51 protein-coding genes and 1 pseudogene are annotated in these 49,338 nt (G+C 46.6%); 26 read left to right on the top strand and 26 right to left on the bottom strand.

Annotated elements, in window-relative coordinates; translation table 11 throughout:
* Positions 1-85: 85 nt before the first annotated feature.
* A complete protein-coding gene (gene cas6, locus QUA44_RS12275; RefSeq protein ID WP_333251102.1) occupies positions 86-1,216 on the bottom strand; it encodes a CRISPR-associated endoribonuclease Cas6 in 1,131 nt (376 codons plus the stop codon).
* A gap of 300 nt (positions 1,217-1,516) precedes the next feature.
* On the opposite strand from cas6, the gene QUA44_RS12270 reads away from it, so the two are divergent.
* From QUA44_RS12270 to QUA44_RS12250, 5 genes are all read left to right on the top strand, one after another.
* Positions 1,517-1,879, top strand: a complete 363-nt coding sequence (locus tag QUA44_RS12270; protein ID WP_172186333.1) for a ferredoxin-thioredoxin reductase catalytic domain-containing protein — start codon at positions 1,517-1,519, stop codon at positions 1,877-1,879.
* A gap of 146 nt (positions 1,880-2,025) precedes the next feature.
* Positions 2,026-2,433 (top strand): DUF309 domain-containing protein, encoded by a 408-nt coding sequence (locus QUA44_RS12265; RefSeq protein WP_333251099.1) that lies wholly within the window; start codon positions 2,026-2,028, stop codon positions 2,431-2,433.
* Between the two features lie 305 nt (positions 2,434-2,738).
* Entirely contained in the window at positions 2,739-3,209 is a 471-nt protein-coding gene (locus tag QUA44_RS12260; protein ID WP_333251098.1) for an LptA/OstA family protein, read from the top strand.
* Between the two features lie 173 nt (positions 3,210-3,382).
* Positions 3,383-4,111, top strand: a complete 729-nt coding sequence (gene lptB / locus QUA44_RS12255; RefSeq protein ID WP_333034782.1) for an LPS export ABC transporter ATP-binding protein — start codon at positions 3,383-3,385, stop codon at positions 4,109-4,111.
* An 80-nt stretch (positions 4,112-4,191) separates the two neighbouring features.
* Positions 4,192-5,358, top strand: a complete 1,167-nt coding sequence (locus QUA44_RS12250) for an LptF/LptG family permease (protein WP_333251093.1) — start codon at positions 4,192-4,194, stop codon at positions 5,356-5,358.
* A gap of 172 nt (positions 5,359-5,530) precedes the next feature.
* Here QUA44_RS12250 and QUA44_RS12245 read toward each other — a convergent pair whose 3' ends face one another.
* Positions 5,531-6,901: a hypothetical protein gene (locus tag QUA44_RS12245; RefSeq protein ID WP_333251091.1), complete on the bottom strand. Its 1,371-nt coding sequence runs from the start codon at positions 6,899-6,901 to the stop codon at positions 5,531-5,533.
* Between the two features lie 476 nt (positions 6,902-7,377).
* Between QUA44_RS12245 and pgl the strand changes: the two genes are divergently transcribed.
* From pgl to QUA44_RS12215, 6 genes are all read left to right on the top strand, one after another.
* Positions 7,378-8,097, top strand: coding sequence for a 6-phosphogluconolactonase (gene pgl / locus QUA44_RS12240; protein ID WP_333251089.1), 720 nt, complete (start codon positions 7,378-7,380; stop codon positions 8,095-8,097).
* A gap of 205 nt (positions 8,098-8,302) precedes the next feature.
* The gene (locus QUA44_RS12235) at positions 8,303-9,094 is read left to right on the top strand and encodes an FHA domain-containing protein (RefSeq protein WP_333251087.1); all 792 of its coding nucleotides are present in this window, start codon (positions 8,303-8,305) and stop codon (positions 9,092-9,094) included.
* 82 nt (positions 9,095-9,176) lie between these two features.
* Positions 9,177-9,668 carry an FHA domain-containing protein gene (locus QUA44_RS12230; protein ID WP_333251086.1) on the top strand — a complete coding sequence of 164 codons (492 nt, stop codon included), beginning with the start codon at positions 9,177-9,179 and terminating at the stop codon, positions 9,666-9,668.
* A 55-nt stretch (positions 9,669-9,723) separates the two neighbouring features.
* On the top strand, positions 9,724-10,461 hold the full coding sequence (locus QUA44_RS12225) for a PRC-barrel domain-containing protein (protein WP_333251083.1): 738 nt from the start codon (positions 9,724-9,726) through the stop codon (positions 10,459-10,461).
* A gap of 31 nt (positions 10,462-10,492) precedes the next feature.
* On the top strand, positions 10,493-11,320 hold the full coding sequence (locus QUA44_RS12220; protein WP_333251080.1) for a hypothetical protein: 828 nt from the start codon (positions 10,493-10,495) through the stop codon (positions 11,318-11,320).
* Positions 11,317-11,769 carry an FHA domain-containing protein gene (locus QUA44_RS12215; protein ID WP_333251077.1) on the top strand — a complete coding sequence of 151 codons (453 nt, stop codon included), beginning with the start codon at positions 11,317-11,319 and terminating at the stop codon, positions 11,767-11,769. Before QUA44_RS12220 ends, QUA44_RS12215 begins: the two co-directional genes overlap by 4 nt.
* Before the next feature lie 141 nt (positions 11,770-11,910).
* On the opposite strand, the gene QUA44_RS12210 is transcribed toward QUA44_RS12215, so the two are convergent.
* On the bottom strand, positions 11,911-12,489 hold the full coding sequence (locus tag QUA44_RS12210; RefSeq protein ID WP_333251074.1) for a DUF1997 domain-containing protein: 579 nt from the start codon (positions 12,487-12,489) through the stop codon (positions 11,911-11,913).
* A gap of 209 nt (positions 12,490-12,698) precedes the next feature.
* Here QUA44_RS12210 and pheA point away from each other — a divergent pair, with 209 nt between their 5' ends.
* Positions 12,699-13,646, top strand: coding sequence for a prephenate dehydratase (gene pheA, locus QUA44_RS12205; protein WP_333251071.1), 948 nt, complete (start codon positions 12,699-12,701; stop codon positions 13,644-13,646).
* Positions 13,647-13,675: 29 nt separating this feature from the next.
* Positions 13,676-14,320 (top strand): pentapeptide repeat-containing protein, encoded by a 645-nt coding sequence (locus tag QUA44_RS12200; protein ID WP_333251068.1) that lies wholly within the window; start codon positions 13,676-13,678, stop codon positions 14,318-14,320.
* Positions 14,321-14,355: 35 nt separating this feature from the next.
* Here the strand turns inward: QUA44_RS12200 and QUA44_RS12195 are convergent, their stop codons facing one another.
* The 7 genes from QUA44_RS12195 to rpsL form a co-directional block, all read right to left on the bottom strand.
* Positions 14,356-15,294: a PspA/IM30 family protein gene (locus QUA44_RS12195; RefSeq protein WP_333251066.1), complete on the bottom strand. Its 939-nt coding sequence runs from the start codon at positions 15,292-15,294 to the stop codon at positions 14,356-14,358.
* A 217-nt stretch (positions 15,295-15,511) separates the two neighbouring features.
* On the bottom strand, positions 15,512-16,153 hold the full coding sequence (locus tag QUA44_RS12190; RefSeq protein WP_333251064.1) for an LON peptidase substrate-binding domain-containing protein: 642 nt from the start codon (positions 16,151-16,153) through the stop codon (positions 15,512-15,514).
* Between the two features lie 448 nt (positions 16,154-16,601).
* The gene (rpsJ, locus tag QUA44_RS12185; protein ID WP_006632193.1) at positions 16,602-16,919 is read right to left on the bottom strand and encodes a 30S ribosomal protein S10; all 318 of its coding nucleotides are present in this window, start codon (positions 16,917-16,919) and stop codon (positions 16,602-16,604) included.
* Positions 16,920-17,100: 181 nt separating this feature from the next.
* A complete protein-coding gene (gene tuf, locus QUA44_RS12180; protein ID WP_333251061.1) occupies positions 17,101-18,330 on the bottom strand; it encodes an elongation factor Tu in 1,230 nt (409 codons plus the stop codon).
* A gap of 101 nt (positions 18,331-18,431) precedes the next feature.
* Positions 18,432-20,504 (bottom strand): elongation factor G, encoded by a 2,073-nt coding sequence (fusA, locus tag QUA44_RS12175; RefSeq protein ID WP_333251059.1) that lies wholly within the window; start codon positions 20,502-20,504, stop codon positions 18,432-18,434.
* Between the two features lie 315 nt (positions 20,505-20,819).
* A complete protein-coding gene (gene rpsG / locus QUA44_RS12170; protein WP_106150481.1) occupies positions 20,820-21,290 on the bottom strand; it encodes a 30S ribosomal protein S7 in 471 nt (156 codons plus the stop codon).
* A 120-nt stretch (positions 21,291-21,410) separates the two neighbouring features.
* Positions 21,411-21,791, bottom strand: coding sequence for a 30S ribosomal protein S12 (gene rpsL, locus QUA44_RS12165; protein ID WP_006632197.1), 381 nt, complete (start codon positions 21,789-21,791; stop codon positions 21,411-21,413).
* 143 nt (positions 21,792-21,934) lie between these two features.
* Here rpsL and QUA44_RS12160 point away from each other — a divergent pair, with 143 nt between their 5' ends.
* The 3 genes from QUA44_RS12160 to QUA44_RS12150 all read left to right on the top strand — a co-directional run bounded on the left by QUA44_RS12160 (position 21,935) and on the right by QUA44_RS12150 (position 23,535).
* Entirely contained in the window at positions 21,935-22,114 is a 180-nt protein-coding gene (locus QUA44_RS12160; RefSeq protein WP_333251055.1) for a hypothetical protein, read from the top strand.
* A 147-nt stretch (positions 22,115-22,261) separates the two neighbouring features.
* Positions 22,262-22,465, top strand: coding sequence for a hypothetical protein (locus QUA44_RS12155; RefSeq protein ID WP_333034800.1), 204 nt, complete (start codon positions 22,262-22,264; stop codon positions 22,463-22,465).
* Positions 22,466-22,683: 218 nt separating this feature from the next.
* Positions 22,684-23,535 (top strand): Npun_R2479 family HD domain-containing metalloprotein, encoded by an 852-nt coding sequence (locus tag QUA44_RS12150; RefSeq protein ID WP_333251053.1) that lies wholly within the window; start codon positions 22,684-22,686, stop codon positions 23,533-23,535.
* Positions 23,536-23,919: 384 nt separating this feature from the next.
* Here QUA44_RS12150 and QUA44_RS12145 read toward each other — a convergent pair whose 3' ends face one another.
* The 11 genes and pseudogenes from QUA44_RS12145 to QUA44_RS12100 form a co-directional block, all read right to left on the bottom strand.
* Positions 23,920-24,435 carry a transcriptional repressor gene (locus QUA44_RS12145; protein ID WP_333251051.1) on the bottom strand — a complete coding sequence of 172 codons (516 nt, stop codon included), beginning with the start codon at positions 24,433-24,435 and terminating at the stop codon, positions 23,920-23,922.
* Positions 24,436-24,488: 53 nt separating this feature from the next.
* Complete coding sequence (locus tag QUA44_RS12140; protein WP_333251049.1) at positions 24,489-24,827, bottom strand: hypothetical protein; 339 nt, start codon at positions 24,825-24,827, stop codon at positions 24,489-24,491.
* Positions 24,828-24,925: 98 nt separating this feature from the next.
* Positions 24,926-25,144 (bottom strand): hypothetical protein, encoded by a 219-nt coding sequence (locus QUA44_RS12135; protein ID WP_333251048.1) that lies wholly within the window; start codon positions 25,142-25,144, stop codon positions 24,926-24,928.
* 310 nt (positions 25,145-25,454) lie between these two features.
* Complete coding sequence (locus tag QUA44_RS30685; RefSeq protein WP_333118101.1) at positions 25,455-25,886, bottom strand: photosystem I reaction center subunit XI; 432 nt, start codon at positions 25,884-25,886, stop codon at positions 25,455-25,457.
* Positions 25,887-25,940: 54 nt separating this feature from the next.
* Positions 25,941-26,951: pseudogene (locus tag QUA44_RS12130) on the bottom strand (chlorophyll a/b binding light-harvesting protein); the annotation flags it as partial.
* 22 nt (positions 26,952-26,973) lie between these two features.
* On the bottom strand, positions 26,974-28,044 hold the full coding sequence (locus QUA44_RS12125; RefSeq protein ID WP_333251113.1) for a chlorophyll a/b binding light-harvesting protein: 1,071 nt from the start codon (positions 28,042-28,044) through the stop codon (positions 26,974-26,976).
* A 538-nt stretch (positions 28,045-28,582) separates the two neighbouring features.
* Complete coding sequence (locus tag QUA44_RS12120) at positions 28,583-29,320, bottom strand: response regulator transcription factor (RefSeq protein WP_333251112.1); 738 nt, start codon at positions 29,318-29,320, stop codon at positions 28,583-28,585.
* Between the two features lie 312 nt (positions 29,321-29,632).
* Positions 29,633-30,595, bottom strand: a complete 963-nt coding sequence (locus QUA44_RS12115; protein WP_333251041.1) for an FTR1 family protein — start codon at positions 30,593-30,595, stop codon at positions 29,633-29,635.
* A 110-nt stretch (positions 30,596-30,705) separates the two neighbouring features.
* Complete coding sequence (locus QUA44_RS12110) at positions 30,706-31,140, bottom strand: ferritin-like domain-containing protein (RefSeq protein WP_333251040.1); 435 nt, start codon at positions 31,138-31,140, stop codon at positions 30,706-30,708.
* Positions 31,141-31,727: 587 nt separating this feature from the next.
* Positions 31,728-31,853 (bottom strand): hypothetical protein, encoded by a 126-nt coding sequence (locus tag QUA44_RS12105; RefSeq protein ID WP_333251038.1) that lies wholly within the window; start codon positions 31,851-31,853, stop codon positions 31,728-31,730.
* A gap of 911 nt (positions 31,854-32,764) precedes the next feature.
* Entirely contained in the window at positions 32,765-32,899 is a 135-nt protein-coding gene (locus QUA44_RS12100; RefSeq protein ID WP_333251033.1) for a hypothetical protein, read from the bottom strand.
* Positions 32,900-32,994: 95 nt separating this feature from the next.
* On the opposite strand from QUA44_RS12100, the gene QUA44_RS12095 reads away from it, so the two are divergent.
* The 5 genes from QUA44_RS12095 (at position 32,995) to QUA44_RS12075 (ending at position 37,354) form a co-directional block, all read left to right on the top strand.
* Positions 32,995-33,921, top strand: a complete 927-nt coding sequence (locus QUA44_RS12095) for an energy-coupling factor ABC transporter permease (RefSeq protein ID WP_333251031.1) — start codon at positions 32,995-32,997, stop codon at positions 33,919-33,921.
* Positions 33,914-34,573, top strand: a complete 660-nt coding sequence (locus QUA44_RS12090; RefSeq protein WP_333251029.1) for an energy-coupling factor transporter transmembrane protein EcfT — start codon at positions 33,914-33,916, stop codon at positions 34,571-34,573. The genes QUA44_RS12095 and QUA44_RS12090 overlap by 8 nt, the downstream gene beginning before the upstream one ends.
* A 118-nt stretch (positions 34,574-34,691) precedes the next feature.
* Positions 34,692-35,426 carry an energy-coupling factor ABC transporter ATP-binding protein gene (locus QUA44_RS12085; RefSeq protein WP_333251028.1) on the top strand — a complete coding sequence of 245 codons (735 nt, stop codon included), beginning with the start codon at positions 34,692-34,694 and terminating at the stop codon, positions 35,424-35,426.
* 289 nt (positions 35,427-35,715) lie between these two features.
* Entirely contained in the window at positions 35,716-36,720 is a 1,005-nt protein-coding gene (locus QUA44_RS12080; RefSeq protein ID WP_333251026.1) for a 2-hydroxyacid dehydrogenase, read from the top strand.
* Positions 36,721-36,916: 196 nt separating this feature from the next.
* A complete protein-coding gene (locus tag QUA44_RS12075) occupies positions 36,917-37,354 on the top strand; it encodes a CAAD domain-containing protein (RefSeq protein ID WP_333251025.1) in 438 nt (145 codons plus the stop codon).
* Positions 37,355-37,511: 157 nt separating this feature from the next.
* Here QUA44_RS12075 and aroA read toward each other — a convergent pair whose 3' ends face one another.
* Positions 37,512-38,867, bottom strand: a complete 1,356-nt coding sequence (gene aroA, locus QUA44_RS12070) for a 3-phosphoshikimate 1-carboxyvinyltransferase (RefSeq protein ID WP_333251023.1) — start codon at positions 38,865-38,867, stop codon at positions 37,512-37,514.
* 427 nt (positions 38,868-39,294) lie between these two features.
* Between aroA and QUA44_RS12065 the strand changes: the two genes are divergently transcribed.
* A complete protein-coding gene (locus QUA44_RS12065) occupies positions 39,295-39,798 on the top strand; it encodes a hypothetical protein (protein ID WP_333251021.1) in 504 nt (167 codons plus the stop codon).
* Positions 39,799-39,916: 118 nt separating this feature from the next.
* On the opposite strand, the gene QUA44_RS12060 is transcribed toward QUA44_RS12065, so the two are convergent.
* On the bottom strand, positions 39,917-40,396 hold the full coding sequence (locus QUA44_RS12060; RefSeq protein WP_333251018.1) for a hypothetical protein: 480 nt from the start codon (positions 40,394-40,396) through the stop codon (positions 39,917-39,919).
* 273 nt (positions 40,397-40,669) lie between these two features.
* Here QUA44_RS12060 and QUA44_RS12055 point away from each other — a divergent pair, with 273 nt between their 5' ends.
* The 3 genes from QUA44_RS12055 to QUA44_RS12045 all read left to right on the top strand — a co-directional run bounded on the left by QUA44_RS12055 (position 40,670) and on the right by QUA44_RS12045 (position 42,928).
* Positions 40,670-41,347 (top strand): hypothetical protein, encoded by a 678-nt coding sequence (locus tag QUA44_RS12055; RefSeq protein ID WP_333251015.1) that lies wholly within the window; start codon positions 40,670-40,672, stop codon positions 41,345-41,347.
* Positions 41,348-41,713: 366 nt separating this feature from the next.
* Complete coding sequence (locus QUA44_RS12050; RefSeq protein WP_190656699.1) at positions 41,714-42,013, top strand: putative quinol monooxygenase; 300 nt, start codon at positions 41,714-41,716, stop codon at positions 42,011-42,013.
* Between the two features lie 111 nt (positions 42,014-42,124).
* Positions 42,125-42,928 (top strand): MOSC domain-containing protein, encoded by an 804-nt coding sequence (locus tag QUA44_RS12045; RefSeq protein WP_333251013.1) that lies wholly within the window; start codon positions 42,125-42,127, stop codon positions 42,926-42,928.
* Positions 42,929-42,940: 12 nt separating this feature from the next.
* Here QUA44_RS12045 and QUA44_RS12040 read toward each other — a convergent pair whose 3' ends face one another.
* The 3 genes from QUA44_RS12040 to QUA44_RS12030 form a co-directional block, all read right to left on the bottom strand.
* Positions 42,941-43,789 carry a Uma2 family endonuclease gene (locus QUA44_RS12040; RefSeq protein ID WP_333251011.1) on the bottom strand — a complete coding sequence of 283 codons (849 nt, stop codon included), beginning with the start codon at positions 43,787-43,789 and terminating at the stop codon, positions 42,941-42,943.
* 40 nt (positions 43,790-43,829) lie between these two features.
* Complete coding sequence (locus QUA44_RS12035; protein ID WP_333251008.1) at positions 43,830-44,699, bottom strand: calcium-binding protein; 870 nt, start codon at positions 44,697-44,699, stop codon at positions 43,830-43,832.
* 75 nt (positions 44,700-44,774) lie between these two features.
* The gene (locus tag QUA44_RS12030) at positions 44,775-46,448 is read right to left on the bottom strand and encodes a methyltransferase domain-containing protein (protein ID WP_333251006.1); all 1,674 of its coding nucleotides are present in this window, start codon (positions 46,446-46,448) and stop codon (positions 44,775-44,777) included.
* 369 nt (positions 46,449-46,817) lie between these two features.
* Here QUA44_RS12030 and QUA44_RS12025 point away from each other — a divergent pair.
* A partial coding sequence (locus QUA44_RS12025; protein ID WP_333251004.1) for a glycosyltransferase occupies positions 46,818-49,338 on the top strand: 2,521 nt, incomplete at its 3' end.

Genomic DNA, 49,338 nt, shown 5'->3' with positions numbered 1-49,338 from the left:
GTCAACAGTCAACAGTCAACAGTCAACAGTCAACAGTCAACAGTCAACAGTCAACAGTCAACAGTCAACAGTCAACAAATTGGCGCTAATCCTCCACTTTCAAAGCCCTTCTTGCCAACTTCACATAAGTTTTCACAGTTTCATAAGGCATTTCCAAATCAGCAGCAATATCAAACAAAGATTCCCCCAATTCCCGGCGCGCCAAAATCGTCGCCCAAGTTTCAGAAATCTCAGCAGCACAACTTCCGCCTCTACGCTTTCTGTGCGCCATAAACTTCTTTGTCAATTCATCTATTCGCGCCGCCAATACGCTTTGTATCGACACTTCAGGTAGCGCTTCTGTCAACCATTGTGCTCGCGTTTGTCCCAATCCAAAAGTTGTTTTGTGGCCAGTGCCGCAATAAGGCGCTAACCGCCCCAAAGCATAAAATAATTGTACAAAATCAGGGCGATTGTGAGCCGATCGCCCTAGCCCAAATTCCACAGCCCCTGTGAATCCCGTTACCATGCCTTTTTTGCCCGCGGCTACCTTTTGTGACTCCAATTTGTGGCGGCTAATAATTGCATTTTCATCAATCCAATTCAAAAATTCTGCTTGGTCAAAATTTAGCCCCGAAAAGTTATTCCAGCGGCGCAAATAGCTGTGAAAAACATTTTCGGGAACTGGCAAAGGGAAGTGATGGCCTTTGCTACGAAAGCTTGTAGGAGTCAAAAAACTAAGTTTGATGGTTGGCGAAAATGCGGGTTCTGCTGTTAATAATTGCTGGTAAGTTGTGGGTTCAAAAGCAATATCCCAAGAGCGAATTAGCAGGGGAGCATTTCGCAAATCTATCTCTTCGGGCAAATTTTGTAGCCACTGACTCAGCCACTGCACTACTGGCTTTGAAAGTCCTGTTACGTACCAGCGATAAATTCGATCGCCCAAAAGCTGAAATTCTTTGCCACCGGGGAGCAAATCACCTTCCAATCCCGAAATAGTAAAGGCTTTTTCTGACTGTTCATCGTGCAAAAGTTTCGATAAACCCGGGTCCGTTTGGTGTACTTGACCTAAAAACCAAGCGTGCAAACCTATAGCATACTGCGCGTACAGATAGCTAGCAGCGCCGGGAGTCAATTCAAACACTAATCCGACTAACTCGGTGTCAGCCGGCCAAATCAGCCCAGACGGAGGAGATTTTCGATCGCGGGTGCCGGTGCCGTTGGGGGAAGTTGCCATCAGATGCCACTAACAGGGACAGGGCTGTGCTATCTTATCCGATTTTTATCCCCTTTGGGGGATGATTGTTGAGGGTCCTCAATCGCCCAAATCTTTTGGCTGCTTCAAAAACCGGGTCTGCCGCCAGTTTCCCGCACCCTCGGGGATAGACAAAAACCAGTAAAAAACCAACAACCTAAAACTCAATCTTTGTCAAGGTTTTCCTCCTTGTAAGTAAACAGAAATATACAAGTGTTTAAAATCACATACTGCGCTACAATTGTTAAAAGCTCGTAGCATCCTCAACTCCGATCCTCAACTATGAACACAACAGAAAAATCTAAACTTTCCAACGAAAAAACTTTGGAGGCGATGAAGAATTTCTCCGAAACCTACGCCAAGCGCACGGGAACTTACTTTTGTTCTGAACCTTCCGTCACTGCTGTCGTGATAGAAGGACTAGCAAAACACAAGGATGAACTAGGCGCTCCCTTATGCCCTTGCCGCCATTACGAAGATAAAGAAGCAGAAGTAAAAGCCGCCTACTGGAACTGTCCCTGCATTCCCATGCGCGAGCGCAAAGAGTGTCACTGTATGTTATTTCTGACGCCAGATAACGATTTCGCTGGAACTAATCAGGAAATAGGAATGGATCAGATTCAAGCTGTCAGAGACACTATGTAATCGGTTAAGTAGGCGGTCGTGAAATGGCAGTAGTTTTGAAAACAGGTCGTGATTTTTCCTATTTTTAAGACTTAGCTATTAAAAAAAATCGATCGCCGCCTACTCAAACACACATCCGCCCTCGATAATCCCCAATCTCCAATCGAATGACAGAGGAAATCCCGCTCGACTTTTGGCAAGGTATCGAACAGTTTAACAGCCAAGAATTTTACGCTTGTCACGATACTTTAGAGGCTTTGTGGATGGAAGCAGGCGAGCCGGAAAAAAGGTTTTATCAGGGAATATTGCAAATTGCCGTCGCGCTTTATCACTTAGGAAATCACAACTGGCGCGGTGCAGTAATATTGCTGGGAGAAGGAATAAATCGGCTCAGTTATTATCAGCCGAGTTATGCCGGAATTGCTGTTGAAGACTTGCTCGGACAAAGTGCTAAACTTTTGAGCGCTTTGCAACAAGCTGGCCCGGAAGAAGTAGCTAAATTTCAACAGTTATTCGCAGGTACAGAAATTGCAGGCTTGCAATTGCCGCGAATTATCAAACTACCAAAAAGTTAAATAAATGTTTGTATTAGGGTGTGCAGTATACTTGGCCTCTACACAGAGGAGGGCTGGCTTTCTTGCCGGCTGCCCAAGTATATTAATTTGTTGTGGAACGAGCCTCTTGCCCGTTCCCGGTTAAGACAGTTGCAGCCACTCGGCAAAATAACCAATTAAATTCGCTGTTGTCTTGCTAGGATAATTGGTTGAGACTATCGGGTCAATCGATCGACCTCACGGGAATCTTTCTGGCCGTTAAGATAAAATACCTAACTGGAGGTAATCCCCTTCAGCAATTTTACAAATTTTGAGGCTCCAAGCTTATGATGCCCTCCGCTAAACTACTCAATTCCAGAATATTCAAAGGATTATCGCTGCTGTTGCCCCTGACTCTGGCAGGCGCGATTGCCTCTCCCACTTACCCGCAAGCCGGGCCGCCCCGCACTCTCAGCGTGCGATCGGACATTCAAGAAGCCGACTCCAAAACCGGCATCGTGACAGCCCGTGGCAACGTCCAAATTAACTATCCAGCCCGCCAAATACAAGCAACTGCGGCTCAAGCTCAATATTTCAGCCGCGAGCGCCGGATCATTCTCAGCGGAGATGTTTACGTATTGCAGCAGGGCAACAGCCTGCGCGGCGAAACCATAACATACCTCATCGACGAAGGGCGGTTTATTGCCCTGCCAGACAACCCAGGACAGGTAGAATCTGTTTATCTGGTTGCCCCGGAACAAGATGCTGCCGCCCAAAATGCAGTGGGATCCGAACGTCCAACTACAGCCCCCCGGTAAAAGCGACTCGCAGCAGCGAAATTTCGCCTCAGCCAAAACATACTACTTGGGATAGATGCGAAATTTCGTCTTTATAAAACTAGCAAACTTGAAAAGGTAAAATTTAAATTAGAGAGTCGATCGCACAAAGCCGCAGTCGGAAATTTAGCTTGTAGAGGTTGCCGGGAGCGAAAATGAAAATTGTACTCGAAAATATTCACAAATCCTACGGAAAACGCAATGTAGTTAGTCGCGTCAACCTTTCGGTAGCCCAAGGAGAAATCGTAGGACTGCTAGGCCCCAACGGTGCCGGCAAAACCACAACATTTTACATAGCAACCGGATTAGAAAAACCCAATCAAGGAACTGTTTGGCTAAACGATTTAGACATCACTAAATTGGCGATGCACCAGCGAGCGCATTTGGGAATTGGCTATCTCGCTCAAGAAGCAAGCATTTTCCGAAACATGAGCGTGCGGGACAACATTTTGTTAGTTTTAGAACAAACTCAAGTGCCACGCTGGGAATGGCGCGAGCGAGTCGATTTCCTATTGCAAGAATTTCGCTTAGAAAAAATAGCATCTAGTTTGGGAATTCAAATATCGGGGGGAGAAAGGCGGCGGACTGAACTGGCCAGAGCATTAGCCGCTGGGCGAGACGGCCCGATGTTCCTATTTTTAGACGAACCGTTTGCAGGCGTCGATCCGATCGCCGTAGATGAAATTCAAACCATTATTGCTAAACTGCGCGATCGTAAAATCGGCATCCTGATCACCGATCACAACGTCCGAGAAACCCTCGAAATTACCGATCGAGCCTACATCATGCGAGACGGCCAAATTTTAGCCTCCGGGGCAGAAGAAGAACTCTACAGCAACCCTTTAGTGCGACAGTATTACTTAGGTGACAACTTCGTGCGATAGTCTTTTGAAGGCATTCCCCATGGTCATAAATTTAGATTTGAGATGTTAGATTGAGGAGCAAACTGCAAAAATCCCAAACTATGAAAATAGCAATATCCAATTCTTTGAATCCCATCAACTGGCTGCCGAGAATTTCCGTAATGGACTGGTACATTACCAAAGAACTAATCGGCCCATTTTTATTTGGCGTCGGACTCTTTACATCCGTCGCCGTAACAGTTGGAGCTTTATTTGAATTAGTCCGCAGAGTAGCAGAATCCGGCCTCCCCTACAGCGCAGCCATAGAAATTTTTCTCCTGCAAATTCCTTACTTTGTAGTATTGGCTTTCCCGATGTCGATGCTGCTAGCAACCTTAATGGCCTACAGCCGAATGTCTAGCGACAGCGAACTCATCGCCCTCCGCAGTTGCGGAGTTAGCGTTTACCGATTAATACTGCCCGCAGTGATTATGAGTTTAATTGTTGCAGGCTTAACCTTTGGTTTGCAAGAGTTAATCGTACCCGCCGCCAGCTACAGAGCTACTGTGACTTTAGACAGAGCCCTGAAGCGAGAAAAACCGATATTTCAAGATAGAAATATTATCTACACAGAATTTCGCAAACCAGAAAAAGGCGGCGACGAAATCCTGGCCCGCTTTTTTTATGCAGAACAATTTGACGGCCAGCAAATGAAAGGTTTAACAATTATCGATCGCTCCACCCCAGGCCTCAATCAAATCGTTTCTTCAGAATCAGCTACTTGGAATCCCTCAGAAAATACCTGGGATTTTTTCAACGGAACCGCTTATATAGTAGCTCCTGATGGCTCTTACCGCAATATAGTTAGGTTTCAACACCAGCAATTGCAACTCCCCCGCACGCCCTTAGATTTAGCGGCTAGAGTGCGGGATTTCAAGGAAATGAACATTGCCCAAGCTTTAGAGCGTTTGGATATCATTAAAAACAGTGGCGACGAACCGCAAATTCGCAAATTACAGGTGCGAATTCAAGAAAAATATGCTTTTCCTTTCGTGTGCATGGTATTTGGTTTAGTGGGAGCAGCTTTGGGAACTCAACCGCGCCGCTCCGGTCGAGGAACGAGTTTTGGTATTAGCGTAGTTGTGATTTTTACTTACTACGTATTTTCTTTCATCACCAGTTCTATGGGCGTGAAAGCTGTTTTGACTCCGATTCTGTCGGCTTGGCTGCCGATCGCATTTGGCTTAGGAATCGGCGGATTATTGTTGGGACGGGCCGCCGCTAGGTAAGTTTTACCGCTAACATTGGGAATGGGTAATTCGGAACTTGTACTGCCCTTCCACTGCCTTCTGCTCCCTTCCCTTCGACTATGCTGAGGAAAACCGAAGTCGAAGGAAAGGAACCGCGTAGCCTAAGTATTGGGAATTGATAATATCGTTTTCGTGACCGAACTTCCTTCATTTAAGGATTAGAAAAAGTATTGATTTCGCCACCGCCAATGTAGCGTCCCGGAGCCAGGGAGCGGGGTGTAGCAAAAGTTTGAGGTTGAATGGGCTGTACGCCCTGATTGGTATTTTGGGGAACAACTCCAAAGTTAGGCTGGTTCGGCGGCAAATTAAGCTGACTCGGTGGAGGTGTTTGAAATTGAGAATTCGCTGAATTGGGAGAGAATTGAGGGCTAATTATCTTGCTTCCCCCGATCGTACTCGGAAAAGGGGACTGTCTGACACTGGGAAGTAGAGGTGTTGGCGAAGGTATGGCTACTGGCAGTGCCACAGGTTGAACTTCAGGTGCGAAGCCTGAGCCAGATAAATTAGTTTGGTAGGGATTTTTCGGCAAAGCCACCGTTGCAGCCCCTGCATTAATTTCGGGAAGGCTCCGTACTCGGGAACTTAACCCCGCCAATGATTCAGGGACTGTAGCTGTCGGTTTTAAGAATTCTTGAGATTCCTTGCTCACAGTATTTGTCGGAGCCACAAGTGGGGGAAGTGCTGTGGGAACATTCACAGGATTTGCTCCACTTTGAGCTGTAGCGGTCGTTGGGAGCAAATTTGTCGCATTTCCTGCAGCCGGATCGGAAGCCGGTCGATCGAGCAATTTAGCCGAGTCTGCTGTTTTCTCAGCCGAAGCCGCCGTTGCCGAAGTGTTAGCAACGACGTATTTTTTCATAGCTGCTTGCAGCGGACTCAAAGGCAGAGAATTTTCGTTTTGTTTACCTGAATTAGCATCACTCGACGCCTGCGATAAAGTTGCTGTCGCTGTACCCCCAGACTCAGGATTAATCGTTTTTATCCCGGAAGTCAGTCTTCCACTGCCAGATAAACTCAACGCTGATGTTGCGTTTGAACTTGGCAAGCTGGAATTTTCAGGGTTATTGTTTCCGGCCTCGACATCAGGATTTGCTAAATTTGGCAAGGGGAAAAATCCGCTGCTTCCTACCCGATTGGGGGCTGAAGATGGCTGAGGAGTTTCTAAGCCCCGATCTCGAAGTTCCTCGAATAAACCTTTGCTTTTTACTACTGATGAATTTAACAAGTTCAGTTCAGAAGCAGTAGAGCCATTAAACTGATTGACTAGCACTGGTGAGCTGTCGATTTCAGCCGCAATGGCGGTATCTTCAGCAGATAGCCCCGATAGCGAAGCTGGAGTGTTTGAGGCTGGTTCTTCTTCGCCATCTATGCTCAACCTTTCTGGATTTACAGATACCTCCCAGATAAATAACCCCCCCGCACACAGCACGGCTAACGGAGCCCAAACCGCCGGTTGGGTCCAGTGGCGTAACCGCGCTATTAGATAGCGGACAGATGTAGGAAATCGCTTAAATATTGACATAGTTTTGATTCCATCCGAGCGTGCGGATTTAAAACTATTTTTCCTAGTCTACCACATCAATCTTGATTATTTTTGCTATGCCGGGGTAAGTGCGATCGGGAGCATCTCGGTTTGGCTTTTACTGTCGGTGTGCGATCGTCCGGCTCGCTATATTAATAGACTTTGCTGTGCGGGACGGATCGGAGTCCCAAAAAACGCTTTTTACTTTCTGCAGAGATGCTCCGAGTACGATCAAACTTTTGATTGAAAGTTGCGAAAGCTCAATGCAACAGGTGAAAATCCATAAAGCACTGGTATAAATATGTCTTGCTTTCCTTAAATCAAAGGGCATAAGATGATAAAATTTTATGGGGTGCTGTGTCCGGCAGGCCGGGTCAGTCAGCAGATCGACCTCAAACCAAAATGTCAAACCAAAATGTCAAGGTAAAATTGGCAATTGCCCAGAACAACACCCAAGGAAAGTTGAGAGGAAATTAATGAAAAAAGTAGTAGAAGTATTAGCAAATCGGGAACAACTGATAGATCGATCGCTGGAGATTGTGCTGTCGAAAATCTCAGAAGCCATAGCAGAACGCGGACTTTGTACGATCGCCGCAGCGGGCGGAAGCACACCCGAACCGCTCTACAGAGCGCTCTGTGCCCAAGACCTGCCTTGGGACAAAATTCACGTTTTCTGGGGCGACGAACGCTACGTTCCCCCAGAACACCCAGACAGCAATCAAAAAATGGCGCGCCTCGCGTGGCTCGATCGAGTGAATATCCCCGCCAGCAACATCCACCCCATGCCCACAGGCGCCGGCGACCCCGCAGCCGACGCTGCGGCGCACCAAACCGAATTGCAGCAGTTCTTCAAAGTATCCGACGGCGAGTTTCCCGCCTTCGACATCATTTTATTGGGCATAGGAGACGACGCCCACACAGCCTCTCTATTTCCCGGCACAGCAGCCTTGGAAGTCCGCGACGCCCTAGTAACTGTCGGCAACAAAGACGGTCAACCCCGCATTACCTTTACAGTCCCCTTAATCAACCGGGCCCGGTGCGTCATCTTCATGGTCGCAGGAGCCAGCAAACAACCCGCCCTAGCTCAAATTTTTGCCCCCGCAGCCGACGAAATGACTTATCCAGCCAGACTCGTTCAACCAGAGGGCGAACTTTGGTGGCTGCTCGATGCGGCGGCTGGTGAAGCAGTAAAATAGCCGACAGAGCCACAATCGTGCCAACACAGTCAGCATTATCACTAACTCAATCTTGCCCGTCACAGCTAACGTCACGGCGTCAGCTCAGTTGCTAGTATTAGCGAAGCAATATAAGAATGTGGCGGTTAAAGTTAAAATTTGACCATATACACGAGTATTTTTATGAGGCTGATTTGAAAATCTGGCCGATAGCAAGGAGAAATCGATGATTGTCTGTCCCAATTGCAATCACCAGAACCCCGACGGGGCCAGCCAGTGTGAGGCTTGCTACACGCCTTTACCTGTTACCGCAAGTTGCTCGAACTGCGGTGCAGCAGTTCAGACAGATGCAGCATTTTGTGGCCAGTGTGGCTTTAACTTGCGTCCGGGTTCCATAGTTCCAGAAGTTGAGGGGACAGTAACGTCCCCCTCGTCTGTAGGCCCCACAGTGGTATCGTCACCGGCGCCGGATTTAGTCCCACCCGAGCCCATGATGGCAATGGAACCTCTAGTTACCCTGAATAAGGGACTCAACTTGGAAAAAACTCCCGCCAGCATTCCGACGATTCCAGATCCCCCGCCTTCGCCCTCGGTTCCTGTTACAACTGAATCGGTGGCAACACCAGTAAATATCTCTCCTCCGGTTCCGGACCCACAGCCAGCAGGTGTAGCTAAAACTCAACTGCAACAGCAGTCGGCGCGCCTGCTACACGTTCAGACAAATACGCCGATGGAATTGCCTCACAGTCTGTCTGTGGTTCACATAGGCAAGCCAAATGACTTAGTACCGCCGGATATTGATGTTTCGGGATTTGCTAATTCTGAGATAGTTTCTCGGGTACACGCAAATCTCCGGGTGGAGGGAGATGCTTGCTACCTAGAAGATGTAGGTAGTTCCAACGGCACTTACGTCAACAATACTCCGCTACCCAAGGGAAACCGCCACCGGTTGCGACCGGGAGACCGCATCTCTCTGGGCAAAGGAGACCTGGTTACGTTTTTATTTCAAATCTCTTAGAGCGAGTTTGGATTGGGCGATCGAAAGTCTAAAATCTAAAATCGCATCTTGAGGCGCTCTACCAAAACTCAATGCTGCCAATGTGATTAAGCTGACCTTGCTACATCCACTCCAGTCTATACCCGTCCGCAGTTGGATCTTTGAAGACGAGCAGGTCGTCCGGATCGGGCGATCGACCGAAAACCACGTCGTTCTTTTTAGCGCTGTGGTTTCTCGTCGCCACATCGAATTGCGGCGCAGCGGCATAACTTGGGAACTGATCAATTTAGGTACCAACGGCACTTACCTCGATGGTAAGCCGATCGCTAAGGTTCCCATTGTGGACGGTCTGATCGTTCACTTGGCTCGCTCAGGTCCGAAAATTCAAATCAACGTAGGCCCGAATCAGTCCTCCGTCCAGTTAGGACTTCTTAGCGTCAAGCCAAGGGAGGCTAAGGAAATTCACGCTCCCTCGGGCGGGGTGCACATTAGCACGATTCCTGTTCCCGACCAAAAAGAAGTTGGCACTTCCAGGGAAGAGGAGGAGTTAACCGAGGCAGATAATAATCGCCATTATTCGGAAGAAGAATATTAAATCGGCTTCTTTGGACGATCGACATTTTTCAAAGGCGGCACTCAGGAGTTTATTTATGAGTACATCACCACAGATTGTTAGGCGCAGCGAATTGCTCAACCGTCGCACGATCGACCGCTCAACGGCGGAAGAGGTCGGCCGGGTAGATCGGGTTTGGCTCGATGCTCACTCCCAGCGGGCGATCGGCTTTACTTGCAAGTCGGGACTTTTGGGCAGCAAAAAAACTTGGTTCGCTTGGGCGCAAGTTGATACGGTGGGGGAAAATGTTTTTGTCACCATTAACCCGGAACTGCCGGAATTGCATCAGCCGGAACAAGCTGTTTGTCCGATCGGCCTTGAGGTACTCACGGACGCTGGGAATCAGGCAGGTACGGTGGTTGACTACCTATTTGATGTCCGCACGGGTTCAGTCACCCACTACCTATTTAAATCGAGCGGCTGGCGCGGTGTTTTAGACGGAATTTACTTGTTACCTGTGGCAGCTATTTCAACCATCGGCAGCAAGCGGGCGATCGTCTCTGAAGCTGCTGTATCGGAGCCAGTGCAGTACGCAGAGGGACTGCACAAAAAAGTCGGTCTGGTAGCAGAGTTTTTACATGAAGATTTCGACAGAACTCTCAAAAATGTGGCTGGTGTGAAGCGGGGCGCTCAAAGTCTGGCGGAAAAATTCCAAGATAAAGCTCTCGAAGTCAGGGATGTAGCTCAAGAAAAAGTTGCAGAGTTGAAGCGGCAAAGGCAAGAATCTGTCCCGCCAGAGCCGAACCCGGAGCCGCCCGATTCAGATTTGAGCTGAAGTTTGGCCTTCCCGCTCGCCGGGGGACTAATTGCCGATCGCATTTTGGGGCGGCGCGCGCGAGGAAGGTCGATCGGTATTTTCGCTATCAGAGATTGATGCGTTGTCGCTCAAAATTCCAGTGCTGCTCAAAGCATTGTATTTTAAAGGTATCGCATCAATAAGGAAAATGTTAGCAACTCAAAAAGACCTATGCTGTTTGATACAACTCACATCTTGCAACATTCTCAAGAACAGGCAAGATCCCTGTTCCACAAACAGTGAATTTTCTTGTGGAACAGGCATCTTGCCTGTTCATAAAAGGCCTATTCAGAATGGTGCAACATCTCAGATACAACCAACAAGTATTTTATCTAGAGACCCCAAGATTAATAATAGGTTAACTTCTGTCTCCACAAACAGCGATTCGTCGATCGTTGACTGTCGCCCGATCGAGAACTTGAATCAGCGGTGCAACCAGCACAGGTCTGAGTTAAATTCTCTGGTTCATCAGCCGGAAAAGAATTATTTAGCCGATCAAATTGAGCGGCTCACCCATCGGCACAATCGCGCCCTCACAGACCACATTAATCAAGCGGTTAAAACCGCTGTCCATCACTGGGAAGTTCACCAGATTAATAACATCGTGTTTGGTTGTTACCGAGGGCAGCAAAAATTTGCGCCTGCGCTAAAAGCTAACCCTCAAAAGTTTGTTCAAATGCCTCAAGCAGCCAAAAGTTCGACTTTTACGGCAGAGCGAGGGAATCCAGGCGCACTGATGACGCCTTTAAAAATCAAAATTTTTGCAGTTTTCTCCCAAAAAATCTCTCTGGAAGTATCCCCGTTTCTGTCTGGCGGTGGAGTGTCAAAACATCAGTGATTACCTTAACTCTTTTACATCCTATCCAGTCGGTCGCGGTTCAAAGTTGGTGTTTTGAATCAGAACCGGTGGTTCGGATCGGTCGATCGAACGACAATGATGTAATCATTTACAGCGCTGTAGTTTCCCGCCACCACGTAGAGCTGTGGAATCACGCCAATAGCTGGGAAATTATTAATTTTGGTGCTAACGGCACTTATGTAGATGATAGACCGATCGCTCAGGTGTCAGTTGTGGACGGGATGACAATTCGCTTGGGCAATTCCGGGCCAAAAATCAGGATTCGGGTGGGCGCAGCGAATCAACCGGGCAAAATAATCCAGCCACCGCAGCGCGAACTCCACCAAAAGGAAGAAGTTTCAAAAGACAGGTCAACTGCTTGGCCTCGGGGTGTGGGAATCATCGAAGACGATGAACATGGAGGGCTGACTCAAATCGATCTTGACTGACCGGCAGCTATCTATCCCTGCAAGCCAACTCAAACAAAGCTCAAGGTACGCAATTCGATCATCTAACTAATTTTTCGGTAAGTGGCCTGATTTTTGCCTAAATATGCCTATAAATTAATTAACAGCTTCTCTAGTAGGATCTCACCCTTCTAAAGATAAGATTTGGGGGAGATCGCTCGATATTACCTCAGTTTCGTTGCTTGCCCACCGGCGGTAATCGGAGAGCAACTGGTACATCAACCGCTGTTTGACGCTCAGCAGTACGCTCTTGAGCAAAGCGTTGCCCGTAGCTTCTAAAATTGCTTTGGGCGTCAGCCAAAACGGCGGCGGTAACTCTACTTGCACTTCCAAATCCGCTTTTCCCTTCAAGTATGCTACCCCGCTGGTTTGGTGTACACAAAGCTGTCCTTTGAGATTGAGAGCAAAGCGATCGTTTATATAACCCACGCCACGAATTTCGCAGGCGACGGACTCCAAATTGATTGTACCGTCCGACTCAGCCCACACCCTCATGTCTACTGTGGGTTGAATGCTCAGCATCATAAATTGTAACGGCCGCATTTTCAGGCGGAAACAGTCATCGCTTAGCTGCTCTGTGCGACTTTGATCGACGAGGGCGTTCACCAGTCGCCTCGGCTGGCGCAGATAATGTTGAATGGGAACCCGTTCGTCTGGTACGGCGATCTCAACGGATTGGGAAGAATTAAAGCGGATATACATGAGAAAATATCAAAATATAGGATTCCTAAGCATATCTTAATAAACTATCACCTTTTTTTAAGGTGACATAAGTCACGCAGTATGTCGCGCACCCAGCAATGTCAACCGAGAAATTACGGATAAAAGCTTTCGGGACATCGCTAATTTTTCATCATACTTGCTAGCTGATGAGAGTAAAGCAAACATTTGTAACCTAAAATTACCTCTAAATGAAAATTTCGTTAGCGAAGCCCTCGAAGAGGATCGCACATCTCGGCCCTGTTGGTACAAATGCAGAAACAGCGGCTCTAGCTTATGTCAATTGGTTGAGCCTGAAAACTAACTTGGAATGCACCCTGTGTCCTTATTCCACCATTTCCCAAGCGCTAGAGGCATCTGCCGTAGGGCAGGTTGACTATTCAGTTGTGCCCGTCGAAAATTCGATCGAAGGCAGCGTGACTGTCACCTTAGATACACTGTGGCGACTCGATCAACTCCGCATTCAACACGCCTTAGTTTTGCCAATTTCCCACGCCCTGGTTTCTAATGCTAAAAATTTTAACGAGATTCAAAAAGTTTACTCTCATCCGCAAGCACTAGCTCAGTGTCAGGTATGGTTGGGGCAGTTTATTCCCTCAGCTCAATTAATTCCGGCAAATTCAACCACGGAAGCATTGCAATATCTGGAAGATAGAAATGTAGCAGCGATATCTTCGCCAAGAGCTGCTGAACTTTACCATTTGCCAGTGTTAGCCCACCCAATTAATGATTATCCCGATAATTACACTCGCTTTTGGGTACTCAGCAGCAGTGGTGGAGAAATCTCAAACGTAGAAGCAGCCGATAGCTCATCCCTTAAATCCCTCACAAAATCGGCTGCTAAGTTGATCCCCGATGTTTCACCGTGTAATTGCACCCATACGTCACTAGCTTTTAGCGTACCTGCCAATATGCCGGGATCACTGGTAAAACCTTTGCAAGTATTTGCCAGTCGCGGTATTAATTTAAGTCGGATTGAATCTAGACCGACTAAAAGATCGCTCGGAGAATATATTTTCTTTATGGACGTTGAGGCCGATGTTTGCTCTGCATTAGTTCGCGAGGCACTAGAAGAGTTAAAAAATCACACTGAAACTTTAAAAATCTTTGGTTGCTACAGTCTACTGTCAGTAGTATAATTTTAAGTAAAATTTAGGAGGCTAGCCAGATGAATGCGGATGAACTTCTGAAGCGATATGTAGCCGGAGAAAGAAATTTTCATGAAATTAACTTGAAACAGGCTTCTTTGCGAGAAGCTTTCCTGATTCATATTAATTTAGCCTGTGCAAATTTGACCGAAATCAATTTAGCTTTAGCAGATTTAAGTTGGGCAAAACTTAATTTTGCAGACCTCAAGAATGCTTGTTTGGTAATGGCAAAACTAAAGGCGGCCGATTTGACTGGAGCCAATCTAACTTTTGCCAGATTGACAGGATCTGAGATGGTTGAAGCCAACCTGAAAAACGCCAATTTGAGCGACACAAAAATGATAGGTGTTGATTTTACTGGCGCCTGCTTGTACGGTGCCAACTTAATGGAAGCCAACCTCATTGATGCTTGCTTGGACAATACAGACCTCAGAGAAGCCAATCTTAGTGAGGCAAAACTCCGGGGAGCGAGTCTCCAAAAGGCTAATCTGACAGGAGCATTGTTGTATGAAGCTAATCTTCAGGGCGCGGATTTGAGACAAGCTGACTTGCGCGGTGCTAATTTAAGCGGGGCTTTTTTATGCGGTGCTAACCTCGAAGGCGCTCAGCGTGATGAGGAAACAAATTTAAGTGGGGCGATTCACTTTTGCATCAGAGAACTCTGAAATCAGGCAATATAGCTACGCAGAGAATCCGACAACTAAGGACTAAAAAATATACTATTGACTTGGCTGAAAGTGAAGTCTATTTGCTGCTGTACCTTAGCAAAATGAAGCTGCATCTTGAGGATCTCTTTCTTGGAATTAGCTTGAGCAATCTTACTTTCCAAAGCCAGCAAGTTGCGGTTGAGATTTTCTACTCGCACAGTTTGGTAGTCTAAGTCAATTTTTAGTTCTGCAGCCTGCTCGAATTGAACCTGCTTGCGAACCACGGCGAGGCGGACTGAATTTTCATCCTGTGTCTGAAGAGCTAGCATAGGTCGCTGCTGCCAATGGTTGGCTTGAGATTCAGCTTGATTGTACAGCCACTGAATCCGCAGTTGGGCGGAAATCGCACTGCCAACAGCCTGACGCAGTTCTTTGAGAGGTTCCTGAATTTCTAAGATTAATAGTTCCCAAAGATTCATCAGTTCGCTGGTAAATTCTTCGCGTTCTACAGAGGCTACCAGTGCTTCTAACAGCAACAAATTTGGTTGCATCTGCTGCGTAATTGTCTCAAATATTAACTGTGCTTCGGACATTTGCCGATCGTAATTTTTTTCTGAGACTGCACCGGATGAGTGCTTTAATATTTTTTCAGTGTTCTCTACCTGAGCTTCTGAATCTGAACTTGAAGCTACAAAGGCCTGTAATTTTTCGCGGGCGATCGAATTCAGCCTTTGTCGAAGCAAATCGCAGGCTGCCCGCTGCACTGGCCCTGTTTCGCTTTGACAAATCTTGATTACTATTTTTAAGCCGGCATCGCCATAATTCAATGTCTCTCTCAGGGCGGCGATTCGATGTTCGCTGACAGAACTAGACAGCCGATGTTTAACTCCTGCTAGTCCGCCGAGCACTACACCGCCCACAGGAGGTGGCAGTTGACCGCCTTTAACTGCATCGTATGGTTTCGGTTGGTCGTGATTGTCTAACACAAGCATCTAATTTTGGAACGGGCAAGATGCCCGTTCCACAAGAATAAATTTTTCTGTGGAACGGGCAAGATGCCCGTTCCTAGATATTTTTGTAAAAGGTCTATTAATTCTCAATTATTTAATCTCCAATGCGAAAATCTAAAATCGAAAATAGTATGATTTGTGTGTGAATTTGGCTTCAATGCAGGCAAAACCGATCGTACTTTTTGCCTGCGCTAATTCCCTATTTGAGCGTATCTTTAAGTACAGTCCTCGCTGCCAAGTGATTGCGAGTAGAAGTCAAAATTTCGGTTTCGCGTTCCAATCTCGCAGCAGTATCTTGCAATTCTAAAAGAGTTTGCTGTTCTGTCGCTGCACCGTAAAGGTAGCTGGCTACCCAGTAGGACAGTTCTGTGGGCAAACTGGGAATGTCTTCCGGTAGGTCGATCGGCTGATCCATCAATTTGCTAGACAGGCGAACTACATCTCTCAGCAGTTGTTCGACATCTTGGCCCAAAGATCGGAGGTCTTTTTGCGGCGGTTCGTCTTCAATCCATTCTACTAGACCGACTAAATAGGGTTTTTCCCGAACGGCATCGAGGACTCGGAACCGCTGCTGTCCGAGAGTCATGATTTTCATGCGATCGTCCGGCAGGCGTTGGCAGTGAATCACTTCGGCGCAACAGCCAACGGCAGAGACTTTGTTTTTGTTGGGGTCCCACATGAGTACACCGAAACGCCGATCGCCCTCCAGAATCGTATTCATCATGATTCGATAGCGAAACTCGAAAATTTGCAGCGGCAGCGGTCTACCTGGAAATAGAACCACTTCCGGCAACGGAAATAAGGGGAGTTCGCGAACTGCGGAGGAGGAAGAGGATGCCATTGTCGCTCAAAGATGACGGTACTTGCGCTTATTTTTCTTACTTTAACTGATTTGAGCAATTCTGGGACGGGAGCGATCGGGCTTTTGCGACGCAGATTCGATCTATCGATCGCGATCACTCATGCTCCCAGCAACTGCTGCTAGCTTATTTAAGCCGTCACCCCTTTAAAATGATAAAAATTATGTTTTTGCTTAAATAACTATTTCAAACGCTATGATACCCACTTTAAAATCAGCGTTTGTTTGATTATCCCTAATTTATAAAAATTTACCTTTAATTGGAGCGATTTACTTACAAACCAATGACTACTGACTACTGACTACTGACTAATGACTACTGACTACTGACTGCTGACTGATGACTATTGTTGATCGCACTTTCAGCAAAAAGAAGGAACCAACGATCTTTCCATTGTTCCTTCTTTCTGCGTTTTCCTAATCCATCAATTTACAGCTTGACTTCGATATCTACGCCGGCTGGCAAATCCAGTTTCATCAAAGCGTCAATTGTTTTGGCCGAAGGCTGGTGAATGTCGATAATGCGGCGGTGCGTGCGGGTTTCAAAGTGTTCGCGAGAATCTTTGTCTACGTGGGGCGATCGCAGCAAGCAATAAATCCGCCGTTTTGTCGGTAGGGGAATCGGGCCGATCGCAGTGGCGGCTGTCCGATTTGCTGTATCTACAATCTTTTCGCAAGATGCGTCTAGAATTCGGCGATCGAAAGCTTTGAGGCGAATGCGAATTTTTTGCTGTTGAATTGTTGCCATTTTTTTTCTTGAATTTTCGAGGTTCAGTTTGTTGTTTGTTGTCTGTTGTCTGTCGTCTATTTGCAGTTTTTTTTGGGCTAACTGCTAACTGCGGAATCGTGACTAATGACTAATCACTAAATAGCAGAAAAGCCTGATTAAATTTGGTGGCTTTTCTGCTATTTAAGCTGTTATCGGATTCCTACTTGAGGATTTTGGAAACAACGCCGGCACCGACGGTGCGGCCGCCTTCGCGGATAGCGAAGCGCATTCCTTGCTCGATCGCGATCGGGTGGATCAGTTCAACAGTCATCTTGATGCGGTCACCGGGCATCACCATTTCAGCTTCCGAACCGTCATCAGCAGTGAACTGCATGATTGTACCGGTTACGTCAGTCGTGCGGACGTAGAATTGAGGGCGGTAGCCCGAGAAAAAGGGCGTGTGACGGCCGCCTTCTTCTTTTTTCAGGATGTACACTTCAGATTCAAACTGAGTGTGAGGACTGATAGATTTTGGCTTGGCAATTACCATGCCTCTTTCAATATCCGCCTTTAAAATCCCCCGGAGAAGTAGACCCACGTTGTCGCCGGCCAACCCTTCATCCAAGGACTTGGTGAACATTTCCACACCAGTCACGGTAGTGCTGCGAGTGTCTTTAATGCCAACCACTTCTACTGTTTCGCCGACTTTGATGGTACCGCGCTCGATCCTGCCTGTGGCGACAGTACCCCGACCAGTAATGGAGAATACGTCTTCAACTGCCATCAAGAAAGGCTTGTCAACTTCGCGTTCTGGGGTAGGGATGTAAGAATCTACGGCTTCCATCAGCTTGTAAATCTTGTCTACCCACTCATTCTCGCCCTCCTTGGTTTTGGGATTAGCAAGCATCGCTTCGAGAGCTTTCAATCCCGAACCGGTCACGATGGGGATGTCATCGCCAGGAAAATCGTAAGAGCTCAAAAGTTCGCGAACTTCCAGTTCTACCAATTCCAACAGTTCAGCGTCATCCACCATGTCTTCTTTGTTCAAGAAGACAACCAAGCTGGGAACGCCAACTTGCTTAGCTAGCAGGATGTGTTCGCGAGTTTGAGGCATGGGGCCGTCGGCCGCTGACACTACTAGGATGCCGCCGTCCATTTGAGCAGCACCGGTGATCATGTTTTTCACATAGTCAGCGTGTCCGGGGCAATCTACGTGGGCATAGTGCCGACCTGTGGTTTCGTATTCGACGTGAGCAGTATTAATCGTAATACCCCGTGCTTTTTCTTCTGGCGCAGCGTCGATGTCGGCGTAGTTCTTAGCCTTTGCTTGACCTAGTGCAGAGAGAGTCATCGTAATTGCGGCGGTCAAAGTTGTTTTGCCGTGGTCAACGTGACCGATCGTACCGATGTTTACGTGGGGTTTATTCCGTTCAAATTTTGCGCGTGCCATTCTCGATCTGTTCCTTGTTTTTTTTAGCGATTTTAGACTTGAGATTTTAGATTCTAGATTTTGGATTCAATCCAAAATCCAAAATCTAAAATCCAAAATCATTAGTTCCCTTTGTTTTTCGCGATAATGGCTTCCGCCACATTTCGCGGCACTTCTTCGTAATGGCTGAATTCCATTGTGAAGATGCCTCTACCTTGGGTTTTCGAGCGGATGTCGGTGGCGTAACCAAACATTTCTGCTAGGGGAACCTTGACAGAAACTTTGGCAATTCCCTGATCCGTCTCTTGACCTTCGATATGACCCCGACGCGAGTTGAGGTCGCCGATGACGTTCCCGATATAATCTTCGGGAACTTCTACCTCTACTTTCATCATAGGCTCTAGCAGCACTGGCGACGCCTTCATCACGGCTTCTTTGATCGCCATTGAGCCGGCGATCTTAAATGCCATTTCCGAAGAATCTACGTCGTGAAAAGACCCGTCTACCATAGTAGCTTTAAGGTCGATCACGGGATATCCTGCTACAATACCTGATTCGCAGGCTTCTTTCATCCCTTGTTCTGCCGGGCCGATGTACTCTTTCGGTACAGTGCCGCCGACAATTTTGGAGACAAATTCAAAGCCGGTTCCGACTTCGGTGGGTTCTACTTCGATCACGACGTGACCGTACTGACCTTTACCGCCGCTTTGGCGGATAAATTTACCTTCGGCGCGGACGGCTTTGCGAATGGTTTCGCGGTAGGCTACTTGCGGCTGACCCACGTTAGCTTCTACTTTGAATTCCCGCAGCATTCTGTCTACCAGAATTTCCAGGTGCAGTTCGCCCATGCCGGCGATGACTGTCTGGTTGGTTTCTGGGTCAACGTTGACTCGGAAGGTGGGGTCTTCTTCCGAGAGCGACTGGAGGGCTTTGGAAAGCTTCTCCATGTCTTGTTTGGTTTTGGGTTCGACAGCCACTGAGATGACTGGTTCTGGAATAAACAGGGACTCCAGAATCACTTCCGAGCCTTCTTCACAGATGGTATCGCCGGTGAAGGTGTCTTTCAAACCCAAGACTGCTCCCAAGTCTCCGGCGCGGAGTTCCTTTACTTCTATCCGCTCGTCCGCTTTGAGAACAATTAGGCGAGAAACTCGCTCTTTTTTGTCTTTGGTGGAGTTGAGGACGTAGGTGTTGCTTTTGAGGACACCGGAGTAGACGCGAACGAAGGTCAGGCGACCGTACTGGTCTGCCATGATTTTGAACGCCAGAGCTGACAGGGGGGCGTTGTCGTCGGCAAAGCGCTCTGCTGTCTCGCCGTTGGGCAGAAGTCCTTGAATTGGGGGAACTTCCAAGGGTGACGGCAGATAGTCTATCACTCCATCCAACAAAAGCTGAACGCCTTTGTTTTTGAAGGCCGAACCGCACAGCATGGGGACGATCGCCCCGGAGATTGTGCCCGCACGCAGGGCCGAGCGGATTTCCGCTTCTGTTAACTCTTCGCCTTCAAGGTATTTTGCCGTGAGGGCGTCGCTGGTTTCTGCTACGGACTCGATCAGCTTGGTGCGGTATTCTGCGGCGAGTTCTTTTACCTCATCGGGGATTTCTATTTCCTCGATATCGGTGCCGGTGTTGTTGTTGTAGATGTAGGCTTTCATTTCCACTAAATCTACAATTCCCCGGAAGTTTTCTTCGCTGCCGATCGGGATTTGGACTGGTACGGCGTTCGCTCTCATGCGATCGCAAATTTGGCCGTAAACTTTGTAGAAGTTTGCACCCATGCGATCCATTTTGTTGACGAACACAATCCGGGGCACATGATACCTATCGGCTTGGCGCCAAACTGTTTCGGATTGTGGCTGCACTCCGCCTACCGAGCAGAACACTGCGATCACTCCGTCGAGCACTCGCATCGAGCGTTCAACTTCGATCGTGAAGTCTACGTGTCCGGGAGTGTCGATGATGTTGATTTTGTAATCTTTCCAACTGGTGGTGATAGCAGCGGCAGTAATCGTGATTCCCCGTTCCCGCTCTTGCTCCATCCAGTCAGTGACTGCTGTTCCCTCGTGCACTTCACCCATTCTGTGAACCATGCCTGAATAGAACAGAATTCTTTCCGTTGTTGTTGTTTTGCCCGCGTCAATGTGGGCGGCGATGCCGATGTTGCGAGTTTTTTCTAGCGGGACGGTACGTGCCACAGCTATCTCCTTGATCTTGTGTTGCTGTTATAATACTACTATACTACACAGAAACCCTTTTTTGCACTCCCCAGCCACTTACAACAGTCTCTGGAGCTTATTGTTACATTTTAATACTTTTTGCAAGATTTGTTTACAAAAATATTAAGGATGCGACATGGAGGATTTACAGAGTGCGTGAATTTTAAGTTTGCTTCACGAATGGCAAATGCGCCAAGAGAAGCAATCTCAACACTGAAAACTTAAACTTTTCAATTTCTCGCCCGATGCTTTTATACCGAACGATCGCGCTCTTCTCCATGCCCGATGTTGCAGTTAGTAGCGGTAGTGAGCAAAAGCCTTGTTAGCTTCGGCCATGCGGTGAGTTTCTTCGCGCTTGCGAATAGCACTCCCTGTTTCGTTAGCTGCATCCATCAGTTCGTTAGCCAACTTGGCGGCCATTGAGCGGCCGGTGCGGGCGCGGGCAAATCTGATCAGCCAGCGCAGGGCGAGGGTGGTTCCGCGATCGGAACGCACTTCCATCGGCACTTGGTAGGTGGCGCCACCTACCCGGCGGGCTTTGACTTCTACCAAGGGTGTAGCGTTTTTGACTGCTTTTTCAAACAAGTCTAACGGTTCGGCTCCCGTGCGTTCTTGGATGGTTTTCATGGCATCGTAGACGATGCTGGAGGCCACGGATTTTTTGCCGTGCTGCATGATCCGTCTCACCATCATGCTTACCAACCGGCTGTTGTAAGTTGGATCTGGCGGAACTGGACGTTTTTGAATAACTGTGCGGCGAGACATAGTTTTATTGGGGTTTTTTGATTTTGATTGATTGAATTTGGGGTTGTGAGTTCAAATTTTAGATCGGCGATCGAACTTAATTTTTGCTGGCTCATCCCCGGCGATCGGGCGAGTCCCGTGTTATTTTTTCTCTTTAGGACGCTTGGCCCCGTACTTGGAACGACCTTGTTTGCGGTCTTTCACACCGGCCGTGTCTAATGTACCGCGAATGATGTGGTATCTAACTCCGGGCAAATCTTTTACCCGACCGCCCCGGATCATTACTACCGAGTGTTCTTGCAAGTTGTGACCGATGCCGGGGATGTAGGCGGTGACTTCAAAACCAGAGGTCAGCCGTACCCGAGCCACCTTCCGCAGCGCCGAGTTGGGTTTTTTCGGGGTGGTCGTGTACACTCTGGTGCAAACTCCGCGGCGCTGGGGGCAACTCTTGAGAGCTGGCGATTTGGTTTTTTTCTGCGTTTGTTCCCGTGCTGAACGGATGAGTTGCTGAATAGTGGGCATGAGTTACGGCATTTCTAGCTTTTTGCTGAATATAGTGATTTGGCTGTATCCGCACTGAAAGTCCCTTCCCCTCTGGGGGGACGGGATGAATGAAAATAATTATGGGTAAGTGAGGATACCAGACTCTATATTGTACACGACGCGTGTTTCTTTGGCAAGAAATTTGCGCGACTAGCACTCAAACTTCCTTCCTTGCTGCAAGTTGGGAGGGGGCGAGCGCAACGGGCGAATGGTATGTGACATCCTATAATTTAGGCGCAACTATGATGATTGTCACAGCCGTCAGCAAAATTTATGACGATCGCAATATCGCGCTTTTTTGATCAAATTACCATCGATCAAATTACCATTATTAGGAGAGGCGCATTAACTTCAGCCTGCGATCGCATCACAGTCTATAGCCGATCGATATCACATAAAGTTATCTAAAATTGCCGGATAATAAGAAATATACATTGAGTTGACGGCAGATGACAACCAAAGCTTATATTCCTGAATATAAAATTTCCGAACTTTACTTGAACATTTGGAAATCCGGTAAGATCGATCGGACTGTGTTCCAGCAAATCCAATACGCAATTAATTCTCACAGTTTAAAAAGTTCAGAGGATAGAAAAATTGTCAGCAGGCTGCTGTATGCAGTACGGCGGGGATGGGTGTCAGTGATGGACTGAGTTACTTGGGAATTTTGAGTCAGGGCGCGAGATTGCTTGGCGACTCCCCGGGCGTAGCTGCGTCAATGAGTTTTGAGATTGCCACCCACTTGGCACCCACAGAGCATAACGCACACGGGGTGCATGAGTTGTGAGCTAAAATCTCATCCATAAAATTAAAGGACTCCCCAATAGATGCACCGCTCTTAAAAGGAAATATTAAGGTAAAAGGACAGGGTATGTTTAATTCTACAGAACTGCTGATCGAGGCTTTCATCGAACAACTTCAGAACGGGTACAGCCGCACTTACGGAGGCTACAAATCAGACTATGCTGACATTATTGCCTGGGTGGGGGCAATGGCGTTAGAAAACATCGCCAACAGCGACGCTCTTTATCACAATGTAGAACACGCCATTTGCATTAGCTTAGTCGGTCAAGAAATCTTGCGGGGAAAACACATTCGCAAGGGCGGAGTTTCCTGCGAAGATTGGCTGCACTTCATCATTTCTTTGCTGTGCCAAGACATCGGATATGTCAAAGGAGTTTGCCGGCAAGACCAAGAATCAGAAGGATTGTATGCTACTGGAAAAGATGGTATGAGAATTGCACTTGCTCCCGGTGCAACAGCGGCTAGCCTAGCTCCTTACCGAGTTGACAGAGCTAAATTGTTCATTGACGAGCGCTTCGGCAACCACAAGCTAATTAATGCTGAGATAATTAAGCAGAACATAGAACAGACTCGTTTCTCGGTGCTTGACGGTAACACTGACGAGGATGCAGTTAATTACTCTAGTTTAGTGCGCGGTGCTGACTTGATAGGTCAGCTCAGCAACCCGCAATATTTGCAGAAAATTGGCGCGCTATTTTACGAGTTGGAAGAAAGCGGTGCTACTAAAATTTTGGGCTACCGACATCCGGGCGACTTGCTGCAAAGCTACTCTAAGTTTTACTGGAGCGGCATTTATCCTCACATCAGCGAATCTCTCGGTTACTTGCAGTTGACGCAGGAAGGTAAACAAATTGTTGCTAGTTTGTACGCTAACATATTTCGGATGGAACACCAACGTTGCGATTCTGAGGTTGCTTGATGCAAGGGGAAGCGGAAGCGGAAGCGGAAGGGGAAGTGGAAGGCGGCAAGTTTTGAAGGTGTGAGATTGCTTTCTGAAGAATCACTTCGCTAACCAAAGCACAGCGGATTTAAGCCCCCACCTTTAGGTGGATTGTTTTTAGGCAGGGGCTTAAATCCCCTGCCTAAAAACTTCGCACTCCGAAGTCAACTGTCAACTGTCAACTGTTAAATTCCTTGCAACGCTATTAAGAGGAAGGGAAAGACGGCAAGTTTTGAAGGCGTGAGATTGCTTTCTGACGAATCACTTCGCTAACATTCCTTGCAACGCTATTGCCGTACCTGAGTTACCAATTACCAATTACCAATTACTAATTCCCCATTACCGAAGTGTATTTCATCCGACTCAACTAATTTCCTCCTCAATTTCCGAATGATATCGCGGACATGACCAACTGCTCGGCAGCAAAGAAGGCCATCCCTCCCGAAGCGCTTCCAAACACACAGCACGCACAGTTAATTGACAGTCAAGCAGTTCAACACCAGCTTTGTCAACTTGCTTTTTGCCAACTTTTAAAATCGATTCATCGCTAAATTCAAAGGTTTTGTGACACTGAATGCAAACCAGATGGTGGTGGTGGTGCAATTCCGGCAAATTCAATTCGTAATGTTTGTGTCCTTCTGCTAATTCTAATTCACGCAAAATCCCAATTCTTGCTAATAAATGCAGCGTTCTATAGACAGTAGACAAGCCAATTGTTTCTCCTTGATTCTGCAAAGTCTTGTATAATTCTTCGGCACTTAAATGATTGCCTTGCCGCAGATTTTGAAAGACACTCAAAATAGTTTCTCGCTGGGGAGTCAGGCGGCAGCCTCTCTGGTTGAGTTCGACTTTGAGTGAGTTAGCGCTGTATAGATTCATAGCAAATTTGTCCCAATAATTGTTATAATTTCCCCTGTGTTAGGGGGAATTTACTAGATCCTAATTCCGGTTGCTAAAGGTGGAAGAGAAGGATTAGTGGTCTGTTTTTCTGCATAATCTTTGTGAGCCCTAGAGCAATGTTGCTGGCAAGAATTGGCAAAATAAGTCTTTGGTTCAAAGTCAGTACAGCCGATCGCATTTTCAGTACAAGCAACGCACGGCCGCACCGTACACTTGAGACGGTAGTCATTAGTAAAAAACTCGCAATCCGCACAGGGAATTTGGTGCAAGCGCCGGAGTTGATAAACTCCTTCGCGCAGCGCTACCGAAACACTCCACAAAAACATAACCATCACAGTTACGATACAAAAACAGCACATAAAAACAGTCATAGACTAATTTTCTCTCTTGGTACCTACAAATCCAGAACTGATGAAGTTTAAGCAAGAAACTTCAACTTTGTTTCTTGCTTATCTTGATTAAACTGCATTCAGTTTCTATTAAGGCGGGCGCGACAAGCGTGCCAGATGTGACCGGCAAGCGCTGTTACACCCAAGAAAAATTGTGCATTTAGGCGGGCATTACCAACCCAAAAATTAAAATTCGCTTCATCCTTTCCCAAGCCGTTAATGCTAGCAATTGTCACAGTTATTTCCCTCGCAAAATTAATATCTGGGCAATTTTTAACTTGAATCTTGTTGCCATTCACATTTTTTGCAGAGTTTTTTGAAATCGGCAAAATTTGAATAAGACTTACGAATGAAGGTTCAGAAACCGGGGTTTTTACGAAAAGACTTGTGGTCATCCGTAGATTCGGTAAAAACCCAGTTTCTTTGGTGGGAGTGAGTCCAGGAGTGTTTAAGTCCTACGGCTCAGGTATAATTTGACAGAAATTTAGCTATGACTTGAGAAAAAACCGGATTTCTTGAAGGTATTAGTGCCGCAAGTAGCGGACAGAAACCCGGTTATTTAGTTTTTCGCAGTGCGGAATTAATTCCGCACTACAAACCGTTTTTATTTCAGTTCACAACCCCCCGGAAGATTGCATCAATGCCAGCAAAATTATCTAACAGCAAATAGGCAAGGAATGCTCCGCTGGTACCGCCCATTACCAAACCGCCCCGGAATAAACTCCAATCTTCAGGCGTTTTGTGCCAGTAAAGAACTTTACCTGCTTCAATCTTCCGATTCTCGTAAATCGAAAGACCCGTTGACAGAATCAACACCAATGCCAGAGTTACCAGCAATGCTGCCAGCGGTGCTAAACCTTTTTCTTGCAAAGGCAGCAATACTGCAAAAGCTCCTACTAGGAAATAGCCGTGAGCCAAGCTAACTTCCAATCCCCGGACTATGGGAGACAATCCCTTGCGGTAAATCGGCAAATTTCGCAAAAAAGTTACAGTCACATCGGAAAAACTAACTGCTGTTGCTGCCGCAGGTTGAGCTTGCATCTGACCGGATTTTTCAACCTTGCTAGCAGTTGCAGTTACAAATTCGCCCGATCGAAAATCAAACCCCGCCGCCTTCGTGCGAACGCGCAGCGCGTGCCAGATGTGACCCGAAAGCGCCAAAATCGCTAACACAAAATGGCTTGTTGCCAGCCAAGTCCGCGAAGAAACAACCGCTGCATCCGGGCCGCTCAAACCCACCGGGCCGTAGAAAACCTCTGGATAAACAGTGTCATTTACGGTCACAAAGTAGGCGGCCAAAAAGCCCATATAAGCCAGAGCGCCCAAACTGTAAGAAAGGTAAGCTTCGCCAGACCAAAACAGCACTCGCTGGGCCCAAGCAAAAGGCTTGGTGAAGATATGCCAGAAACCGCCAAGAATGCAGAGCAAGCCAACATAAATGTGACCGCCGACAACATCTTCTAAGTTGTCAACTGCTGCCATGCCTTCCGGGCCGCGCACTGGTAAAAGATAGCTGAAAATGCGGGCGGGATTGAGGGTTGGTTCGCTAATTATCCGCACGTCAGCAACGTGGGGATCGTAAAGACCGCCCCAAAATAAGGCTTTTGCCACCAACAACCAAGCACCTGCACCTAATAGCAATAGGTGAATGCCGATGATGGTTGTCATTTTGTCTTTGTCTTCCCAGTCGTAGCCGAAGGAACCAAAGAATGTTTTGTTTTGCGGCAATACTTTCGGGCCGAGCAAGGAATGGTAAAGGCCGCCGGCACCGAGAACTGCGGAACTAATTAGATGCACAACTCCGATCGCAAAATAGGGATAGGTATCAACAATTTGACCGCCAGGCCCTACTCCCAAACCCAAACTTGCCAAATGCGGCAGCAGGATTAAACCTTGGTTGTACATCGGCAACTCTGGGTTAAAGTTTGAAAGTTCAAACAGAGTCATTGCCCCGGCCCAGAGTACGATCAAACCGGCGTGAGCGACGTGAGCTCCCAAAATTCGTCCTGAAAGGTTAGTGAAGCGGGCGTTACCGGCCCACCAGCCGTACTCGTTTTCTGAGTTTTCCGGCTCTGAAATTAAATTCTGATCTGTTATTGCTTGCATTTTCGCTTTCCTCCTGATGCGGTTAACTGGCTGGACTGGCTGCAACTTTATTTCCTTCGGGCTGGATGTCTTCGCGCATTGCTTGCACGACTTTGCCTTTGCGGAAATCAAATCCTGCCGATCGCAAAGCGTGCCAGAAATGCCCTTGCAGAACGAAGAAGGCGAGCCAGAAGTGGGTGTTAGCCAACCAGACGCGGGAGGTCAGCATTCCTTCGCTGTGAAAGTAGGGGAACTGCTCGAAGCCAATTTTCAAGGTTGGCCCGTAGAATTCCTCTGGGTAAGCGATGGTATTGACTGAAACAAAGTAGGCTGCGATGAAACCCATTAAGGCTAAGGCACCGAGACTGTAGGAGAGGTAAGCTTCTCCTGACCAGATGAACAGGCGTTTTGCCCAATCAAAAGGTTGAGTGCGAATGTGCCAGAGGCCGCCGACAATGCAAAGGATTCCTACCCACATATGTCCGCCGACAACATCTTCGAGATTGTCAACAGAGGCGAGCCAGTGCGTGCCACCTGCACCGAACAGGTAGCCGAAAATCACGGCGGGATTGAAAGTGGGTTCCGAAATTACCCGCACTTGCCCGATCGTGGTATCATACAAACCACCGAAATACATAGCTTTGGCCACCAACAACAAGGCACCGACACCAAGCAAAACTAGGTGGATGCCCAAGATGGTGGTCATTTTATCTGCGTCTTCCCATCTGTAGCCGAAGAAAGGAGTTTTTTCTTCGAGGGTGGCGGGCCCTTTGAGGGAATGAAAGATGCCGCCGAAGCCGAGAAAGGCTGAGCTAATTAGGTGAATTACACCAATCTGAAAGTACGGATAAGTATCGACAATTTTGCCTCCGGCACCAACTCCAAAGCCGAGTCGGGCTAGGTTTGGCAACAGGATTAAGCCTTGTTCGTACATGGGAAATTCTGGGTTGAAACGGGAAAGCTCAAATAGGGTATAAGCTCCCGCCCAGAGGACGATGAGGCCGGCTTGGGCGACGTGGGCGCCTAGCAAACGACCGGAAAGGTTGATTAAGCGGGCGTTGCCGGCCCACCAGGGAAAGGTTTCTCCTTCGGCTGGGAAGGATTTTTTGGCCATGCTTGTCACGGGGCGATTTACCTCTTGTGAAAGATGTCAGTTGAGTTTTAAGCGCTTGCGGCTTATTGATATAGATAATCAACAATTTTAGAAGTTTCGTCAAGGGCTTTTTGATAAAGTTTTTCACTTAATTTGGTTAAGATATGTAACACAACGGTGTAAAATATCGTCAAATCAAGCCTATGACTGGTTTCTAGGCTTGACGGCAAGTTTGCCCGTGATTGGAAAAAATAAAGATTAGATCTAATTTAAAACTTTTATTGACAAATAGTTTTACTAAGCTTATTGTTGTTTAAGTAGCTATCTCATCCTCTCGGAAAAGACAAGGTGGCAGAACAAATCCGGTACTTTCTTCTGGGTAAGCTTCGATCGAAGTGGGACTAAAAGACGGTGCGGGATTGTTTTTTCTCAATTAATAGAATAAATGGCTACTTGTCGGCATATTCAACTCAAACTCCAAACCACAAAGCCTGAGAGCGTTTGCTCTCAGGCTTTTCTATCGAAATTTTTAACGGATTGTGGAATCTGGCGCACCCCTTCAAGCAGAAGATTTGGCTTCCTCGGCGACTTGCTCGTTGTTGGGCAATTCGAGGCAATAACCCGCCCCGTATACGGTTTTGATGTACCGAGGATGGCGGGGGTCGGGTTCCATCTTGGTTCTCAGGTGTCTGATGTGTACGCGAATTGTTTCGATGTCGTCGTCTGGGTCGTAGCCCCACACTTCTTTGAGGATTTCGCTGGGAGAGACTGTTTGACCGTGGCGCTGCAGCAAGCAGTGCAGCAACTCGAACTCTAGGTGAGTCAGTTTGACGGTATTAACGTACCAAACAGCTTCAAACCTTTCGGGGACGAGGGTCAGCGGGCCGTAATTCAGGATTTCGGAGTGTTTGGCTGCTTGGGGGATGCGGTCTGTGCGCCTCAGCAGGGCTCGCACTCGCGCTAGCATTTCTTCTAGTTCAAAGGGTTTGGTCAGGTAGTCGTCGGCGCCGGAGTTGAAGCCTTCTACTTTGTCTTGAGTTTGACTTAAGGCTGTCAACATCAAGACGGGTATGTCGGATGTGCGATCGTCCCTCCGCAAACGCTGGCATACTGTGAATCCGTCTACTCTAGGCAACATCAGGTCTAGGACGATCAGATCTGGCAGCAGTTGTATTGCCAGTGCCTGACCTTTGATGCCGTCTTCTGCCTGGGTGACTTCGTAGCCAGCCATTTCTAGGTTGACGGCTACCAGTTCGGCGATCGCCGCGTCATCATCAATAACAAGTATCCGAGGCATCATTATTTATCTCACCGCTAACCGAATGGCAGAGCCTACAGCCTTCTGGGGGTTCCAGGTAACTTTAACGAACAATTTTTTAATTTTAAGCTTCATTAAGGATTATAAGGTTGATTAAGAACTTTTTGAGCTGTGTAAATATTCTTGTACTAATTGTAAGCGCTAAGGGAGTCTATCAGAAAGCTTGATCGCCAAAAATCTGGCCTGCAGCAGGATATCTGCGTGCGGGCGAGACTTCGGAAGAGGAATTTTTCCGGCGATTTGAGGTTTTAGAGAAGATTCTGGGCGGGCGGGCAGGTACAGGGTTGACAACTATGGGGCGATATTTGTGTTTTGAGCAGGCTGAGTGTTGTTGCCCGAAACGGTTGGTTTAGCGCCTAGTTTTTGGAAATAAAGATTGCCGATTGTTGCTAAAAATGTGATGTAAACTGCTGCTTGGATGAGATAAAGTCGATCTCTGTATCCAAATAGTGCTTTGAGAAAAACTCCCGGAAATTGCCGATCGGGCAAAACTGCTTCTGCATTCCACACCAGCGGCCCTAAAATACAAGAGTGAATTTGTGAAGTGCGATCGAAATAAACACAAAGCGCTGCATATTTACTATCCATCTGCGACAAAATGGCAGCCGCTTGGTCAAAATGTTTCAGTGCAGATACTGCTAAACCCGCAACAATTAACAGCAACAAAATCCCCATAAACTTGAAAAACTGGCGGATATCAATTTTGATACCCCACTTAAACAGCAGCGCGCCAAATATCGCAGCCCCAATCAAACCGCCTAAAGCACCTAAAGCCGGACTTAAACCTTGTTGAAATTGAGCGCTGACAAATATAACTGTTTCAAAACCTTCGCGAAGTACGGCGATAAAAATTAAGCCGAACACGCCCCAACCAGCTTGAGTATTTTCTGTCAAAGCTGCTGTAACTGCTCCTTCCACTTCTGCTTTGAGAAAGCGGGCTTGCTGAGTCATCCAAATTAGCATCCAGCTTAGCATGGCGATCGCCACAATTCCCAACACACCTTCTAGTAGCTGTTTAATTGCCGGTGCGTAAGGCTGATTAGATGTTGATAGTGCGGCGAGCAATCCATTAAACAATACACCTACAAAACCGCTAGCAGCAATGCCGGCTCCGACACCTGCATAAACCCAGGAATTGAGATTGCTTTGCTCCGCTTTTTTCAAGCAAGCTAGGACTATTCCGACGACTAAGGCGGCTTCTACGCCTTCGCGCAGGGTAATTACAAAAGTCGGTACCGCTTCGCTAAAATTCATTTTTTATAATCATGGGGCATGGGGGATGGGGCATGGGCATGAGGCATTGGTCATTGGTCATTGGAAATAACAACTCACCACTAACCAATAACCAATAACCAATGATTAAATCAACTATAATCCCGCAGCATTTTTTTCAATTCTACTTGGTGCAATTCTTCTTGTCCAATCAGATTGCGGGCATATTCTTCCAAATAAACGCTGGAGTCAGTCACAACTTCAAGGAAAGATTTATACTTTTTAAGCGCTTTTTTCTCGTGATTTAAACTTTCTTCCAATAAGTCTTTCACAGAGTGTTTGTAGGTTTCTTCGATGGGAGCAATTTTCTGACTGGGATGCCCCTCTAAACCGGTGAGAATTTCTCCTGCTTGTTGGGCGTGGAGTAAGGATTCCGTTGCTTGTGCTTTAAAAAACTGCACGATGGGAATCCGGTTTGGCCCTGTCACCATTAGTGAATAGTGGGTATAGCGCACGACACCTGCAAGTTCCCATTCCATGATGGTGCATAGCAGTTCCTGGGTTTTTTTCTCGTCAAGTTCTTTCATTTGTTGTTTTAGAAGTAGCAGGCCTTAGAGGGCGCTGTTTATAATATCACATTTAAGTTAAAAATTTAAAATAAGGTGCTGATGGCGCACCTTACCGGATAGATGTTCTATGTGAGTTACGGGTTAACTTCTAAGGTTCCAATAGGAGCAAACACTACAGTAAACTTAGCCACGGGTGCTGCACTGTTGCTGCTAGTTTCGGAAGATTTGAGCAGATTTGGCAAAGGAGTTTCTTGGGTATAATCCTTGGCTGGTTGATTGAGGGGCTCGAAATTGTCGATCGCCCCATCTTGACTGACGCTGACCCGATCGACTAGATTTTGAGTTGAATGTAGGGCTAGCTTGCCAACTTCGATCGATGCGACGATCGTACAGTTTCAGAATTAACTCCTCTAACTTTGCCCGATCCGTAATTTCTGCTGTCTAATTAGTCCCATTGACCGCCTGAACTCCTTGCTTGCTGATACAGGCAAAACTTGCACAGTCTTCTTTGTACGGCTACTCGCAATAGCCGATTCAGTTTACTTATTAGTAAAAGGTGCAACATCAACCTACTTGTCAGGCAGCTTTTTGTGGCTGTAAACAGCTCAATTAGAACTATTTGCAGCCAGAACCTTACCGCTGCTACTTGCAATAGCAGATTCCGTCGGCTTATTCGCAACAGCATTAACATCTGCTGGTGCGTCAGAAGGATTTTTCCACTCGATTGTCATAGACTTGACGTAAATACCGCGAAAGTTTTCTTTTTGTGTTGCCGAAAGATTGCAATTGGATAAGTTTCAATAAATAGGGTAAAAACTCCTACACAAACCCAAACAAACTTGTGCATCTTCCTCGCCGGGAGTGGCTTATTTTTTGTCTCCATAAATCAAATTTCACATTACTTAAGTTCATGGCTAATAGGGGAATAGAGGATGCCAGGACATAGCTCTGCAAGCAACCAATAAAGCAAAAATCCAGAAAAATAAGGTTCACAATTTGCATAATTTTTGCGTGAAAATTATCTGGTGATCTGATTCATCTGTTGAAAATGGTAATTAATAATTAACCGCTAACTAATAACGACAAAGCGCGAATTTTATCAACACCTAGTCCGCTCACCATGCTGCCACCCCAGAGTAACTTTTGTGAGAGTGAAATTTGAGCGATATCTAACTATTTGGAAAATTCAGATGGAAGTAAATCGGTAGTTGAGTCTTGGGTGTTGCACCACTGGCAAATATCCTGTAGGTTGTGCGGAAAATTACTTGAGAATAAGCGCATTAGTATTTTGAGTTTCTTGATAATGCAGCTCCTGCGGGCAAAGCCGATCGCGCCAATGTGCGATCGACAACCGCAAACCTACTGGTAATTATATTGACTAGCAATAATTCGGACTTTTTAGTTTCTCGAACACGCAATACTTTGGCTGTGACTAGCTATCTGCTAATTTCACTGCTGCGGTCGTCAAAAACTTAACGCTATTTATTCTCAGGAGTTGAGAATAAAACCAATGAGATATTTTCAGTGTATTATTTATGTTTTTTTAATATTCTTGCTTGAGCTTGACGGTGAATACAATTTTGCAGTTGAATCTGTAAACAAATATTGATAATTCTTATCAAAAAGCTTCAATGTGGGGGTGCTAGGTAAAATATCCCAATAATTCTTCAGGATTATTTAATATAAAATTTCTCATCCTCAAAATTCTGCCTTTGAGGCGGTAATCTATATAAAATAAGCGATCGCCCGCCACGAATTGCCCGCTAACGAAGAGCATCGCTCCCCCGCACCAATACCCCCAGAGGGGATGGTAAATTTTTGTAAAAAATAGTTGACTAAAGGGTTGGGAGTTCAATTGTTTGGGATAGATCTATGCACATACCTGATGGTTTTCTTTCACCGCCCGTAGCCATTGCCACTGGCATAGCAAGTGCAGCAGTAATTGCAGTTGCCCTAAGTCGAACCCGCACCAGTCTGGGCTCGCGGCAAGCCCCAATCATGGGCTTAACTACAGCTTTCGTGTTTGCAGCCCAGATGATCAACTTTCCCGTAGCCGGCGGCACCAGCGGACACTTGTTGGGAGGGGCGCTGGCATCTGTGGTTTTGGGGAGCCCTTGGGCGGCAACTTTGGCGATGAGCACCGTTTTTATCATTCAAAGCGTCTTGTTTGCCGACGGGGGCATCACCGCCTTGGGTGCGAATATTTTTAACATGGGGCTCGTTGGCATTTGGGTGGGCTGGTGGCTGTTGCAGCCGTTGCAGCAACTCTTGGGAGGTTCCAGAAATCGCTTGCCCATAGCTGCGGGTATTGCCGCCGCCCTCAGCATCGTTGCTGCTTCTATTTGTGTGGCGATCCAACTGGCAATTTCTGGTACAGTAGCGCTGAATATCGCATTGCCAGCAATGGTAGGCATACATATTTTAATTGGCATTGGCGAAGGGGTAATTACAGGTGCAGTTTTAACTTATCTAGTCAAAGTACGGCCGGATTTACTGCCGGGAGAACAGCCGCAATTGCAAAAATGGGTAGTGCCAGTAATCGGGGTTTTATTAATTTCGGGGGTGCTTTCGCTGTTCGCTTCAAGTTGGCCTGACGGGTTAGAATCGGTAGCCGAAAATTATGGCTTTAAAGAGAAAGAAGCTGTAGCGATCGAAAATCCTACTCCTTTAGCAGATTACACAGTTAAAGGATTAGAAGAACAGCCGATAGGTACTAGCATTGCTGGAGTTGTGGGAGCGGCCACCTGCTTCGGTGCAGCCTTTGGTATTGCTCAATTAGTCAAACCGAAAGATGCTTAAACTCTCGATACCTTTTCGATTGCGGTTATCTCTGATAATTGTAATCGGCATTGGTTTTATGAAGACTGGCGCTTGGCTGTGGCTGGGGATTTATGGGGCGATCGCACTTATTTGGTCGTTTTGGCTGAGAGCGCCCCTGCGAACGCTAGTACAACTGTTAGGAGCCGAATTAATTTTTCTGTCATTGTTAGTATTGCCGCAAGGTTGGGAACGTGCCAGTTTTCTGTTGCTGCGTTCCCTAATTTGCCTGCTAATTATGAACAGTTTTCTGCTAACTTTGCCGCCCCACAGTTTCGGAATCGCCCTCAAAGGATTACCCCTACCAGCAGGTTTGCAAGAGATAGTTCTTTTAGCGGGACAATACTTAGAAATCTTGCTGTCCGAAGTCAACCGCATGAAAAGATCCGCGCAACTCCGAGGCTTATCTGGTACAGCAGGATGGTTGCGCTACGCCAGTGCTTCCATGATCGGAGCGCTTTATTTGCGAAGTCTCGATCGCGCAGAAAGAGTACACGCAGCCATGATGATTCGTGGCTATCAAGGAAGTTTACCCACCGAATCACAATCAACACCAAAACAGCGACTGTGGCTGACACTCGCAATTTTAACCGCAGCGGGATTAACAATAGCTTCTTACGGTAATTGGGCATAGGGCATAGGAAATTGATTAATTCATCCCTCTATCTTTTTCCTTATCCCCTCCCCTCTCTGCGTTCTCTGCGCCCTCTGCGGTTAAAAACTCTTAATCCTAAAATCGAGGCAAATAAAAATTGACTAATCTCAAATCACCGCCAACCATTGAAGTGCAAGACCTAGTATTCAGCTATCCCCAGCAAAAACCAGTATTGCGGGGAATATCCTTTAATTTGCAACCCGGAGAAAGAGTTGGTTTAATGGGTTTAACAGGGGCTGGAAAAAGCACCTTACTCGAAAATTTAATCGGCTTAAAAATGCCTCAATCCGGCGAGATTAGAGTGCAGGGAACAAAGCTGGAACAGGCGACTTTATCGCAAGCGCGGAAGCAAATAGGATTTTGTTTTCAAGATGCTAACGACCAGCTATTTATGCCGACTATTTTAGAGGATGTGACGTTCGGGCCGCGCAATTATGGAGTGTCGCTTGGGGAAGCGCGCGATCGAGCTTTAGATTTATTAGACGAATTCGGCTTAGTCGAATTTGCCAACCGTTCGGCCCACGAACTTTCCGGGGGTCAAAGAAGGTTAGCAGCCTTGGCAGCAATTTTAGCATTAAAGCCTGCAATTTTAATCTTAGACGAGCCGACGAACGGACTAGACCCCTCGTGGCGCAGGCGTTTGGCTAAAGTTTTGTCGCAATTGCCGATCGAGGTAATTTTAATCGCATCCCACGATTTGAATTGGATCGGAAAAACGACTCAAAGGGCGTTAATTTTGGCGGATGGTGAGATTAAAATTGACAGAGACACTGAAGATTTGATGAAAGACAAATCAACTCTTGAAAGTTATAATTTGCCGCCAGATTGGTAATCGGTGATTTGTTTGTAGAGTGCTACAACATCAGACTGTAAGTTGCGAGATCAAAGGAGGCTGAGCCTCCGAATCTGCATTACCAGGCAAAGCGAAAGTAACGAGCAATTGCTTAAGTTATTAAATTTTCATTCGTAATGCCAAAAATTAGCTTTTTTTATAGATGCTTTCGTTGGGAAACTCCAAATTTCTCAGGGAAATTGTTTTTTTGGGTTAGGGAGTTTTGGTGGGGAAAGAGAGTTAATCTGGAAAGAATTGCTAACTATTACTGAATTTGCAGGCAAAAATCATGAAGGTAGCTGTATTCAGCACGAAATCCTACGATCGCACTTTTTTAGAAGCAGCCAACGCTGGCCAACACGAGTTGGTGTTTTTTGAACCGCGCCTGAACCTGGAAACGAGCGTGTTAACTGCGGGATTTCCGGCGGTCTGCGCGTTCGTTAACGACACTTTGGACGCAAAAACGCTGCGGGCGATCGCCCAAAATGGTGTGCGCTTGCTGGCGCTGCGATCGGCCGGATTCAATCACGTCGATTTAGCAGTAGCCCGCGATTTAGACTTAACTCTGCTGCGAGTTCCCGCTTATTCTCCCTACGCCGTCGCCGAACACGCAGTGGCGATGATTTTGTCCCTCAACCGCAAAATCCACCGCGCCTACAACCGCGTCCGCGAAGGCAATTTTGCCCTAGATGGCCTGTTGGGTTTTGACCTCCACGGTAAAACGGTGGGCATCGTCGGAACAGGGAGAATTGGCGCAATTACTGCCCAAATTCTGCACGGATTCGGGTGTCGCCTGCTGGGATACGATGTTTACCAAAACCCAGATTGCCTCGCCCTAGGCATGGAATACGGCGCACTCCCGGAACTGTTCGCCACCTCTGATATTGTCAGCCTCCACTGTCCGCTGATACCGGAAACTTACCATTTAATCGGTGCAGAGGCGATCGAGCAAATGAAACCAGGGATGATGCTGATCAATACCAGCCGCGGTCAGTTGATTGACACTAAAGCTGTCACCAAAGCACTGAAATCTGGTATAATTGGCTACCTCGGCTTAGATGTTTACGAACAAGAGACGGACCTGTTTTTTGAGGATTTGTCAAATCACGTCATTCAAGACGACGTTTTTCAGCGTTTGCTGACTTTTCCAAACGTCCTGATTACCGGACACCAAGCTTTTTTCACCGAGGAAGCTTTGAAAAATATCGCCGAAACCACGATCGGCAATATCACCGACTTTGAACAAGGACGCCCTTGCCCGAATCAAATCGACCTCGATCAAGTGAAAAAATGAGTCAAAAGACCGATTTGGCAGCGAACGCAATTGTTTAAAATCAAGTCATATCGTTATTTTTGCTTGCAATTTGTGAAACTCTGCTTTAGTCTCATCAATTAGTCCCTGCAGCGCGGATGCTGTGCTAATTGCCGGAGAATTATACTGGCAGCAATTCACAGCCTGCAATTTTACCTGACAACGGAGGAAGTATTCAATGACACAAGCTAACTTTTCGGACGAGACACAAACAATCACTGAAGTCGTGACAGTAGATCTGGTGGAGGACAAACCGGGGGTCATGACTACAGTGACAACCACAGAAACAACGGCGGGCCAGTTCCAAGATATTAAAGACCAAGTTATTACAATTTTGTCGGAACTTCCAGCCTATCTCTCTAATTTTTTTGCTGACTACCAAAAGCCCCTCATAACTGTTGGTTTAATTCTGGCAGGCGGTATTAGTATTAAGGTAATGCTGGGAGTTTTAGGTGCTCTTAATGATGTCCCTTTGGTAGCTCCAGTTTTTGAGTTAATTGGCATGGGATATACGGGTTGGTTTGTTTACCGCTATCTGCTCAAGGCTTCTAATCGCCAAGAGTTGTTAACGGAAATTGATTCTTTAAAAGAACAAGTTGTAGGTAGAGATTCTTAAACGGATATTGAAGGAAGAGGGAAGTTTGGCAACGATCACTGTACGGGATGTAACGGATGTCAGGAAAAAGGAAGAAAGAGGATTTTTACCACTCTCTCATCTCCTAATCTCCCACTTCTCCCACTCCTCCCTCTCCCTCTCTCTCACTCTCCCGCTCTCAATTTGGATGGCAAACTTGTTGTAAAGTGGCGGTAAAGTCGGGGTATGAAATAGCAGCAGCTTCTGCCCGGTGAATGTTAGTAATACCTGTGGCGTTGAGGGCTGCGATCGCCAAACTCATCGCTATTCTGTGGTCGGTGTAGCTGTCTACATCCGCACCGATCAAAGGAGTTCCCCCGGTAATTTCTAAACCGTCGGGTAACTCGGAAATTTGGGCTCCCATGCGGTTGAGTTCTGCGGCAGTCACGGCCAGCCGATCGCTCTCTTTGACCCGCAACTCGGCTGCATCTCGAATTATTGTAGTACCGGACGCAAAGATCGCGGCTACGGCCAAAATCGGGATTTCGTCAATCAGTCGGGGAATTAAGTCGCCCGCAATGGTGCATCCCCGCAATTTGCCGGAACTGCGAACCAAAATATCCGCTACAGGTTCCCCAGCCGCCTCTCGCTGATTTTGCAGTTCAATGTCGGCCCCCATCATTTCCAAAGCTTCCAAAATGCCTGTACGAGTTGGGTTGACGCCGACATTTTCGACTACGAGTTCCGAACCCGGGACGATCGCCCCAGCAACTAGCCAAAATGCCGCCGAACTAATATCCCCCGGTACAATCACATTCTGCCCTTGCAGTTGTGTCGGCCCAGTTACTGTCACGCTACAAGTTTCTGGATCGACGCTCAATTGGGCTCCAAACGCTCGCAGCATCCGCTCGCTGTGATCCCGCGACAGAGCGGGTTCTGTGACTGTAGTTTCTCCGCTGGCCATCAAACCGGCGAGCAAAATGCAAGATTTAACTTGAGCCGAGGCGATCGGAGAATGGTAGTGAATCGGTTTTAACTGCTGTCCCAGTATCGCTAAGGGAGCTAAAGAATTGCTTTTTCGACCCCAAATTTGCGCTCCCATTTGTTGCAGGGGTTTAATGACGCGCGACATGGGGCGCGATCGCAAAGAACTGTCACCCGTTACTGCATAAAAACGCCCCGGATGAGACGCTAAAATTCCCAACATCAGCCGCATCGTCGTGCCGGAATTACCCGCATCCAAGACTTCCACAGGCTCCTCTAACTCGCCAATTCCGACACCCGTGACTGTCACCCGTTCCGCGTTGAGTTCAGAAACTTTGGCTCCGAGGAGCGAGAAACATTTAGCCGTGCTGCGGGGGTCTTCTCCTAGGAGTAGTCCCTCAATTGTAGTTTTACCTTGGGCGATCGCGCCCAACATCAAAGCTCGGTGAGAAATCGACTTATCCCCTGGCACTCGAATCCTCCCCACCAGCGACAAGCCCGAGGCAGGTTTTTGAATGCTTAAAGTTTGGCTTTTGTCAAGAAGCGTAGTAGTGATAATGTCAGCTTGCATTGAGATAAACTAGGATTGGATGGCGTTAGCTATCCTACCTTTTTCCCAGTCCTAAGTCAGTTGTCTTTTGTACGGCCTGCGGTTTTTTTCCCAATGTGTCCGGTTAACTTAAAGGCTGATTAAACTCGCCCGGAGACTGCGCTGTCAGTTTTCGATGACACGGGAGTGCGGACGCAACGGCACGGATTTCACATTAATTTCACAAATATTATCCGTGTATTTGCTTAGATTTCATGTCCAGCTCTCAGTTATCGACCAGATGATTGAATTGTGACTAAACAATTTTAGATTTTCGATTGCGAGTTGTAGATTTTTCATTTTTTTAAGCAAAAGCTCCGGAATTTGGAAGCCAGCCAATCTAAAATCTAAAGTCTAAAATCTCAAATCTCAAACCACCCGATCCACAACAACTCCTAAACTTTTATTTATGCTGACCCATCACCGCAAGCCTGTAAGTTTATCGCTGGTATCCACAGATTTACCATTGTGGTCAGTTGTTGAAACCGCTGGTACGCTTTATCAAAAAGACCAGGATCGCTTTCACTTGTTGCTGCACGAACCAGCAATAATCGATCGCCAATTTTCCGACGGCTCCGACGAATCTGCCGAGCAAGTTACAATCTTGCCCCCAACTACAAAACCCCGGTTGCTCTGGCTAGAAGTTTCGCCCTATCGAGTCATTATGACCATGCAAGGAAACGGCAAATACAGTTACCGCCACTGCTGGGAACGAGGAATGTACGGCCTGAGCCGTTATTGGCTTCAGGGCGAATCGCTGGCGACTCCCGAACAGTTGCGACTCCGCAACTTCACCCGCAACTTGACGCTGACAGGAAAGCCGGAGCCCGGACACTTGCAGTTAGAATACGAGTTGTGGTCGGAGAAAGTGCAACTCGGTTGCTATATTTTGAATCTAGAAATTCATCACTAAATTGGGTAATTGCAAAGGGGTAGATAGTAGGTGAAGGCGACGCATTCCTCAAATTCATTCACCCCCCGTGGGTTGTTGGGGTTCGCGTGGCCATCTCAAAACTCAAAACTCTTAGCCTTTAGCGATCGCCCTTACAATAATTAATCAGTTTGCTAGTCAAAGCGTCTTGATTTGCGGCTGCTTGATTCGCCTGTTGGCCGGCTCTGATAATATCTGCTTGAGCTGTTTGGATTTGCTCTCGACCTTCTATACTTGTAGAAGCGAGATTTGCAGCCTGAAGACTTTTGCTTATGTCGCCGAGGGCTTGACTAATTTCCTGGAAGGATTTAACCGATGGCTCCTGAATTTCTTTGAGGGTTGAATCTGTTATTCGCAGATCCTCAAGTTCATTCGCTATCAGGTTCAAATTTTTAGCTAACTTGTCGGTCGTTGCAGCATCGTTGCTGTCTTTATCAACATCAATGAGAGCGTTGCCTTTGTTGACAATTTCAGTAAATTTAGTACACTGGACAGCTCGGCTATCGCTGCAACTAATCGTCAGCGTACAGCAAGCAACAACTATCAGCAGGATGGCAATCTGTTTGCGAAAAAAGTACATGAAACCTCGGTTGCAAAAAAAGTAGATTCTGGGATTTTGTAGTAGAGTGCGTCACTCGATTTTCGATTTTCGATTTTCGATTTACTTGCGACATTGCATCAAAGGATCTGGAACTTTGGTCTAAAATTAGGGATTGTCCACAAGGCGAGTGTACGCGGCACAGTATCCGTTTTTGGGTGTGTCAGCGGGCCGATCGATATATCGACTGTCGAAAAACTTTCGCGGCATTCAGACACGCTCTACTAAGCTAAACTACGTACCTGTTTAGGAACTATGGTCAAAAACAGCAATAACCTAAAGAAGGGAAGCATTTGGGGATATCTTACCCTGCTTTTGCCTATTTCCTTGACGGCGGTTGCCAGTTTCGAGTCGGGAAGGATGTTTTGGGCGATCGCCACTACAGCTGGCATTGCTTGGGCTTACAAGCTCTACCAGCAGCAGCAAAAACATAAACTCGCTCATTTAGACTCGGTTTTCTATAAGTTGATCAAGGAAAATCAAGGGCGAGTTACGGCTTTGGATTTGGCGATGAATGCGAAACTCCCGGGAGAAAAGGTTCAAGAGTATCTCGACGAACGGGCTTCTGAGTTTGCCGCGGATTTTGAGGTGACGGAACAAGGCGGAATTTTGTATTATTTTCAAATAGCTCCACCTGTCAATCAAAGCGAAACAGCTAATGCGGGAATAGCTGTTCAAGAGCCTCCCACAAATCTGGAAAAAGCACAAGATAAAAAACCAAATTTATTCCCCATTGCTCAAACCAAGACTCCTCAAAAGCCCAAAATCTCTTTTACCCAGACGGAACTCTCCCGCAGGTTCAAAGTTCACGCAACTACGATCGGCAAGTGGAAACTTAAGCCGGAGTTTGCTCAGTGGAGCCGCGAAAAAGACCCGGAGGATCTCGCCTGGGAATATTCTACAGAAAACAAGCGATTTTATCCCAAAGATTGAGTTCCTCCGGTATTCGCCCAAATATATCAAGAAACCCGGTTTATACGACGCTCTGCGGTTGCTAACGAAGAATTTGTGAAGAAACGGGGTTTCTCTTACATCTTGGACAATTCTCAAGAACAGGCAAGATGCCTGTTCCACAAAGAATGAGTTTTCTTGTAGGGTGGGCTTCTAGCCCGCCCATAAAAAGCTTATTGACAATGGTGCAAGATATGATGTTTCTGAGACTTGAGCGTGTCTTGGACTGATTAGGCCGCCGTTGACCGATCGACCTATTTAGGTTATTTTAAGTAAAATCCTCTATTGTTGAGTTTGCCAAATAAAAATCGGTAAATTCGATCGTCCTATCTGTGACTTTTTTCTCCTATGTCCAAAACAACCTTGCGAGTAGTCGCCCGCCTCGCCGCCTTTCCCGACAAAGTAGCAGAACTTAAATCTCTGCTGCTGAGCATTATGGAGCCCACTCGCAAAGAAAAAGGCTGCATCAAATACGAACTCCTGCAAAATCAAGCCGATCCCACAGATTTTACGTTTGTTGAAGAGTGGGAAAGTGCAGATTTGCTCGAACTACATCTCGGTTCAACTCACATTCAAGACGCCGTGCAGAAATTAGACGGTTTGGCCGTTGGGCCTCCAGATATTCGTCGCTATGAATTGCTAGCTTAATCGGGTTTTTATAGCAATTTTATTAATGTTTGTGAAATAGCTTATGCCCCCTATATCGGCTTTTTAAGGGGGCTATAGTTCATTATAAATTGAAGCAAAGCTAAAAAAAATATGACAGTAGCAACAATAAAACAGTTATTTATTTATCCAATTAAAGGGCTGACACCGCAACCAATGTCGGAGTTTGCTTTAACAGCCGGACACGGAATTAAGGGCGATCGAGCTTTTGCCCTGATGTTTGCAGATAATCTTGAAGCTGCTAAGATGCCCGCCCAAAATATGCCTTGGATGAGCAAAAAACATTTTGCCGTTCAAAACGATTGGCCTCTGTTAGCAGCTTTGCAATGTGATTATCAACCGGAAACGACGGTTTTAACAGTCAAGCGTCAAGGAGTTGAAGTATTATCCGCAGAAACGAACACAGCAGCGGGGCGCGATCGCATCGGCACTTTTTTCACAGAATATCTGGCGGCAATTGAACCCACAAAAGAAGCGAGACACCCGCAGTTTGCACCTTTGCACTTAGTCGGCGACACCAGCGGCGAAACTCGTTATCCCGATCGAGAACCCGTACACATTTCTTTACTCAGTCAAGCCACATTAGACCAATTAACAGAAATCGCTCTTCAAAACATTGACGTGGGCCGATTTCGCCCGAACATTGTGCTAGAAGGTATGGCAGCTTGGTCAGAATTTGAGTTGATCGGAAAACAGTTTCAATTAGGCACGGCGCGCATAGAAGTTACAGCACGAATCGGCCGCTGCGTCAATATAGAAGTGAATCCAGAAACAGGCGATCGGGATATTTCCCTACTCAGTTTACTCCAACAGGAATTCGGTCACGCACAAACAGGAGTTTTAGCCAAAATTATTAACAGCGGCACAGTTAAAATCGGCGATGTTTTGACTTCTTAATAAAAAGCAACATTAAGATTGTGAATGCTGCCTAACTTCCTCTACTGATAAACCCAGTGCTTCTGCCACTTGCTGTGTATTCAATCCCATAGCCAACAACCGAGGGATGGCATCCCGCCGTGCTTGGGCTTCTGCACTCAAAGCCTGCTCTGCTAAGGAAGCTCGTTGCTGTTCGACAGCAGCTCGTTCTGTACCTGTCAGCAGCAAATTGCCCTCGCTGTCCCACCACCGCAGCCACAGCATTGTCTGGTTTTGATAACTGCCTTGCCACAGTCCTAATTCTACGCCCATTGGCGCGATCGGATAATGACCGCGATCGTTCGGAAGCAACGGCTGGTAAAACCCATTGTTCAGGCTGTAAACCTCCAGCCTGCCACTATTGATCTCATAGATGCCATAATACGGAATCCGCACGATCCGCTCATAGACCCAAAACTTCCCAGGTCTTGGCGCCGATTCGACTTCTGAGTACGATAGCGGCGTTGTGTCTCGCTCTTGAGAACCGTCTCCCGATGCGAACTCCAAAGCAATCATCGGGGCCATGAATTCCCGCCACAGCACGTAAGAGCGACGAATCTGATTTCCTAGTCTTGGTGGCACATTCGGCACGTAGAACCAATCAGGAGCTTCCGCTCCCTTTTCAAGCGGGTCAGTTTCTCGCCAGTAGATGCCGCAGTCTTGCCCTATAGCATATTGCCCATCGGGATGAAGCTCTTGCAATACCGACCCGATAGAATCAGTCAAAATAATGCTCTGGGGATGCTCCTGAAAATTCTTCACGAAAGTGCCATCTTCCTCTGGCAGTTGAGTGTGGTCGGGGAAGGGAGAGGGAAGGACAATCTTTTCGGTTGCCGGGGTCATGCTACCTCTCAAGTATTGCAGCTTACGTGAATATCTTAACTCATCCTGCTTCCGGCACCCTCACCTTATTACCAATCAAGTTCAGAAAACTCGCTCCAAAATGTTGAACCTCCAAAAAATTAGCATAGGAAGGAGTTGACTTGTAAACTCTAAAAGTCCGCATAATTCCTAAAGTCGCGGCACTTTCCAGCGGGCCGATAAAGCTAGTATCTCTGTCCAAAAAATGAGACTGCTTAGCCCAGTGTGCCATCTGTTCCGCATTCAAAAAATAGCAGCCGGAATGAGGATTCAACGCCCGCTCAAAAGCGATTGTTTGTTCCATGATTTTTCCCATTAACTGCCGCTGCTCCTCTACATTTTGAAACTGAGAAGTCGCTGATTCTGCTAAGTCACCATCAACATATGCTTTAAAAACCGCGCCTTTAGGCGATATTTCATAGCGATTAGGTTGCAGCAAATTCCCATTTCCTCCGTGATGCGTAAACCACTTTAATTTACTAAAAAACCACGGATCATGCAGAACTAAATCATCTTCCAAATAACAGAAATAATCGTATTTGTTAAGACACGCTCGCAAAACTGCTTGACACTCAAACCCCAATAGCAGCGGTTCGCATTTTGTAGCGTGGTGCATAAAACATCTGGGCTGCACTGGCAGTTGAGGCAACAGATGATAGCCTTGAGTAGTGCAAACAACAATGTCAATTTCGTGTTGTTGAGATTGATTTGCTGGGATAGTTGCACATTCGCTAATGTCAATCATCGACTGAGATTTGCCGTACAAAGCTTGCAGCGATGTCACGCAAGCGGTTAAAGCGTTTAGTCGTGGTTGCGGATCATTTCGCTGGGAAGCGTGTTTCCCCTCGCCGCTGGGATTGTAAAAGTGAGCAATAGTGAAGAGAATTCGCATTGGTGTGGATTAACAATTAGAAATTAAACAATAAAACAGAACGATCGCACAATAACCCTATAAATTTTACCGCACTTAGTCACCAAATAACTCCGGCAGGTGATCGCGCAGCTCAGCATTTAAACGTGGCAACTCGTCTCGCATCTGTAAGTACCAATCTCGGCGCTGCCGGTAGTGCCCGCACAGCAAGCGGTTGTCCCGCACCCATTCGTAAGCATTGGCGGCTATTTCCCGGCGCATAGAAGTGTCTGAAATCAGCGAATTTAGTTTGGTTTCAAACTCTTTTTCATATCTATAAATAAATCCGGTTTCACCTTCGACAATCGAATGTTCGTACACAGTGGGACTTGCCAGCACCGCTACTCCCCGCGCTGCACATTCAATAAATTTTAAGTCGGATTTCATTTCGTTAACCGGGTTAGCAACGAGCGGCAGTAAAGCTATATCGCAACTGTACATTATTTCTTGATACCGTTCGTAACTGCAAAATGGTTCAAATTCTTTTTGTTGTATTTTTAAGGCTTCAAAAAATCTGCGGTCGTGGATTACTTTAACTCGAATCCGGTGCTTGTGTGCAACTAAAACTCGATTTACCGCTGCCATAATCGGCTGCCAATCTTTTTCGCGGTTGAGTGCACCAAAAAAGATGGTGACTGTATCTTCTGTGGGATAAATTCGCGGCGGAGGTAGATAAGCTAATTGATTGGGAAATACTGCAACATTAGGATTGTAGCGTCGTAAAATTTTTGCTAGCGGTTCCGTAGAAGTTTGAACGCAGTGACAGCCGCGATAGCTGAGGTAATTATTGTCGGCGTATTCGCGGCGACGAATGGGATTGTCGTCAATTTCAGCTACTATTAAATAGCCTTGTTGCAGGAGTGCTTTGAGTTGGGGAATGTAGGCGGGATATTGCATGATTGTCCGCTGCCAGATGAAGACTTTTTCTTCTCCAGACAGCGGCGGAATTAATTCTGCTGCTTTCACACTGGATACGGTGCGGACACCGGGAATTGTAGCGCTAAAATTGTCCGGTTCCAAAACTCGCACACGATCGCACCCTGTAGGAGCCATAATGATAGTGTGAATCAGCAATCTGCGCGCAGGTACGGTCGATTTGGTCGATCGCACGATATAATATTCAGCACCCGTTTCCGTAGCAAAACTGCTCGATGTGATCTCTAAAGCCTTTACCATTGGATGTAGTAATTCCTGAAAGTGGACAAAATTTTCGGTTTTGTGTCCCTTCCCTTGAAATTCGTAAACCTGCAATCCGGCTTGAGCAAATAGTGATTTAATACTTTCTAGGGTAAACCAGTGCTGCATCTTGCTGTCGGGATTTTCCCACTGTCCCCGCAACAGATTGACAATCCGCCGCCAGTATTGAACATTAGGGATTCTAGCGAGAATTTGCCCATCTGGATTCAGCAAAGCACTGTACTGCTTGAGGACATCCCAAGGGTTTTTGAGATAGGGTAGCAAGTCGCCAAAAACCAAACAATCGACGGTTCCTGGGGCGATGTCGAGACTTTCGAGGGCAATTTCTTCAATATCGGCTACCGTCACCCAGTTTAGGCGATCGACTGCAATTTTAGCTTTTTCTCGATCGCATTCAATGCCAATATACTGACAATGGGGATTGATCAGCTTGTACTGTTCGCCCGTCGAGCCCGTACCGCAGCCAATTTCGACAATGACTTTAGCATCCGGCGGTAGCAGCTTCAAGAGGTCGTGGTTGACGCGATCGATCACTTTCTCTAAAATTCCTGATTAGTTTATCGTAAAATAAAACAGAGCAACCCATGCCGACAGACAACCAGCCGAAGGTTAGCATTGCGATGCCAGTATACAATGGCGATCGGCACATTTGTCAAGCACCCAATTTTCTGTTACCAACCCTTTCCCTTCCCTCTCTTCTCTTCCTCTGCGTTCTCTGCGCCCTTTGCGGTTCATTTAATCTTATTCACCCATCCTACAAGGATTGCCATATCTTAGCAAATATTGAGCAAAATTATAATTTTTTCTCAACCCATACCCTCATTGAGCGCGATTGAGACTCTCAATTAATTCTGCTTTTTTTTCAAAAATCAACACAACAATTTGCTGAATACATTAGAAACTATGAACCCTAATCTAGGAATGAACATCGCCGGCTACATCAACGGCGAATTTGGCATAGGAGAAGGTGTCAGAGCAAACATCAGAGCCGCAGAAGCCGCCAACATTCCCTTCGTCATCAACAATTTTACCCGCAGTCCCCACCGCAAACAAGACACTACCTATCAAAACTTTAGCCAAGACAATCCCCATCCCGTCAACTTAATTCAAGTTAACGCCGATGAAATTGCAACCTTTATCAAACATACAGGTTCCACCTATTTTGAAAACAAATACAATATCGGCTTTTGGGCTTGGGAACTTCCCGCATTTCCCCCAGAATGGCAGCCAGCATTTAATCACTTTCACGAAATATGGACTTACAGCAACTATTGCGCCGAGGCAATTTCGGCACTTGCGCCAATTCCCGTGATCAAAATTATGCCCAGTATTGCTCTCCCCGCACCTTCCCTGAACAGAGAAGCACTGAGTTTACCTAAAGATAAATTTATTTTCTTGTTTGTATTCGACTTTTCCAGCCGCATCGAGCGCAAAAATCCTTTAGTGGCCATACAAGCATTTAAACAAGCTTTTGGCGAAGATGACCGCCTATTGTTGATTATCAAATCTTCTAATTCAAACAGAAATTTAGAGCAGAAAAACTTATTAAATTCTGCCATCGCCAATTATTCAAATATCAAACATCTAGACGGGTATTTGTCCAAAAATAAACTTAACGGTTTGCTCTACAATTGCGACTGTTATGTATCCCTGCACCGCTGCGAAGGATTTGGCTTAACAATGGCTGAAGCAATGTTTTACGGGAAACCCGTAATTGCCACCGGCTATTCATCAAATACAGAATTTATGAATGTCGGCAATAGCTATTTAGTCAAGTATAAATTAATCCCACTTGAGAAAGATTTCGGGCCTTACAAAAAAGGCAATGTTTGGGCCGAAGCGGATGTCGAACACGCTGCGGATTTAATGCGGTACGTCTTCAACAATTACCGGGAAGCTCAAGAAATTGGAGCGATAGCTGCTGAGGAAATTAAGACTTTACTCCACCCGCAAGTTACAGGCAATAAAATTAGAAAACGTCTCGAATATATTGCCGAGATTACCGATAACTTTCAAAGCATACCTCTGTCAGGAACAGCCACAGCGAAGTCTGCCAAAATTAGGGCAGACTTGCCACCATCACAGCAAAAAAATCAATCCAAAGCAGAAGTACAAAACGAGCAGCCGAAGGTTAGCATTTGCATTCCAACATACAACGGAGAAAAATTTATTGGGGAAGCAATTCAAAGTGCTTTGGCCCAAACCTACGCTAACATAGAACTGATTATATCCGACGACGGCTCCACAGACAGCACAATTGCGATCGCCCAATCATTCCAATTACAAACCTCAGTCGATTTCCGCATCGTACTGCACCGCAACTACGGCTTATCACAAAACTGGAACTTCTGCATATCCCAAGCAAAAGGTCAATACATTAAATTTCTGTTTCAAGACGACTTGCTCGCACCAGAATGTATTGAAAAAATGGTCGCAGTCGCCCAAAAAAACCCAGAAATAGGTATGGTTTTCTCCCCGCGTGGCATCACCATAGCTGAAAATGAATCTAACCCGATTTTGCGGAGAGCTTCTCAATCAATTAAAGATTTGCATAAAAGTTGGTCGAATTTAAAATCTCTTCAGCCCGGAAAACAATTACTGGCAGATACTAACTGCTTGAACAACCCGATAAACAAAATTGGCGAACCTAGTACCGTCTTAATTGCCGCGCGAGTATTTGAAGAAATAGGATTATTTGATTCGGGATTATCTCAGTATGTAGACTTAGATATGTGGTGGCGAATCATGGGCAACTATCATATCGGATTTGTAGACGAAAAACTGTCCTCCCTGCGGATTCATCCCGAACAACAAACTTGGAAAAACTTCGCTGCTGGGGAAAATCATAAGGATGTAGTCAGATTTTACAAAAAACTACTAAATGCTCCTGATTACAGTTTCTTGAATCAACAAATTAAACAGACAATCCGCCAAAAGTTGGCATTGAGAACCCAGCCGAGTTTATCAGAATTGTCAGCAATGCTTGAGCAATACAATAAATCCCCCTCAAAACAGCCTCTTCTCGCGCTGCGCTCCTACCGCCAACAGCTAGCTGAATATTGGCTGAATTTGCCAGCGAAAAAATTAGAAAGTGCTTACTTGAAAGACACGGGAAAAGCTCATAAATTGCTCCTAGATAGCGCCCTCAAAAATGAAACTTTAACTGAGTCAGAACAAAGTTTTGTCCAGCAGTTATCCTCGAAACTTGTTGAAGGAGGGGAAATTGCCGAGAAGATGCAATATCTCCTCGCAGCGATGCTGTACCGCGACGCTTATCAGTTACCACTTGAGTATAACAATGCAGCGATTCCCCAGTGGTTTTTTGACGACTTTTTGAAATTTATATTTCAGTCGCCGAATTATTTTCAACTGAGATGTGGCATTGTCAAGAACGGGCAAGATGCCCGTTCCACAACAGATAAAT

Origin of the sequence: Microcoleus sp. N9_A2, from assembly GCF_036701775.1 — a bacterium.
Classification (GTDB): Bacteria; Cyanobacteriota; Cyanobacteriia; order Cyanobacteriales; family Microcoleaceae; genus Microcoleus.
Note: the sequence above shows the minus strand (reverse complement) of the source record. Positions and strands in the feature narration are given on the sequence as shown.

What these genes read in the sequence shown, in the direction of transcription:
- cas6 (WP_333251102.1), bottom strand. Translation starts at nt 1,216, where the DNA reads ATGGCAACTTCCCCCAACGGCACCGGCACCCGCGATCGAAAATCTCCT.
- QUA44_RS12270 (WP_172186333.1), top strand. Translation starts at nt 1,517, where the DNA reads ATGAACACAACAGAAAAATCTAAACTTTCCAACGAAAAAACTTTGGAG.
- QUA44_RS12265 (WP_333251099.1), top strand. Translation starts at nt 2,026, where the DNA reads ATGACAGAGGAAATCCCGCTCGACTTTTGGCAAGGTATCGAACAGTTT.
- QUA44_RS12260 (WP_333251098.1), top strand. Translation starts at nt 2,739, where the DNA reads ATGATGCCCTCCGCTAAACTACTCAATTCCAGAATATTCAAAGGATTA.
- lptB (WP_333034782.1), top strand. Translation starts at nt 3,383, where the DNA reads ATGAAAATTGTACTCGAAAATATTCACAAATCCTACGGAAAACGCAAT.
- QUA44_RS12250 (WP_333251093.1), top strand. Translation starts at nt 4,192, where the DNA reads ATGAAAATAGCAATATCCAATTCTTTGAATCCCATCAACTGGCTGCCG.
- QUA44_RS12245 (WP_333251091.1), bottom strand. Translation starts at nt 6,901, where the DNA reads ATGTCAATATTTAAGCGATTTCCTACATCTGTCCGCTATCTAATAGCG.
- pgl (WP_333251089.1), top strand. Translation starts at nt 7,378, where the DNA reads ATGAAAAAAGTAGTAGAAGTATTAGCAAATCGGGAACAACTGATAGAT.
- QUA44_RS12235 (WP_333251087.1), top strand. Translation starts at nt 8,303, where the DNA reads ATGATTGTCTGTCCCAATTGCAATCACCAGAACCCCGACGGGGCCAGC.
- QUA44_RS12225 (WP_333251083.1), top strand. Translation starts at nt 9,724, where the DNA reads ATGAGTACATCACCACAGATTGTTAGGCGCAGCGAATTGCTCAACCGT.
- QUA44_RS12210 (WP_333251074.1), bottom strand. Translation starts at nt 12,489, where the DNA reads ATGTATATCCGCTTTAATTCTTCCCAATCCGTTGAGATCGCCGTACCA.
- pheA (WP_333251071.1), top strand. Translation starts at nt 12,699, where the DNA reads ATGAAAATTTCGTTAGCGAAGCCCTCGAAGAGGATCGCACATCTCGGC.
- QUA44_RS12200 (WP_333251068.1), top strand. Translation starts at nt 13,676, where the DNA reads ATGAATGCGGATGAACTTCTGAAGCGATATGTAGCCGGAGAAAGAAAT.
- QUA44_RS12195 (WP_333251066.1), bottom strand. Translation starts at nt 15,294, where the DNA reads ATGCTTGTGTTAGACAATCACGACCAACCGAAACCATACGATGCAGTT.
- QUA44_RS12190 (WP_333251064.1), bottom strand. Translation starts at nt 16,153, where the DNA reads ATGGCATCCTCTTCCTCCTCCGCAGTTCGCGAACTCCCCTTATTTCCG.
- rpsJ (WP_006632193.1), bottom strand. Translation starts at nt 16,919, where the DNA reads ATGGCAACAATTCAACAGCAAAAAATTCGCATTCGCCTCAAAGCTTTC.
- tuf (WP_333251061.1), bottom strand. Translation starts at nt 18,330, where the DNA reads ATGGCACGCGCAAAATTTGAACGGAATAAACCCCACGTAAACATCGGT.
- rpsG (WP_106150481.1), bottom strand. Translation starts at nt 21,290, where the DNA reads ATGTCTCGCCGCACAGTTATTCAAAAACGTCCAGTTCCGCCAGATCCA.
- rpsL (WP_006632197.1), bottom strand. Translation starts at nt 21,791, where the DNA reads ATGCCCACTATTCAGCAACTCATCCGTTCAGCACGGGAACAAACGCAG.
- QUA44_RS12155 (WP_333034800.1), top strand. Translation starts at nt 22,262, where the DNA reads ATGACAACCAAAGCTTATATTCCTGAATATAAAATTTCCGAACTTTAC.
- QUA44_RS12150 (WP_333251053.1), top strand. Translation starts at nt 22,684, where the DNA reads ATGTTTAATTCTACAGAACTGCTGATCGAGGCTTTCATCGAACAACTT.
- QUA44_RS12145 (WP_333251051.1), bottom strand. Translation starts at nt 24,435, where the DNA reads ATGAATCTATACAGCGCTAACTCACTCAAAGTCGAACTCAACCAGAGA.
- QUA44_RS12140 (WP_333251049.1), bottom strand. Translation starts at nt 24,827, where the DNA reads ATGACTGTTTTTATGTGCTGTTTTTGTATCGTAACTGTGATGGTTATG.
- QUA44_RS30685 (WP_333118101.1), bottom strand. Translation starts at nt 25,886, where the DNA reads ATGCAAGCTCAACCTGCGGCAGCAACAGCAGTTAGTTTTTCCGATGTG.
- QUA44_RS12125 (WP_333251113.1), bottom strand. Translation starts at nt 28,044, where the DNA reads ATGGCCAAAAAATCCTTCCCAGCCGAAGGAGAAACCTTTCCCTGGTGG.
- QUA44_RS12120 (WP_333251112.1), bottom strand. Translation starts at nt 29,320, where the DNA reads ATGCCTCGGATACTTGTTATTGATGATGACGCGGCGATCGCCGAACTG.
- QUA44_RS12115 (WP_333251041.1), bottom strand. Translation starts at nt 30,595, where the DNA reads ATGAATTTTAGCGAAGCGGTACCGACTTTTGTAATTACCCTGCGCGAA.
- QUA44_RS12110 (WP_333251040.1), bottom strand. Translation starts at nt 31,140, where the DNA reads ATGAAAGAACTTGACGAGAAAAAAACCCAGGAACTGCTATGCACCATC.
- QUA44_RS12105 (WP_333251038.1), bottom strand. Translation starts at nt 31,853, where the DNA reads ATGACAATCGAGTGGAAAAATCCTTCTGACGCACCAGCAGATGTTAAT.
- QUA44_RS12100 (WP_333251033.1), bottom strand. Translation starts at nt 32,899, where the DNA reads ATGCTCTTCGTTAGCGGGCAATTCGTGGCGGGCGATCGCTTATTTTAT.
- QUA44_RS12095 (WP_333251031.1), top strand. Translation starts at nt 32,995, where the DNA reads ATGCACATACCTGATGGTTTTCTTTCACCGCCCGTAGCCATTGCCACT.
- QUA44_RS12090 (WP_333251029.1), top strand. Translation starts at nt 33,914, where the DNA reads ATGCTTAAACTCTCGATACCTTTTCGATTGCGGTTATCTCTGATAATT.
- QUA44_RS12080 (WP_333251026.1), top strand. Translation starts at nt 35,716, where the DNA reads ATGAAGGTAGCTGTATTCAGCACGAAATCCTACGATCGCACTTTTTTA.
- QUA44_RS12075 (WP_333251025.1), top strand. Translation starts at nt 36,917, where the DNA reads ATGACACAAGCTAACTTTTCGGACGAGACACAAACAATCACTGAAGTC.
- aroA (WP_333251023.1), bottom strand. Translation starts at nt 38,867, where the DNA reads ATGCAAGCTGACATTATCACTACTACGCTTCTTGACAAAAGCCAAACT.
- QUA44_RS12065 (WP_333251021.1), top strand. Translation starts at nt 39,295, where the DNA reads ATGCTGACCCATCACCGCAAGCCTGTAAGTTTATCGCTGGTATCCACA.
- QUA44_RS12060 (WP_333251018.1), bottom strand. Translation starts at nt 40,396, where the DNA reads ATGTACTTTTTTCGCAAACAGATTGCCATCCTGCTGATAGTTGTTGCT.
- QUA44_RS12055 (WP_333251015.1), top strand. Translation starts at nt 40,670, where the DNA reads ATGGTCAAAAACAGCAATAACCTAAAGAAGGGAAGCATTTGGGGATAT.
- QUA44_RS12050 (WP_190656699.1), top strand. Translation starts at nt 41,714, where the DNA reads ATGTCCAAAACAACCTTGCGAGTAGTCGCCCGCCTCGCCGCCTTTCCC.
- QUA44_RS12045 (WP_333251013.1), top strand. Translation starts at nt 42,125, where the DNA reads ATGACAGTAGCAACAATAAAACAGTTATTTATTTATCCAATTAAAGGG.
- QUA44_RS12040 (WP_333251011.1), bottom strand. Translation starts at nt 43,789, where the DNA reads ATGACCCCGGCAACCGAAAAGATTGTCCTTCCCTCTCCCTTCCCCGAC.
- QUA44_RS12035 (WP_333251008.1), bottom strand. Translation starts at nt 44,699, where the DNA reads ATGCGAATTCTCTTCACTATTGCTCACTTTTACAATCCCAGCGGCGAG.